Raw genomic sequence first — 57671 nt, 5'->3', positions numbered from 1 at the left:
GATGGGCTTGAGCGTCGAGCGCTTGCAGGTCGAGTTGAGCCAGGCCAACAGCCTGGCGCCGGTGACCCTGTCGGGGCGTCGCGAAAGCAGCTTGCCGTGGCAGCCGTTGAGCAGTGGTTTGCTCTATCGGCTGACGCAAAATGGTCAGGACGTGGTGCAGAACGAATTGCAGGTGCCTGGCCAGGTGGTGCAGCAGTTGAAGCTGACTGTCGATGAGCGCGGCGGCGGCTTGGGTGCACAGGCTCCGACAGTGCGTTATGCCGTGCGCTCGACCCAGGTGGTGTTCCTCGCTCGCGGGGCGGGGCCGTACACACTGGCGCTGGGTAGCGCGACGGTTAAAGCGGCGAGCTTGCCGCTGTCGACGCTGATTCCCGATTACAGTCCCAAGCGTCTGACGACGTTGGGCCAGGCCAGGGTCGATGGTGCGGCGGTGGTGACTTCACCGGTAGCAGCTGTGGCGCCGATTGTCCCGGGCGCAAACTGGAAGAAGATCGGCCTGTGGGCGGTGCTCTTGCTCGGTGTGGCGGGTTTGGCGGGGATGGCGTTCAGTTTGCTGCGCAAGCCCCCCGTCAAATCCTGAAAGCGGGTGCTTCGCACCCAATCGCGAGCAAGGACAGCGCAAATCCTGTGGGAGCGAGCTTGCTCGCGATGGCGTCCTTGAAACCACCAAAAATATCAAAACTGGCGCCTATCTTACGGCCACACCCCACTGGTTTCGAACTACGCTCAACCCCGCGCATGAACTCTCTTCAGTGAATCTCGTCTGATAAGAGGAATTGCGCATCGACTCGCGTTAAACTGCGCGGGTTTTTAGCCCCCATTCCTCCGGAGCCTTCCATGTCCCGCGTTACCTTGAGTCGCTATTTGATTGAGCAGACCCGTAGCAACAACACTCCTGCCGATCTGCGCTTTCTGATCGAAGTAGTGGCGCGTGCTTGCAAGGAAATCAGCCACGCCGTTTCCAAAGGCGCCCTGGGCGGCGTTCTGGGCAGCATGGGCACTGAAAACGTGCAAGGCGAAGTCCAGAAGAAACTCGACGTGCTCTCTAACGAGATCCTGCTCGAAGCCAACGAATGGGGCGGTCACCTGGCCGGCATGGCGTCCGAAGAAATGGACAATGCCTACCAGATTCCGGGCAAATACCCGAAAGGCGCGTACCTGCTGGTATTCGACCCACTGGACGGTTCGTCGAACATCGATATCAACGCGCCGGTCGGTACTATTTTCTCGGTACTGCGTTGCCCGAACGAATACCTGAGCCAGAACGAACCTTTGAACGAAAAGGCTTTCCTGCAGCCAGGCACCCAACAGGTAGCCGCCGGTTACGCCATCTACGGCCCGCAAACCATGCTGGTGCTGACCCTGGGTGATGGCGTGAAAGGCTTTACCCTGGACCGTGAAATGGGCAGCTTCGTGCTGACCCATGAAGACATCACGATCCCGTCCTCCACTCAGGAGTTCGCGATCAACATGTCCAACCAGCGTCACTGGGAAGCGCCGGTACAGCGCTACGTCGGCGAACTGCTGGCTGGCGAAGAAGGCCCGCTGAAAAAGAACTACAACATGCGTTGGGTCGCCGCGATGGTGGCTGACGTACACCGCATCCTGACCCGTGGTGGCCTGTTCATGTACCCTCGTGACAGCCGCGAGCCTTCCAAGCCGGGCAAACTGCGTTTGATGTACGAAGCCAACCCGATGTCGTTCCTGGTTGAACAGGCCGGCGGCGCGTCCACCGACGGTCACCAGCGCATTCTCGACATCATGCCAGAAGGCCTGCACCAGCGTGTAGCGGTGTTCCTGGGCTCGAAAGAAGAAGTTGAACGCGTCACGGCTTACCACAAGGAATAAACCATGAGCGCGCCTTGGCAGCCGTTGCTCGAATGGTGGTTCGGTTCAGCCGAAGCACCTAATGACGTAGCGGCTGACAAGGGCAAGTTGTGGTTTGGTAAACGTGACAGCCAGGACCTCGAAGCGCGCACGCGTTTCGGGGATCTGGTGGAACAGGCACTGGCCGGCGGATTGACCGAGTGGACGCAACGTCCCGAAGGTTGGCTGGCCCTGGTGTTGTTGCTCGATCAGTTACCGCGAATGATCTTTCGCGAAACCCCCAATTCCTTTGCAGGCGACTTGAGAGCCCAGGCTCTGGTGGCGCAAGGCATCGCCGCGGATTTCGATCGGCAACTTCCGCCTATCCAGCGGGTGTTCATCTATCTGGTGTTCGAGCATTGCGAGCATCTGGCGGTGCAAAACGAAGCCGTCTCACGCTTCGCCGACTTGCTGGCTGAGCAACCCGAGGCGGATCGTGCGGTATTTGCCAATAACCTCGATTACGCCGAACGGCATCAGAAGATCATCGCAAGGTTTGGACGCTTTCCCCATCGCAATGCGGTGTTGGGAAGGGAGTCTACAGCTGAGGAACTGGAGTTTCTTGCAGGGCCTGGGTCTCGGTTCTAGCTATTCGTTGTTGCTGATACCGCTATCGTCGGAACGCCGCCCGGAGCAAGCTCGCTCCCACATTTGATCTTCAGCGGACACAAATTTTGTGTTCAGCCGAGATCCACTGTGGGAGCGAGCTTGCTCGCGATGGGGCCTTCAAGGACGCGTCAGATCCTGAAACTACCCACCAATTGCTTCAACCGCGCCGCTTGCTGCTCAAGATCGGCACAGGCGCGCAAGGTCGATTGCAGGTTCTCCACACCTTCCTGGTTCAGGGTGTTGATCTCGGTAATGTCGACGTTGATCGATTCGACCACGGCGGTTTGCTCTTCGGTAGCGGTGGCCACCGACTGGTTCATGCCGTCGATTTCGCCGATGCGCTGGGTCACGCTGCCCAGGCGCTCGCCGGCCTGATTGGCGATGCCGACGCTGCTTTCGCTCTGGCGCTGACTGTCGGTCATGATGGCGACCGCCTCACGGGCGCCGACTTGCAGCTCTTCAATCATCTTCTGCACTTGCTGCGCCGAGTCCTGGGTGCGATGCGCGAGGTTGCGCACTTCGTCGGCAACCACGGCGAAACCACGTCCGGCCTCACCCGCGCGCGCCGCTTCGATCGCGGCGTTGAGGGCCAGCAGGTTGGTCTGTTGCGAGATGCTGGTGATCACTTCGAGAATCTGCCCGATGTTCACCGTGTTGCTGTTCAGCGTTTCGATGTTGCCGCACGAGTCACTGATTTTTGCCGACAGCTGCTGCATCGCCGCGATGGTCTTATCCACCACCTGCTGACCGTCTTCGGCCAGGCTGCGGGCATCGCTTGAATGTTGAGAGGCGAGTGCGGCGTTCTGGGCGATTTCCTGGGCGGCGGCACCAAGCTGGTTGATCGCTGCAGCCACGCTGCTGGTGCGCGAGGCTTGCTGGTCGGAATTGAACATCGAAGAGTTGGAGGCGCTGACGACACGCAGGGCGACTTCGTTGACCTGGCCGGTGGCCGACGACACTTCGCGGATCGAGGTGTGAATACGCTCTACAAAGCGGTTGAACGAGGTGCCCAGCGCCCCGAATTCGTCCTGGCCATGAATGGTCAGGCGTTTGGTCAGGTCGCCTTCGCCTTCGGCGATGTCATGCATGGCGCGGCCCATGGTCAGCAACGGCTGCATCAGGACGCGGATCAGCATGCCGAGCAGCGCGATGATGATCACCACGGCAATCACCATGGCGATGATTGCCGAGGTGCGGAACTCGCTGAGCATCGAGTAGGCGGTGTCCTGGTCGAGCACCAGGGCCACGTACCAGTCGGCCGACGGCACGCCGTTGACGTGGGTGAACGAGATGAACTGGGTCTTGCCGTCCACCTCGACTTCCTTCATGCCGGGGCTGACCTTTGGCGCGCCGGCGGGATAGGCCTCGGTGAGGCTTTTGAGCACCAGTTTGCTGTCCGGGTGAATGAGGATCTTGCCCTCGCTGCTGACGATGAATGCGTGACCGTGGCCACCGAAGTTCAGCGAGTTGATGATCGCACTGACGCTGCTCAGGTCGATGTCCGCACCGGCCACGCCAATCATCTGGTTCTGATGCTGCACGGGCGTAGCGACGGTGATCACCAGCTTGCCCGAGGACGCAGCGATGTAGGGTTCGGTGACGATGGTCTGCTGTGCGCTGTTGGCGGCCTTGTACCAGCCACGGGCGCGTGGGTCATAGTCCGCCGCGCGGTTGCCGGCCGGGACCGAGAACATCACGCCGTCGGCACCGCCGAAGTAGCTCAACTGAAAGTTGCTGGTGTAGGCCGGCAGGCCGACGGCGCGTTTCAGGCTGTCCAGCGCCGGGCCGTCGACGGCCACTTGCTGGGCCAGCGATTGCAGCAACTGGATGCGGCTTTCCAGCCAGGTCTGGATGTTGCTGGTGGTCAGGCTGCCGAGTTCCTGCATCGAGGACTCGGTGCTACTGCGCAGGGTTTGGCGCTGACGGTAGTCGTTGAACAGAATGAAACAGGCGAACGCTACCGCGACCACAAGGGCAGCAGCGAGCAGGATCTTGTGGCTGAACTTCATGTTTCTGGTCATTAAAGGCGCTACCGCGGGAGGACTGATCAACGAGGAGCGTCAAATTGCCACAGGCAGGCTTGGCGCTGCTTCTATGTCGACAGGGGAGCGCCAAAGATTAGGCGGGTTTTACGAAAACCGACGAAATACCGATCAGCGCATAAAAATGCCTGATTTTGGTGCGAAATGTTGATTTCACCCTTCAAGAAATACCCGGTACCGGTGGGAACCAGAAGGGGGTTTTCTCTTCTAAGCTTCTGGTTGGCAGCCATGCCTCCCCCTCTTTACCAGGAGTTACACCATGTCGCTGCGATCTATCGCCTTGTTGTCGTTTTGCGTGCTGTTGGCTGCGTGCAGCAAGATCAACCAGGAAAACTATTCGAAACTGTCGACGGGCATGCCCAAGGCCGAGGTCGAAGCCTTGTTGGGTAAACCTGCCGATTGTTCAGGCGCGTTGGGCATGTCCAGCTGCACCTGGGGCGACAAGAACAGCTTTATCAGCGTGCAGTACGCCGGTGACAAAGTGCTGATGTTTTCCGGGCAAGGCCTGAAGTAAACCGGGGCCGAACGCCCACGGGAGAAAAATAATGATGCGGTTAGTAATAGTTCTTTTGGCTGGTCTGTTGTTGGCCGGCTGCGCCACTTCTGGCGATGATTCGCTGGCGCCGAAAACGGCCCATAGCGTCAATCTCAAGCGTTATCAGGGTAAATGGTACGAATTGGCGCGCATGCCCATGTACTTCCAGCGTAACTGCGCGCAATCCGAAGCCCATTACACCCTCAAGACCGACGGTGACATGGACGTGTTGAACCGTTGCCTGACCCCTGAGTGGAAATGGGAAGAGGCCAGGGGCACGGCAACGCCGCAGATTCCGGGCAAGAACGACAAGCTGTGGGTGAACTTCGATAACTGGTTTACCCGATTGTTGCCAGGCATGAGCAAGGGTAATTACTGGGTGCTGTATGTCAGCGATGACTACCAGACCGCGATTGTCGGTAGCCCCAATCGGCGCAACCTGTGGTTGCTGTCACGCAAGCCGGAAGTCAACGCCGATACCCGCGAGGAACTGCTGAGCAGGGCGCGTCAGCAGGGTTACGACACCACACGCCTGATCTGGCGAGTGTCGGACACCAAAATGGCCCAGACCTCGAAATAACAGCCACCGCATAACCCATGTGGGAGCGGGCTTGCTCGCGATAGCGGTCTGTCAGTCAACATCATTGTTGAGCTTGATGGCCCCATCGCGAGCAAGCTCGCTCCCACAGTTTTATGCGTCAGCCCAACAGGTCGCGCAGGACCTTGGTGAACGCGCGGTTACTGTCTTCTTCGCCAGCGTGATGCCCATCACGCACCACCCATTTGCCGTTCACCAGCACGTCACGCACCTGGCGATCGCCACCGGCAAACAACCAGCGGTTCAGAATCCCGTCGCCACTGGCGGTTGCCAGGTAAGGGTCGTTGCCGTCGAGCACCAGCCAGTCGGCGCGTTTGCCGACTTCCAATGCGCCAATCGGTTGCCCCAGCGCCTGTGCGCCACCGTCGAGTGCGGCGTCGTACAGGGTGCGCCCGACCATCGGCTGATCGGCGCCATACAAGCGGTTACGTCGCTGATCGCGCAGGCGCTGGCCGTATTCCAGCCAGCGCAGTTCTTCCACCACGCTCAGCGACACATGGCTGTCGGAGCCAATGCCCATGCGCCCGCCTTGGGCGAGGAAGTCTACGGCCGGGAAAATCCCGTCGCCCAGGTTGGCCTCGGTGGTCAGGCACAAACCAGCGATGGCGCGACTCTTGGCCATCAGGCTGACTTCTTCCGGGTTGGCGTGGGTCGCGTGGACCAGGCACCAGCGCTGATCGACGTCAGTATTTTCATACAGCCATTGCAACGGACGGCGACCGCTCCAGGTCAGGCAGTCGTCGACTTCCTTTTGCTGCTCGGCGATGTGGATGTGCACCGGGCAGTGTTTGTCGCTGGCTGCCAGCACTTCGCTGATCTGCTGCGGGGTGACCGCACGCAACGAGTGGAAGCACAGGCCCAGTTGTTGCGCCGGTTGCTGTGCCAGCAGCGGCTGCAGGCGGGCTTGTAGCTTCAGGTAGTTTTCGGTGCTGTTGATGAAGCGTCGCTGGCCTTCATTGGGTGCCAGGCCACCGAAACCGGAGTGGCTGTAGAGTACGGGCAGCAAGGTCAGGCCGATGCCGGAAGCGCTGGCGGCCTGACTGATTTGCAACGACAGTTCGGCCGGGTCCGCGTACGGATGACCGTTGTGGTCGTGGTGCACGTAATGAAATTCGGCGACCGAGGTGTAACCGGCCTTGAGCATTTCGATGTAGAGCTGGCGGGCGATGATCCCGAGTTGTTCCGGACTGATTTTTCCGACGAGGCGATACATCAAATCGCGCCAGGTCCAGAAACTGTCGTTCGGATTTCCCGCCACTTCGGCCAAGCCAGCCATCGCCCGCTGGAAGGCGTGGGAGTGCAGATTCGGCATGCCCGGCAGCAGCGGACCGCTCAGCCGTTCGGCGCCTTCAGCGCTGGCATCGGCCTGGATGTGGGTCAGCAGGCCATCGGCACTGACCTCAAGACGTACATTGTTAGCCCATCCATTAGGCAGTAGCGCGCGTTCGGCAAAGAAGGCGGACATGGTTCAGCACCCCATCGTGTGTTATTTGTATATACATATACAGACGTTTGCCTGCTCGGTAAACTCCGGCAAGCTAGTGACTTTCATCAACGAACAAGGATTTCCTGTGCCGACTCCGCCTGTAGTCTCACCGCTGAGTGCCAATCTGGGTGACAGTCCGGCGCCCTTGTACGCTCGCGTCAAACAGATGATCACCCAGCAAATCGACAGTGGAAACTGGCCGCCGCACTACCGAGTGCCGTCGGAAAGCGAACTGGTCAGCCAGTTGGGTTTCAGCCGCATGACCATCAACCGCGCCCTGCGCGAGATGACGGCTGACGGCCTGTTGGTGCGCATGCAGGGCGTCGGTACCTTTGTCGCCGAACCCAAGAGCCAGTCGGCGTTGTTCGAAGTGCATAACATTGCCGACGAAATCGCCTCCCGTGGCCATCGCCACACGTGCAAGGTCATCACTCTGGAAGAAGAGGCCGCCGGTTCCGAGCGCGCTTTGGCGCTGGACATGCGCGAAGGCCAGAAGGTCTTCCACTCGCTGATCGTGCATTTCGAGAACGATATTCCCGTGCAAATCGAGGACCGCTTCGTCAACGCCCTGGTTGCGCCGGAATACCTCAAGCAAGACTTCACCCTGCAAACGCCTTATGCCTATCTGAATCAGGTCGCGCCATTGACCGAAGGCGAGCACGTGGTCGAGGCGATTCTTGCCGAGCCTACCGAATGCAAATTGCTGCAGATTGAAAAAGGTGAGCCGTGCCTGCTGATCCGTCGTCGGACCTGGTCCGGGCGTCAGCCAGTGACGGCCGCTCGTCTGATCCACCCCGGTTCCCGCCATCGTCTGGAAGGGCGGTTCCACAAATAAAGAGCCACAAATTAAAGAGCTATAAATAATAAGAGGCCCGAATGAGTCAGTTGAACGTTTTGCGCGCGGCGAATTATCCGCGCATGCCGTGGAAAAACGGCGGCGGCAGCACTGAAGAAATCACCCGCGATGCAGGCACCGGCCTGGATGGCTTTGGCTGGCGCCTGTCGATTGCCGATATCGGTGAGTCGGGCGGGTTCTCGACCTTTGCAGGCTACGAGCGGGTCATCACCGTGCTGCAGGGCGAAGGCATGACCTTGACGGTCGATGGCCAGAACACGCGACCACTGTTACCGCTGGACCCGTTTGCGTTCAGTGGCGAAAGCCATGTTTCGTGCACGCTGCTTGGCGGTGCGATCCGCGACTTCAACCTGATTTATGCGCCGAATCGCTACCAGGCGCGGTTGCAGTGGCTGAAGGGCGAGCAACGGTTTTTCAGTTCGACCGGAACGCTGCTGGTTTTCAGCGTGGCTGATGCACTTGAAGTTCGAATCGATGGCAATGCGGCCCATGCACTGGGTCGTCATGATTGCCTGCAACTGAACGGTAACACCGGGCTGCTGGATGTTTCCGTCAACGGCCAGTGCTGCGTGATTGAACTGACAGCGCTCTGATCCAACACCTACTCTGATCGTTCCCACGCTCCAGCGTGGGAATGCATCCCGTGACGCTCTGCGTCACAAAGCGGACGCGGAGCGTCCGTGGCAGCGTTACCACGCAGAGCGTGGGAACGATCATCCTCGCCGTTTCCCTGCGCGCACCAATTTGTTACCGAACGCCCCAGTGTGGCGCAAAGCCGTGCTCAGGTAACAACTGTCACTCCTCGAAAAAATCCTTCCCCAAAAAATATCGACAGCCGCAGAACCCTTGTCCCAAGGGCTTTTCAGCCAGATTCAGCACTTTGTTAAAGCGCCATCCAGAAAGTTGGCCGCTTGATTGCATATGCTTGTATGTACAAGTAAAGACGTATGTGTATGAGTCACGAAGACTCGACCATCGTCCACTGATTCGCCGGTGTGCACCGTTTGCACATTGGCTTGCTCGCCCACTGCCTGGGCTGGTTTGGATTGATTGCTGAGGAGTTTTTTTCGTGACTGACAATACCCAGAAACCAACGAAATATCGTGACGTTGAAATCCGTGCTGCCCGCGGCAACAAGCTGACCGCCAAAAGCTGGCTGACCGAAGCGCCGCTGCGCATGCTGATGAACAACCTCGACCCGGAAGTGGCCGAGAACCCTAAAGAACTGGTGGTTTACGGCGGTATCGGTCGCGCGGCACGTAACTGGGAATGCTACGACAAGATCGTCGAGAGCCTGACCAACCTGAATGACGACGAAACCCTGCTGGTGCAATCCGGCAAGCCGGTCGGCGTATTCAAGACCCACAGCAACGCCCCGCGCGTACTGATCGCCAACTCCAACCTGGTGCCACACTGGGCGAGCTGGGAACACTTCAACGAACTCGACGCCAAAGGCCTGGCCATGTACGGCCAGATGACTGCCGGCAGCTGGATCTACATCGGCAGCCAGGGCATCGTTCAGGGCACCTACGAAACTTTCGTTGAAGCCGGTCGCCAACACTACAACGACAACCTCACCGGTCGCTGGGTCCTGACCGCAGGTCTGGGCGGCATGGGCGGCGCTCAACCACTGGCCGCTACCCTGGCCGGCGCGTGCTCGCTGAACATTGAATGCCAACAAGTGAGCATCGATTTCCGTCTGAAAAGCCGTTATGTCGACGAGCAGGCCAAAGACCTCGACGACGCGCTGGCGCGCATCGCCAAATACACCAAAGAAGGCAAAGCGATTTCCATCGCCCTGCTGGGTAACGCGGCAGAAATTCTGCCGGAATTGGTCCGTCGCGGTGTGCGTCCGGACATGGTCACCGACCAGACCAGCGCCCACGATCCGCTCAACGGTTACCTGCCAGCCGGTTGGACCTGGGAAGAGTACCGCGCTCGCGCCAAGACCGAGCCGGCTGCTGTGATCAAAGCCGCCAAGCAATCGATGGCCGTGCACGTCAAAGCGATGCTCGACTTCCAGAAGCAAGGCATCCCGACTTTCGACTACGGCAACAACATCCGTCAGATGGCGCAAGAAGAAGGCGTCGAAAACGCATTCGACTTCCCAGGCTTCGTACCGGCTTACATCCGTCCGCTGTTCTGCCGTGGTATCGGTCCGTTCCGTTGGGCTGCACTGTCGGGCAACGCTGAGGACATCTACAAAACCGACGCCAAGGTCAAAGAGCTGATCCCGGACGACGCCCACCTGCACAACTGGCTGGACATGGCGCGCGAGCGCATCAGCTTCCAGGGTCTGCCGGCACGTATCTGCTGGGTGGGCCTGGGTCTGCGCGCCAAGCTCGGTCTGGCATTCAACGAAATGGTCCGCAGCGGCGAGCTGTCGGCGCCGATCGTGATCGGCCGCGACCACCTGGACTCCGGTTCGGTGTCGAGCCCTAACCGCGAAACCGAGTCCATGCAGGACGGTTCCGATGCCGTGTCCGACTGGCCACTGCTCAACGCCCTGCTGAACACCGCGAGCGGCGCGACCTGGGTTTCCCTGCACCACGGCGGCGGCGTCGGCATGGGCTTCTCCCAGCACTCGGGCATGGTGATTGTCTGCGACGGTACTGACGAAGCGGCCGAGCGTATCGCTCGCGTGCTGCACAACGACCCGGCCACCGGCGTTATGCGTCACGCCGATGCCGGTTACCAGATCGCTATCGACTGTGCCAAGGAGCAGGGTCTGAACCTGCCGATGATCACCGGTAAATAACGCAACACCTGTAGGCGCAGGAGCTTTTGGTGGGAGCGAGCTTGCTCGCGATGAGGCCAGCACATTCAACATCTTTGTTGACTGACAAACCGCTATCGCGAGCAAGCTCGCTCCCACTAAAGCCGACACCCCAACACCAGGTATACCCATAACAATCCACAGAGGTTGACCCATGGCTAACGATGATCGTGCACGCAGTAAACCGTTGATCGAGAAACGTTCGATCGACTACATCCCGGAAGCGGAAAGACACGGTCGTCTATTGAGTCAGTTCACTCTGTGGTTGGGTGCCAACCTGCAAATCACTGCGATTGTGACGGGTGCTTTGGCAGTGGTACTGGGCGGGGATGTGTTCTGGTCGTTGATCGGTTTGCTGATCGGCCAATTGCTCGGCGGTGGCGTCATGGCGCTGCACGCCGCCCAAGGCCCGCAGCTCGGCTTGCCACAAATGATCTCCAGCCGCGTGCAGTTTGGCGTGTATGGAGCGGTGATTCCGCTGGTGCTGGTGTGCCTGATGTACATCGGCTTCTCGGCCAGCGGCTCCTTGCTGGCGGGGCAGGCGGTAGCGCAGTTGCTGCACGTCGAAGACTGGGTCGGTATCACCCTGTTCGCAGGCTCGATCATGGTCTTCACCATCTTTGGCTATCGGGTGATCCACGGCATCGGCCGGGTCGCCAGTGTGCTGGGCGTGGTGGCGTTCATCTACCTGTTCTACAAACTGCTGGCCGGTAACGACATTGGCGCGTTGCTGGGCAACAAGCATTTCTCGGTGGCGAGTTTCCTGTTGGCGGTGTCGCTGTCGGCGTCCTGGCAGATTGCGTTCGGCCCTTATGTGGCGGACTACTCGCGTTACCTGCCGCGCAGCACCTCTGCGTCGAAAACCTTCTGGGCCGTTGGCCTGGGTTCGGTGATCGGTGCACAGGCGTCGATGGTCTTCGGCGTGTTCGCCGCAGCCCTGGCCGGTTCGCAGTTCGCTCACCACGAGGTGTCGTTCATTGTCAGCCTGGGTGGTACCGGGATTGTCGCGGCGCTGCTGTACTTCGCCGTGGCTTTCGGCAAAGTCACCGTGACCACGTTGAACGCCTACGGCAGCTTCATGTCGATCGCGACGATCATCAGTGGCTTCCGTGGCAGCCGCCACATTGGAAGCGGTGTGCGCCTGCTGTACATCTTCATCATGGTGTCGCTTGCCGCTGCTCTGGCATTGCTTGGCAAGGACTCGTTCCTCAAGGAATTCTCCGCGTTCATCCTGTTCCTGCTGGCGTTCTTCACGCCGTGGAGCGCGATCAACCTGGTGGACTTCTACTGCATCACCAAAGAACGCTATGACATTCCGGCACTGTCCAACCCCGAGGGTCGCTACGGTCGCTGGAACATCATGGGCATCAGCATTTACGTGTTCGGCGTGTTGATTCAAATGCCGTTCATTTCCACCCACTTCTACACCGGCCCTCTGGTCGCGAGCCTCGGTGATACCGACATCTCGTGGATCATCGGTCTGGTGGTCCCGGCAGCGATGTACTACGTCGCCGCCAAGAAGTGGCATAGCGCGGTACCCGATCGCCTGATACTGCCGGTTGAGCAGGGCGACGCGGTAAAAGTGAAAACAAGTGGGACGGATCGCGTTGCAGCAATCTGACTGGACGAAACTGGCGAAGATCTTCGTGAAGGCACATCCTGAGATCTGGCAGTTGCGGGTTACCACCGACGCTGCCAGGAAAATCAACGCGGAACTGTAGGCAGATACCTCCCGGCTAACCGAGAGGCTGGCCGGGACGTTCGCTACATCCACTTGATTGAGAGTCTCTTATGTTTCCCGAAAGCTTCACCTTTTCCATCGCCGACCGGGTCAACGTTTGGGTTGATTCGCTGGTCGTCAACTACGGGGATGTGTTCCGCCACATCTCCGACACCTTGCTCTGGGCCATCGTCAACCTCGAAGGCCTGCTGCGTGCGGCGCCGTGGTGGTTGATGCTGGTGATCGTTGCCGGCATTGCCTGGCACGCAACCCGTAAGCTGGTGACGACGGCGGTGATCGTTGGTTTGCTGTTCCTGGTGGGCGCTGTCGGCCTCTGGGAAAAGCTCATGCAAACGCTGGCACTGATGCTGGTGGCGACGGTTATTTCGGTGCTGATCGGCATTCCGTTGGGCATTCTGTCGGCGCGCAGCAATCGCCTGCGTTCAGTGCTGATGCCGCTGCTCGACATCATGCAAACCATGCCCAGCTTCGTGTACCTGATTCCGGTGCTGATGCTATTCGGTCTGGGCAAGGTCCCGGCGATTTTCGCCACCGTGATCTACGCCGTACCGCCGCTGATTCGCCTGACCGATCTGGGCATTCGCCAGGTCGATCGCGAAGTCATGGAAGCGATCAATGCCTTCGGTGCCAACCGCTGGCAGCAACTGTTCGGCGTGCAACTGCCGCTGGCGCTGCCGAGCATCATGGCCGGGATCAACCAGACCACCATGATGGCCCTGTCGATGGTGGTGATCGCCTCGATGATTGGTGCCCGTGGCCTGGGTGAAGACGTGCTGGTGGGGATCCAGACCCTCAACGTCGGACGTGGTCTTGAAGCCGGTCTGGCGATCGTGATTCTGGCAGTGGTCATTGACCGCATTACCCAAGCCTACGGTCGTCCACGGCATGAGGTGAGCCAATGAGCAATGCCGCCAAGATCGAAGTCAAAAACGTTTTCAAGATTTTCGGTGACCGTTCGACCGACGCGCTGAACATGATCCGACAGAACAAGAGCAAGGATCAGGTACTGGCCGAGACCGGCTGTGTGATTGGCGTGAATGATCTGTCACTGAGCATCGCTACCGGCGAGATATTCGTGATCATGGGCCTGTCGGGTTCCGGCAAGTCGACACTGGTGCGGCACATAAACCGTCTGATCGACCCGACCAGCGGCGTGATCCTGGTGGACGGCGTGGACATCCTGCAATACGACATGGAAGCCCTGCGCGAATTTCGTCGGCACAAGATCAGCATGGTGTTCCAGAGCTTCGGCCTGTTACCCCACAAGAACGTACTGGACAACGTCGCCTACGGTTTGAAAGTGCGAGGTGAAAGCAAGCAACTGTGCGCCGAGCGCGCGCAACACTGGATCAACACCGTGGGCCTACAAGGCTACGAAAACAAATACCCGCATCAGTTGTCCGGCGGTATGCGTCAGCGTGTGGGCCTGGCCCGTGCTTTGGCTGCGGACACCGACATCATCCTGATGGATGAAGCCTTCAGTGCCCTCGACCCGCTGATTCGCGCCGAGATGCAGGACCAGTTGCTCGAACTGCAACAGACGCTGCACAAGACCATCGTGTTCATCACCCATGACCTCGATGAAGCCGTGCGCATTGGCAACCGGATTGCGATTCTCAAGGATGGGCAGTTGATTCAGGTCGGCACGCCGAAAGAGATCCTTCACTCGCCGGCCGATGAATACGTCGACCGATTTGTCCAGCGTCGCGCTGCGACGGTTTAAGAGAACTGCCATGCCCCAGACCGAATTGAATTTGAAAGACCCGATACTGCTGTAAACCGTGTTACCGAAGCTGTACTGATTTCTACAAAAGCCAGCGTGCCAAGGCGCCACCCCCCTCAAAAAAGCGGGAAGCGACGGACAACGGAATCATCCGGAGCGACTGGTTAGTTAACGCTCTTAATATAAAGAGCATAAAAACTCTCAAAAGGAGACTGATTATGACTGCCCTGAACCTTATCCCTGGCCAACTGAGCCTTGCCCAACTGCGTGCTGTTTATCAGCAACCGGTTAACGTGCGCCTCGACGACAGTGCATCGGCCCAGATCGAAGCCAGTGTTGCCTGCGTGGAACAGATCCTCGTGGAAAACCGCACGGCCTATGGCATCAACACCGGTTTCGGCCTGCTGGCTTCGACCCGCATTGCCAGCGAAGACCTGGAAAACCTCCAGCGCTCGCTGGTGTTGTCTCACGCTGCCGGTGTGGGCGAGCCGATCAGCGACGCTTTGGTACGTCTGATCATGGTGCTCAAGGTCAACAGCCTGAGCCGTGGTTTCTCCGGCATTCGCCGGGTGGTGATCGACGCGCTGATCGCTTTGATCAACGCCGAGGTTTACCCGCACATTCCATTGAAAGGTTCGGTCGGTGCTTCCGGTGACCTGGCGCCTCTGGCCCACATGTCGCTGGTTCTGCTGGGCGAAGGCAAGGCCCGCTACAAAGGCCAATGGCTGCAAGCGACCGAAGCACTGGAAGTGGCTGGTCTCAAGCCGCTGACCCTGGCGGCCAAAGAAGGTCTGGCGCTGCTCAACGGTACTCAGGTATCCACCGCCTACGCACTGCGTGGCCTGTTCGAAGGCGAAGACCTGTTCGCTGGCGCCCTGGCCCTTGGCGGTCTGACCGTTGAAGCGGTGCTGGGCTCGCGCTCGCCATTCGACGCTCGCATCCATGCTGCCCGTGGTCAAAAAGGCCAGATCGACGCTGCTGCCGCTTACCGCGACCTGCTGGGTGAGCGCAGCGAAGTTTCCGATTCGCACGAGAACTGCGAAAAGGTTCAGGACCCGTACTCGCTGCGCTGCCAGCCGCAAGTCATGGGCGCCTGCCTGACTCAGTTCCGTCAGGCCGCTGAAGTGCTGGCGATCGAAGCCAACGCCGTATCGGATAACCCATTGGTATTTGCTGCTGAAGGTGACGTGATCTCCGGCGGTAACTTCCACGCCGAACCGGTTGCCATGGCTGCCGACAACATGGCCCTGGCCATCGCTGAAATCGGTTCCCTGAGCGAGCGTCGCATCTCGCTGATGATGGACAAGCACATGTCGCAACTGCCGCCGTTCCTGGTGGCCAACGGTGGCGTGAACTCCGGCTTCATGATCGCCCAGGTGACTGCGGCGGCTCTGGCCAGCGAAAACAAGGCACTGGCGCATCCGCATTCTGTCGACAGCCTGCCGACGTCCGCCAACCAGGAAGACCACGTTTCCATGGCCCCGGCCGCTGGCAAGCGTCTGTGGGAAATGGCTGAAAACACTCGCGGTGTTCTGGCTGTCGAGTGGCTGGCTGCCTGCCAGGGTCTGGACCTGCGTGATGGTCTGAAGACTTCGTCGAAACTGGAAAAAGCTCGCAGCACCCTGCGCGCCAAAGTACCGTTCTACGAGAAGGACCGTTTCTTTGCTCCGGACATCAACGCCGCGAGCGAACTGCTGGCTTCGCGCTGCCTGAATGAGCTGGTGATGGCGAAGTTGCTGCCTAGCTTGTAATGGCCCCATCGCGAGCAAGCTCGCTCCCACAAGGATTACGCTGAACCTGTGGGAGCGAGCTTGCTCGCGATTCGATTTTGCGTCGATAAGAACAACTAAGGACGAGAAATGCAAAAGCCAGCAAACGGCTTGAAACGCGGGCTATCTGCCCGACATATTCGCTTCATGGCACTGGGGTCGGCGATCGGCACCGGGCTGTTTTACGGTTCTGCCTCGGCCATCCAGATGGCCGGTCCTGCGGTGCTGCTTGCGTACCTGATCGGTGGCGCAGCGGTGTTCATGGTCATGCGCGCCCTCGGCGAGATGGCCGTGCACAACCCGGTCGCAGGTTCTTTCGGTCAATACGCCAGCACCTACCTGGGACCGATGGCAGGTTTCATCCTCGGTTGGACGTACGCATTCGAAATGGTCATCGTCGGCATGGCCGACGTCACTGCGTTCGGTATTTACATGGGCTTCTGGTTCCCGGAGGTCTCTCGCTGGATTTGGGTGTTGGGCGTCGTTTCCATCGTCGGCGGCTTGAACCTGTGCAACGTCAAAGTCTTCGGTGAAATGGAGTTCTGGCTGTCGCTACTCAAGGTCGCTGCCATCGTTGCGATGATCCTCGGGGGCTTCGGCGTCATGCTGTTCGGTATCAGCACGGCCCCTGGCCAAGTGACCGACATCAGCAACCTCTGGACCCAAGGCGGCTTCATGCCCAATGGCATGGGCGGTCTGATCGCTTCGTTCGCAGTGGTGATGTTTGCGTTTGGCGGTATTGAAATCATCGGCGTCACCGCAGGTGAGGCCAAAGACCCGCAGCACGTGCTGCCTCGTGCAATCAACGCCGTACCGTTGCGGATTCTGCTGTTCTACGTGCTGACGATGCTGGTGCTGATGTCGATCTTTCCTTGGCAGCAGATCGGTAGCCAGGGCAGCCCGTTCGTGCAGATCTTCGATAAGCTGGGGATCAGCTCGGCGGCCACCATCCTTAATATTGTGGTGATTACGGCGGCGATTTCGGCGATCAACAGTGACATCTTCGGCGCTGGCCGCATGATGTTCGGTCTGGCCCAGCAAGGGCACGCACCGAAGGGCTTCGCCCGTCTGTCGCGCAATGGCGTGCCATGGATGACCGTGGTGGTGATGAGCGTTGCGCTGCTGCTGGGCGTATTGCTGAACTACCTGATCCCGGAAAACGTCTTTCTGCTGATCGCGTCCATTGCGACCTTTGCTACCGTCTGGGTCTGGCTGATGATTCTGTTCACTCAGGTGGCGATGCGTCGCTCCATGACGCCTGAGCAAGTGGCGCAGCTGAAATTCCCGGTACCGTTCTGGCCATATGCGCCGATGGCGGCGATTGCCTTCATGCTGTTTGTCTTCGGCGTGCTGGGTTATTTCCCGGATACCCAAGCGGCGCTGATCGTCGGCGTGGTCTGGATCGTGTTGCTGGTGCTGGCCTATCTGACGTGGGTCAAACCGGCGGCAGGGCAGGCGGCCCTGGTCGCGCGTGATCCTTCTTTTTCTCATCGATAACTAACGGAGGCCTCGGATGAAAACTCTCTGGCAACACTGCCACGTTGCAAGCATGGCGCAGGGCACTTACTCGATCATCGAGGATGCCGCCATCGTGACGTCAGGAGCGCACATTGAGTGGATCGGCCCACGTAGCGAGCTGCCATCCGGCGAATACCCCGAGGTCCATGACCTCGCGGGGGCCTGGGTCACCCCGGGCCTGATCGACTGCCACACCCACACGGTGTTCGGCGGCAACCGCAGCGGCGAGTTCGAGCAACGCCTGCAAGGCGTGAGCTACGCAGAAATCGCCGCGGCTGGTGGTGGCATTGCCAGCACCGTGCGCGCCACGCGTGCGGCGACCGAGGACGAGCTGTTCGCCAGTGCGAAGAAACGTCTGAAAAGCTTGCTGCGTGATGGCGTGACCAGTATCGAGATGAAATCCGGTTATGGCCTCGACCTCGCCAGCGAGCGGAAGATCCTGCGGGTGATCCGTCGCCTCGGCGCCGAACTGCCGGTCAGTGTGCGCAGTACCTGCCTGGCTGCTCACGCCTTGCCGCCAGAATACGCCGACCGCGCCGACGACTATATCGATCATATCTGTAGCGAAATGCTGCCGGCACTGGCCGCCGAAGGCCTGGTGGATGCAGTGGATGCGTTCTGCGAATACCTGGCGTTTTCGCCAGCGCAGGTCGAGCGGGTGTTCGTCACGGCGCAGCAACTTGGTTTGCCGGTGAAGCTGCATGCCGAGCAACTGTCGTCCTTGCACGGTTCCAGCCTGGCGGCGCGTTATCACGCGCTGTCAGCCGACCATCTGGAGTTCATGACCGAAGAGGACGCTATCGCCATGGCGGCCTCCGGCACGGTTGCCGTGTTGCTGCCAGGAGCCTTCTACTTCCTGCGGGAAACCCAGTTGCCACCGATGGATGCCTTGCGCAAGCACGGGGTGAAAATCGCCATTGCCAGCGACCTCAACCCTGGCACCTCGCCAGCGTTGTCGGTTCGGTTGATGTTGAACATGGCCTGTACCTGTTTCCGCATGACCCCGGAAGAGGCGCTGGCCGGCGCGACCATTCACGCCGCCAAGGCATTGGGCATGGAGCAAACCCATGGTTCGCTCGAAGTCGGCAAAGTCGCTGACTTCGTGGCCTGGCAGATCGATCGTCCAGCCGACCTGTCGTACTGGTTGGGCGGTGACCTGGAAAAACGCGTCGTGCGTCACGGCGTCGAAGTCGAGTTATAGGAGAGCAGTTGTGGATAAGGTTCTGAACTTCAAACAAGGCCGGGTGCCGTTGCTGATCAGCATGCCTCACGCTGGTGTGCGTCTGACGCCTGCGGTTGAAGCCGGTTTGATCCCTGAGGCACAAAGCCTGCCGGACACTGACTGGCATATTCCCACGCTCTACGAATTTGCCGCCGAGCTGGGCGCCAGCACCCTGGCCGCCGAGTATTCGCGGTTCGTCATCGACCTCAACCGTCCGTCCGATGACAAGCCGTTGTATGTCGGCGCGACGACGGGCCTGTACCCGGCGACATTGTTCGACGGCGTGCCGTTGTTCCGCGAAGGGCTGGAGCCGTCTGCACAGGAGCGTGCGACGTACCTGGAGAAAGTCTGGACGCCGTACCACAGCACCCTGCAGCAAGAGCTGGCGCGGCTGAAGGCCGAGTTCGGTTATGCGCTGTTGTTCGATGCGCATTCGATCCGTTCGGTGATCCCGCACCTGTTCGACGGCAAGCTGCCGGACTTCAACCTCGGCACGTTCAACGGCGCCAGTTGTGATCCACAGCTGGCCAGCCAGCTGGAAGCCATCTGCGCTCGGCACACGGATTACAGCCATGTGCTCAACGGGCGTTTCAAGGGCGGCCACATCACCCGTCATTACGGCAATCCGGCCGAAAACATCCATGCGGTGCAGCTGGAACTGGGGCAGTGCACTTACATGGAAGAGGTCGAACCGTTCCGCTATCGGCCCGATCTGGCGGCGCCGACGCAAGTGGTGCTCAAGGAGTTGCTGGAAGGGTTGTTGGCCTGGGGGCAGAAACACTACGGCGCATAACCCTGTGGGAGCGAGCTTGCTCGCGATGAGGCCATCGCATTCAACATTGTTGTTGTCTGTCAGACCGCCATCGCGAGCAAGCTCGCTCCCACAGGTTGGCGGTCAGTCGCCACTGTGCAAGACACAGTCGCCTCAGGGCGTTTTTGTCGCTCAGACGCTGAGTAACGTTGTGGGCACGGTGCACGAAGACACCGGGCCCACAATAACCAGCTGCCGAGCGAGCCTTCCCGATGAAACGACTGTTCAACCGCTGTCTGTTAATCCTTACCGGCACCGCACTCCTGAGCGCCAACACCTTTGCCAGCGAACCGGCGTCCTGCCAATCCGTGCGTATGGGCGTGGTCAACTGGACCGACGTGATCGCCACCAGTGGCATGGCCGATGTCTTGCTCAACGGGCTTGGCTACGAAAGCAAGCAAACCAGCGCCGTGCAGCAAATCATCTTCGCCGGCATCCGCGACAAACGCCTGGATATCTTCCTCGGTTACTGGAAACCCGCGATGGACAAGAACATCGCGCCGTTCATCGCTGCCAATCAGCTCAAGGTCATGGACAAGCCCAGCTTGTCTGACGCCCAGGCGACCCTCGCAGTGCCTGACTATGTCGCGGCCGCGGGCCTGAAAACCTTCGGCGATATCGCCAGATTCAAAGACCAACTGGGTGCCAAGATCTACGGCATCGAGCCGGGAAGCGGCGCCAACACCACGATCAAAACCATGATCGAGACCAATCACTTCGGTCTCAAGGACTTCAAGCTGATCGAATCCGGCGAAGCCGGCATGCTTGCCGCCGTGCAGCGGGCAGTCAATCGCAAGGAGTTCGTGGTGTTCGTCGGCTGGACCCCGCATCCGATGAACATCAACATGAAGATCAACTACCTGACCGGCAGCGAGGATGTGTACGGACCTAACGAAGGAGCGGCGACGGTCTCGACCGTGACTGCTCCGGATTATGCCCAGCGTTGCCCGAACGTGAACCGTCTGTTGGAAAACCTGACGTTCACCGCCGCTCAGGAAAGCCAGTTGATGGTGCCGATCATGGAGCGCAAGACCGCACAGGAAGTTGCCCGCCAATGGCTGCGTGACCATCCCGAGGATCTTCAGCGCTGGTTGGCGGGTGTCAGCAGTTTCGATGGCAAGAAGGATGGCGTGGCGGCGGTACAAGCCAGCCTGAAGCTCTGAGCCGTCGAGAACCTTATGGCTGATTATCCGATCTCTGCGCAGCTCTCGGCATTTGTCGAGAGAACCCTCAGCTTCAACAGTCCCGACAGCAACCTGGACGGGCAGCGACAGGCTTACAGTCAAATGTGCCGGGCATTTACCCCGGCCCGCCCGGACGGGCTGGAGGTCGCCGACTTTACGCTGGAAAGCGTTCGTGTCCGGTCTTACCAGCCAGCGGTTGCACCGTCGGATTCGGGTTGGCCGTGTATCCTTTATCTGCACGGCGGTGGCTGGGTGGTGGGGGATCTGGACTCGCACGACTTCATCTGCACCGAGTTGTCGGCGGTTTTGGGGGTGCTGGTGATTGCTGTCGATTACCGACTGGCACCGGAGCATCCATTTCCGGCGGCGTTCGATGACTGCCTGGGCGTCTGGCGGGCGCTGTGCGCGGGGGCGAGCCCGTTTGCGCTGGACGCGACGCGGATGCTGGTGGCCGGTGACAGCGCCGGCGGCAATCTTGCCGCCGCGTTGTGCCTGGCATTGCGTGACCGGGGCGAGCGCTTGCCCTGCGCACAAGTCTTGATTTACCCAGGGCTGGGCGGTGACGCCAGTCTTTCATCGCGCAGCGAATGTGCCGACGCGCCGCTACTCAGCAGCAGCGACCTGGACTGCTATCACGCGTTGTATTTGAGCGGTACGCGGCAGCCGTCGGCCTACGCCATGCCATTGCTCGCCGATGATTTCAGCGGTTTGCCAGCGACGATGATCGCCGTCGCGCAGTTCGACCCGCTGCGCGACGACGGCGTCAGTTATGCCCGACGACTTGAAGCCGCAGGGGGCGAGGTCAACCTGTATTTGGGCAAAGGGTTGATTCACGGGTGTTTGCGGGGCCGGGGCGAGGTCGCGGAAGTGGATCTGCTCTATGAAAACCTGTTGGCGTATTTGCATCGGTTTCTTGTAAGCGAAGTCTGATTTTTTGCGGGCATGCTCATTCACGTAATTCGGGTTTATGATGCCGGACGGCAGAATAATTGAAGTCCCCCCAGGGATGAACTCGACCCCTTACGGAGCGCGCAATGCAGACTTTGTACCCGCAGATCAAACCCTACGCCCGGCACGATCTGGCCGTCGATGAAATACACACGCTGTACGTCGACGAAAGCGGTTCACCGGAAGGTTTGCCGGTGGTGTTCATTCACGGTGGCCCGGGGGCCGGTTGTGATGCGCAGAGTCGGCGCTACTTCGATCCGAACCTGTACCGCATCGTTACCTTCGATCAGCGCGGCTGCGGTCGTTCCACCCCGCACGCCAACCTCGAAAACAACACCACCTGGGATCTGGTCGCCGACCTTGAGCGGATTCGCCAGCACCTGGGGATCGACAAATGGGTGCTGTTCGGCGGCTCCTGGGGTTCGACCCTGGCCCTGGCCTACGCACAAACCCACCCGGAGCGTGTGCACGGTCTGATCCTGCGCGGGATCTTTCTCTGCCGCCCTCAGGAAATCGAATGGTTCTACCAGGCCGGCGCCAGCCGTCTGTTCCCGGATTACTGGCAGGACTACATCGCGCCGATCCCGCTGGACGAGCGCGACGACCTGCTCAGCGCATTCCACAAACGCCTGATCGGCAACGATCAGATTGCCCAGATGCACGCAGCCAAGGCCTGGTCGACCTGGGAAGGCCGCACGGCTACCTTGCGTCCGAACCCGATGGTGGTCGACCGCTTCTCCGAGCCGCAGCGCGCGCTGTCGATTGCCCGGATCGAATGCCACTACTTCACCAACAATGCGTTCCTCGAGCCCAACCAGCTGATTCGCGACATGGGCAAGATCGCCCATTTGCCTGGCGTCATCGTCCACGGCCGTTACGATGTGATCTGCCCGCTGGATAATGCCTGGGAACTGCATCAGGCCTGGCCGAACAGCGAACTGCAGGTGATCCGCGATGCCGGACACGCGGCGTCCGAGCCGGGTATCACCGATGCATTGGTGCGTGCGGCCAGCCAGATGGCCCGGCGTTTGCTTGATCTGCCGCCTGAAGAAGCATGAAGGGCCTGTTACAACGCGTGCGAAGTGCACGCGTCGAAGTGGCGGGGGAGGTTGTTGGCGCTGTAGACCAGGGTTTGCTGGTGCTGGTGGCGGTCGAGCCGCAAGACACTCGGGCCAGCGCTGACAAACTTCTGCATAAGCTGCTTAACTATCGGGTATTCAGTGACGCCGAGGGCAAGATGAATCTGTCCTTGGCTGATGTCGGCGGTGGTTTGTTGTTGGTCTCGCAGTTCACCCTGGCCGCCGATACCAAAAATGGTTTGCGTCCGAGCTTTTCTACCGCGGCCCCGCCGGCCCTGGGAGAAGAGCTTTTTGGCTATATATTAGCCAAAGCGCAGCAGTTACATGGCAAAGTGGCATCAGGTAGATTTGGCGCAGACATGCAGGTGCATCTGGTCAATGATGGCCCGGTAACCTTCCTGTTACAGACCTGAAGGCGCTTGAAACATCTTTTCAGGCGTGTTTCGGTCGAAAACAGGGGTTTTTCGCGATAAATACTTTGTTACCCCTGATGCGTTGTAACGCGGCCTACTAGATAATCCCGCGCTACGGGGATCAGCGTTCGTTGGCCCATTTTTGACTTAGGTAGAGACTTGTCCGCAACCGTTTGGGGAATCATTTAGCCCCATCGGAGTCGGAACAATGCTCGCCAACCTGGCATATAGATAGCTGGCCGTTGGTTTTTTGATCTGTTTTCGGCGAGGGTTGCTCGTGATTGTTAGTCCCTGTAATGCACCAAAATTGTCTGCCAAACGGTTACGAAACGCACTGGTGACGGGCTCTGCTTTGCTTTGCCTGCTCAGCGCTGGCCAGCTTTGGGCATTCAATCTGGATGATGTGTCGGCCAAGGCAAAAGAGCTGGCCGGGCAGAAATACGAAGCTCCGCGCAGCAATCTGCCGAACGAATTCCGTGAGATGAAATTCGCGGACTATCAGAAAATTCGTTTCCTGACTGAAAAAGCCGAATGGGCCGACCAGAAAACCCCGTTCAAGCTGTCGTTCTATCACCAGGGCATGCACTTCGACACGCCGGTGAAAATCAACGAAATCACCGCCAACAACGTTGAAGAGATCAAGTACGACCCGAGTCGTTTCGATTTCGGCGACGTGAAGTTCGATCCTAAATCCACCGAAAAGCTGGGTTATGCGGGCTTCCGTGTGCTGTACCCGATCAACAAGGCCGACAAGCAAGACGAAATCATGACCATGCTCGGCGCGAGTTACTTCCGCGTCGTCGGCAAAGGCCACACCTATGGCCTGTCCGCCCGTGGCCTGGCGATCGACACTGCGCTGCCGTCCGGTGAAGAGTTCCCGCGCTTTACCGAGTTCTGGATCGAGCAACCCAAGCCGACCGACAAGCACCTGGTGATCTACGCCCTGCTGGACTCGCCGCGTGCCACCGGCGCCTACCGCCTGACCCTGCGTCCGGGCAGCGACACCATTGTCGACGTCAAGGCGCAGATGTTCCTGCGTGACAAGGTCAGCAAACTGGGCATCGCGCCACTGACCAGCATGTTCCTGTTCGGCGCCAACCAGCCGTCGAAAGTGCTCAACTACCGTCGCGAACTGCACGACTCCAGCGGTCTGTCGATCCATGCCGGCAATGGCGAGTGGATCTGGCGCCCGTTGAACAACCCGAAACACCTGGCTGTCAGCAACTTTTCGGTTGAGAACCCGCGTGGTTTCGGCCTGCTGCAGCGTGGTCGTGATTTCAGCCACTACGAAGACCTCGATGACCGTTACGACAAGCGCCCAAGCGCCTGGATCGAGCCACAGGGCGACTGGGGCAAAGGTACTGTCGACCTCGTAGAGATTCCGACCGCCGATGAAACCAACGACAACATCGTTGCCTTCTGGAGCCCGGAAAAGCTGCCTGAGCCTGGTCAGCCACTGGACTTCGCTTATCGTTTGCACTGGACCATCGACGAAGCTGCCCTGCATTCGGCAGACAGCGCCTGGGTTCAACAGACTCTGCGTTCCACCGGTGACGTGAAACAGTCCAACCTGATTCGTCAGCCAGATGGCAGCGTTGCCTACCTGGTGGACTTCACAGGCCCGTCCCTCAAGGCACTGCCGGAAGATGCACCCGTTCGCAGCCAGGTCAGCGTTGGCGACAACGCCGAAGTGGTCGAGAACAGCGTGCGCTACAACCCTGAGACCCAGGGCTGGCGCCTGACCCTGCGCATGAAGATCAAGGACCCAAGCAAATCCACGGAGATGCGTGCTGCGCTGGTCAAGGAAATCGTCGCCCCTGAGCCGGCGAAGGTTTCGCTGCCGAACGCCAATTCTTCCATTGCCAAGGCCGACAAGATCGCCGCCAAGCAACTCGAGAAGAAAGAAAAGGAATCCAAGGAAGCGAAAGACAAAGACGCCAAGCAGCCTGCCGCTGCCGAAGCAGCCCCTGCCACACCTCCTGCCCCGGATGCAGCCAAGACTGAACAAGTGCTGACCGAGACCTGGAGCTACCAGTTGCCAGCCGATGAGTAATTCCCAAGTACAGCCAGAAACTCTCAACGAGTATCTGGCGCACCTGCCAATGACCGATGAGCAGCGCGCAGAACTTGCGGGCTGCACATCTTTCAGCGAACTGCATGAGCGCCTGTCGTCGAAGACCTTCGACGCACCAGGCGAAGCGAACCAGGCTTCGGTCGGTCGCCGGCTGACCCTCAACTCCGCCGAGGAGCTGGAGGAGGCCGAGATGTTGGCGCTCGACGCCAGCGGTCGGGTGTGCCTGAAGGCAACCCCGCCGATTCGTCGGACCAAGGTCGTGCCCGAGCCATGGCGTACCAATATCCTGGTGCGTGGCTGGCGGCGCCTGACCGGTCGCACCAACCCTCCGGCACCGCCGAAGGATGAGCGCGTGCTGCCGGCGGCTCGCTGGCGCACTGTCGGTTCGATCCGCCGCTACATCCTGCTGGTGTTGATGCTGGGCCAGACCATCGTTGCGGGCTGGTACATGAAAGGCATCATGCCGTACCAGGGCTGGTCGTTCGTCGACCTCAACGAAGTCCTGCACCAACCGCTGCTGCAGACCGCCACGCAAGTGCTGCCCTATGCCTTGCAAACCAGCATCCTGATTCTGTTCGGGATTCTGTTCTGCTGGGTGTCGGCCGGTTTCTGGACCGCACTGATGGGCTTCCTCGAGTTGCTCACCGGGCACGACAAGTACCGCATTTCCGGCGCCAGCGCCGGCAACGAGCCGATTCCCAAGGACGCTCGCACTGCATTGGTGATGCCGATCTGCAACGAAGACGTGCCGCGGGTGTTCGCCGGTTTGCGTGCGACCTTCGAATCGGTCGCGGCCACCGGTGACCTGGATCGCTTCGACTTCTTTGTCCTCAGTGACAGTAACGACACCGATATCTGCGTTGCCGAGCAGCAAGCCTGGCTGGACGTCTGCCGCGAAGCCAAGGGCTTTGGCAAGATCTTCTATCGCCGTCGTCGCCGTCGTGTGAAACGCAAGAGCGGCAACCTCGACGACTTCTGCCGTCGTTGGGGCGGTGATTACAAATACATGGTCGTACTCGACGCCGACAGCGTGATGAGTGGCGAATGCCTGACCAGTCTGGTGCGCTTGATGGAAGCCACGCCGGACGCCGGGATCATTCAGACCGCGCCACGTGCCTCGGGCATGGACACGCTGTATGCGCGCATGCAGCAGTTCGCCACGCGGGTATACGGTCCGCTGTTCACCGCCGGCCTGCACTTCTGGCAGTTGGGCGAATCCCACTACTGGGGCCACAACGCAATCATCCGCATGAAGCCGTTCATCGAGCACTGCGCCCTGGCGCCGTTGCCCGGTAAAGGCGCTTTTGCGGGGGCGATCCTTTCCCACGACTTCGTTGAAGCTGCGCTGATGCGCCGTGCCGGCTGGGGCGTGTGGATTGCTTACGACCTGCCCGGTAGCTACGAAGAACTGCCGCCGAACCTGCTCGACGAGCTCAAGCGTGACCGTCGCTGGTGCCACGGTAACCTGATGAACTTCCGGCTGTTCCTGGTCAAGGGCATGCACCCGGTGCACCGTGCGGTGTTCCTGACCGGCGTGATGTCTTACCTGTCGGCACCGCTGTGGTTCTTCTTCCTGGTGCTGTCGACGGCGCTGCTGGCGGTCAACACGCTGATGGAGCCGCAGTACTTCATGGAGCCGCGACAGCTGTATCCGCTGTGGCCACAATGGCACCCGGACAAGGCCGTTGCGCTGTTCTCGACGACCATCGTGCTGCTGTTCCTTCCGAAGTTGCTGAGCATCATCCTGATCTGGGCCAAGGGCGCGAAAGAGTTCGGCGGCAAGTTCAAGGTGACTCTGTCGATGCTGCTGGAGATGCTGTTCTCCATGCTGCTGGCGCCGGTGCGGATGATCTTCCACACCCGTTTCGTACTCGCCGCGTTCCTCGGCTGGGCGGCAACCTGGAACTCGCCACAACGTGACGACGATTCCACACCGTGGAGCGAAGCGGTGCGCCGTCATGGTCCGCAAACCTTGCTGGGCTTTTTCTGGGCCTTGCTCGTGGTCTGGCTGAACCCGAGTTTCCTCTGGTGGCTGGTACCGATCGTCGGTTCGTTGATGCTGTCGATCCCGGTGTCGGTGATCTCCAGCCGCGTGAAGCTGGGCCTCAAGTCCCGTGACGAAAGTCTGTTCCTGATCCCTGAGGAATACGCCCCGCCGCAGGCCTTGCTGGCAACCGATCAGTACACCCACGAAAACCGTTGGCACGCACTGAACGACGGCTTCATCCGCGCCGTGGTCGATCCACAGCAGAATGCCCTGGCGTGCGCGCTGGCGACTTCGCGTCACGGTCTGGCCGAGCCAATCGAGTGGCTGCGTATCGAACGGGTTCGTCATGCACTGAAAGCCGGCCCTGCCGGGTTGAACAACCATGAGCGTCTGCAACTGCTGAGCGACCCGGTGGCACTGGGTCGCCTGCATGAGCAGGTCTGGAGCGAAGGTCACGTCGAGTGGCTGGATGCCTGGCGAGCGTCGGTGAAAGCCGATCCTCACGCACCGCTGTTACCGCTCAGACCGCTGAGCGCACAGGCACAACCGGCCTGATGAAAAAGCCCCGCTTCTGAAAAGATGCGGGGCTTTTTCTTGGCCCATTGATCGTTCCAACGCTCTGCGTGGGAATGCATCCAGTGACGCTCTGCGTCACGCTTACGAAGGGACGCGGAGCGTCCCGGGCGGCATTCCCACGCTGGAGCATGGGAACGATCATCGGTAAAACAACAAATCCCCTTCCACCCCCTTGTACAAACGGACGAGTGCGTTAGCATCGCCACCCTCTTTGGTGCGCCCGGACAACTTTTTGTCCGTATCTGTCGGTTTTCAAAGGAAAATCGGCTTTTTGCGCGCCTGACAACACAATGGGTAGGGGAGTTGATGATGAAGAAGTATCTCTCGAGGCTGCTGCTCGGCGTCACGGCACTGGTTGCCGTCAACGCGGCGCACGCCGGCGCCATCGACGACGCAGTCAAGCGCGGCACGCTGAAAGTCGGCATGGACCCGACCTACATGCCGTTTGAAATGACCAACAAGCGCGGCGAGATCATCGGCTTCGAAGTCGACATCCTCAAAGCCATGGCCAAGGCCATGGGCGTCAAGCTGGAGATGGTCTCCACCGGCTACGACGGGATCATCCCGGCGCTGATGACCGACAAGTTCGACATGATCGGCAGCGGCATGACCCTGACCCAGGAACGCAACCTGCGCCTGAATTTCAGCGATCCGTTCATTGTGGTCGGCCAGACATTGCTGATCCGCAAGGAGCTGGAAGGCACCATCACCTCCTACAAAGACCTGAACACCGCTGACTACCGCATCACCTCCAAGCTCGGTACTACCGGCGAAATGGTCGCGAAGAAGCTGATCTCCAAAGCCAAGTACCACGGTTATGACAACGAGCAGGAAGCTGTGCTCGATGTGGTCAACGGCAAGGCTGACGCCTTCATCTACGACGCGCCTTACAACGTCGTGGCGGTGAACAAGGTCGGCAACGGCAAACTGGTGTTCCTCGACAAGCCGTTCACCTACGAGCCGCTGGCCTTTGGTCTGAAGAAGGGTGACTACGACAGCATCAACTTCATCAACAACTTCCTGCACCAGATCCACGAAGACGGCACCTACGATCGCATCCATGACAAGTGGTTCAAAGACTCCGCCTGGCTCAAGGACATGGAGTAACACCTGACAGGCGGCCTCAGTCAGATAGACCGCGCCGCCCCATTCGCGAGCAAGCCCGCTCCCACAGTAGACCGAGTCGCTAGCTAAGCACGCGATCCAATGTGGGAGCGGGCTTGCTCGCGAAGACGGCCTCACTGGCGACATAGAATTCGGAATTTGCTGACAGATGAAACAGAAAAAAGCCCAATGGCCCTGGCACGTGTTGACCGTGCTGGTGCTGATCGGCATGGCTGGCGCGTTGTACTACGCCACCTCGCTGATGTCTTACGAATGGCGCTGGAACCGTGTGCCGCAGTATTTCGCCTATCAGGCCGAAGAAACCCAGCGTGCTGCTGACATTTCCACCGTCAGCGAGCTGGTGCGCACTGGCAATAAGGCCGAAGTGACCCTGCGCAATGACGCCGGGGTCGAACAGCTGCTGAGCGTTGATGACAACAGCCTGCAAGTGGCCCGTGGCGACGACGTGGCGGAAGGCGATGTGGTTGGCGTGACCCGGCATTGGGCGGCAGGACCGCTGTTGTGGGGCCTGTGGACAACGTTGTGGCTGTCGCTGGTGTCGGGCGTGCTCGGGCTGTTGATCGGCCTGGCGACCGGCCTCTGCCGGCTGTCGAACAACCCGACCCTGCGCGATCTGTCGACCGTCTACATCGAGCTGGTGCGCGGCACGCCGCTGCTGGTGCAGATCTTTATTTTCTACTTCTTTATCGGCACGGTGCTCAATCTGTCCCGCGAATTTGCCGGGATCGCCGCACTGTCGCTGTTCACTGGCGCTTATGTGGCCGAGATCATTCGTTCTGGCGTGCAGTCGATTGCCCGCGGGCAGAACGAAGCCGCCCGTTCGCTGGGCTTGAGCGCTGGCCAGTCGATGCGCCACGTAGTGTTGCCGCAAGCGTTCAAGCGCGTGCTGCCACCGTTGGCCGGGCAATTCATCAGTCTGGTCAAGGACACCTCGCTGGTGTCGGTGATCGCCATCACCGAGCTGCTCAAGAGTGGCCGTGAAGTCATCACCACCTCGTTCTCGCCGTTCGAAATCCTGTTTTGCGTGGCGGGCCTGTACTTGTTGATCAACCTGCCGCTGTCGAAAATCGCCAGCCGGCTTGAACGGAGGCTCGCGCAAAGTGATTGAAGTCCGCGATCTGGTAAAAGTCTTCGACACGCGCGGTCAAGTGGTCCGCGCGGTGGATAACGTCACCACTCGAGTGGCCAAGGGCGAAGTGCTGGTGGTGATCGGCCCGTCGGGCTCCGGCAAGTCGACCTTTCTGCGCTGCCTGAACGGGCTGGAAGCGTTCGACTCGGGCTCGGTGAGCATTGACGGTCTGCAACTGGCGGACCCGAAAACCGACGTCAACGCTTACCGCCGTGAAGTCGGCATGGTGTTCCAGCACTTCAACCTGTTCCCGCATATGACCGTGTTGGAGAACCTCTGCCTGGCGCAGAAAGTCGTGCGCAAGCGCGGCAAGCAGGAGCGCGAGGCCAAGGCCCTGGCCTTGCTGGAAAAGGTCGGCATCGCGCAGAAGGCCCACGAGTTTCCGTCGCGCCTCTCTGGCGGTCAGCAACAGCGCGTGGCGATTGCCCGAGCGCTGGCCATGGAGCCGAAGGTCATGTTGTTCGATGAGCCGACGTCGGCGCTGGACCCGGAAATGGTCGGCGAAGTGCTGGACGTGATGAAGACCCTGGCCGTGGAAGGCATGACCATGGTCTGCGTGACTCACGAAATGGGATTTGCACGGGAAGTGGCGGATCGGGTGTTGTTCTTCGATCACGGCAAACTGCTGGAGGATGCCTCGCCGGCCGAGTTCTTCGATGCGCCGAAGGACCCGCGGGCGCAGGCGTTTTTGCGGCAGGTTCTATAACCTCGTCGCCTGTCGAATCGCCTTCGCGAGCAAGCCCGCTCCCACACTGGATCTCGGTCAAACACAAAAAGTGCTTTCGCCGAAAATCTAATGTGGGAGCGGGCTTGCTCGCGAAAGCATCGCCTCAGTCCCAAGCGAACCGAGGCATCTCTATCACCTCAAACCTTGAACTTGCCCACCAGCATCTGCAGATGGGTGCCCAGCCGCGCCAGTTCGACGCTGGAGGCCGCGGTTTCTTCGCTGGCGGCCGAGGTCTGGTCGGAAACGTCACGCACGTTGAGCACGCTGCGGTTGATCTCCTCGGCCACGGCGCTCTGTTGTTCGGCGGCTGCGGCGATCTGCTGGTTCATCGCCTGAATCGCCGAGACAGTACGAGTGATATTGGACAGCGAACCGCCGGCGCGGCGAGTCAGCTCGACACTGCTATCGGTCAGGCTGCGGCTGTTGTCCATGATGGTGGCGACCTGCTGAGTACCGCTTTGCAGGCCGGCAATCAGCTCTTCGATCTCTTCGGTGGACTTCTGGGTGCGTTGCGCCAGGCTGCGGACTTCGTCGGCAACCACGGCAAAACCACGTCCGGCCTCACCGGCACGCGCAGCCTCGATGGCAGCGTTGAGCGCCAGCAGGTTGGTTTGTTGGGCCACGGACTTGATCACATCCAGCACGCTGCCGATCTTGTCGCTCTCGCGCTTGAGATGGCCCATGGCTTCGGTGGAGTTGCCGACTTCGGTGGCCAGGCGTTCGATCTGGGCGATGGCTTCGCCGACCACCTTGTCGCCTTCGCGAGCCTGTTGGTCGGCGGCGACGGCGGCTTCCGATGCTTCCTCGGCGTTGCGCGCGACTTCCTGCACGGTGGCGGCCATTTCGTTCATGGCGGTGGCTACCTGATCGGTTTCAACCTTCTGGCTGTTGACCCCGGCGCTGGTCTGCTCGGTCACCGCGGAGAGTTCTTCGGCAGCGCTGGCGATCTGTGTCACGCCTTCGCTGATGCCGCCGATCAGTTCGCGCAGGCCGACGGTCATGCTCTGCATCGCGCGTTGCAACTGGCCGAGTTCATCGCGACGCTGGGAAATGAGATTGTGAGTCAGGTCCCCGGCAGCCACCCGTTCAGCAACTTTAAGAGTCTGGTTCAGCGGGATGATGATCTGCCGAGTGATGGCCCAGGCAGCGAGCAGACCGAATGTCAGTGCCAGCGCGGTCACCAGCAGCAGGGTGTTTTTGGCTGCGGCGGCATCGCTATCACGCACGACGGTTTGCGAGGTGGTGAGTTTCTTGCTCAGGTCGAACAGCAAGTCGCCTTGCTGGGCCATGTCCTTGAGGGCGGTGGCACTGGCCACCTGGGAGTCGCGGTATTGGCTGACGGCCGCGCGGTAGGCAATCAGCGAGTCGGTGGCTTGTTGCAGGTTGGCGGTGTGCTGTTCCGGGAGTTTTTCCGGCAGGGCCTTGAGGTACTTCAAGGCGTTGTCGATGGCGTCCAGCGCCGGTTGTTCAGCCTCGACCTTGCCGCTGTAGGTGTAGCCGCGTACCTGGAAGCGTGCTTGCTGGATCAACTTGCTCAGCTCGATGACGCTGTTGAACTGGGTGACGCTGTCACCTTGCAGCAGGGCTTTTTCGACTTCCGACACGCGGGCTACGGCGTTGTCGGCGGTGGCGCCGAGTTTGGCACGGGCCGCTTCGCGGTTGGCGGTGGCCTGGGTCATGTCGGTAAAGGCGTGCCTGTATTCGCTGACGGCTTCCAGTTGCTGGTTGAGCATCGCCACGTCGGCTGGCTGCTCGATCATCTTGAGGGCGCCTTGCAGGCCTGAATCGAGCTTGTCCAGCAACTCGCTGACAGCGGCGGGGCCTTGTTCACCGCGACGCATTTCGTAGTCCAGGCGAGCAACGCGCAGGTCTTTGGTCAGCTCATTGAGGCTGGAAATGTATCCGAGCTTGTCGCCGCGGCTGATGATGCTGCTCATGCCCGTCCAGCCATCCACGGTGATCAGCAGAGTCAGGAGCAATACCAGGCCAAAGCCGATGCCAAGCTTGCGATTGACGCTCACATTCCCAAGGTGTTCGGCTAACCATCGGTACATGCTGCGGACTCCCTATGACCACGTTAATTGGATTTATAGAGAGACTATCGGCCGACAGATGGATATCTGAAGGCCGCCACAGAGCTGTGTCAGAACAGCCGCGAAAGCAGGGCCGTGACAGCGGTTTCGACCCGCAGGATGCGGTCGCCGAGCTGCACCGGTTGCAAGCCGGCCTTGGTCAGCAGGTCGACTTCGTAGGGGATCCAGCCGCCTTCCGGGCCGATGGCCAGGGTCACCGGTTCGTTCAGCCCGCGGGGGCAGGGCGGGTAGTTGCCGGGGTGGCCGATCAGCCCGAGGGTGCCGTCGGCGATGGCCGGCAGGCGATCTTCGACGAAGGGCTTGAAGCGTTTTTCGATGACGATCTCGGGCAGCACGCTGTCGCGGGCCTGTTCGAGACCGAGGATCAGTTGCTCGCGAATCGCCTCGGGTTCGAGGAACGGTGTCTGCCAGAAGCTCTTCTCGACCCGATAGCTGTTCACCAGCACGATTCGCGGCACACCCATGGCGGCCACCGTCTGGAACACCCGGCGCAGCATTTTCGGCCGTGGCAGGGCCAGCAGCAGGGTCAGTGGCAGCTTGGCCGGTGGTGGCTGGTCGAGGGTGACGCGCAGTTCGGCTTCGGTGGCTTCCAGGCGCAGCACTTCGGCTGAGCCCATCAATCCGCCAACCCGCCCGACCCGCATGCTGTCGCCGACTTCACAGCGATGCACTTCCTGCATGTGAGTGAGTCGGCGATCGCGCAAGATCACCCGGTCGGCCGCAATAAAGTCGGCCTCTTCGAGGAGCAGCAGGTTCACGGTTGAGTCGCTGGCGGCTGGTCGTTGTGATCGTCAGCTGGCTGTTCATCTTCCGGTTTTTCGCGTTTGCTGACCAGGCTGCCAAACAGGATGCCGATCTCGAACAGCAGCCACATCGGCACGGCCAGCAGGGTCTGCGAGAAGATGTCCGGCGGGGTCAGGATCATGCCGACCACGAAGCAGCCGATGACCACGTACGGGCGGATCTTCTTCAGGTATTTGACGTCGACCACGCCGATCCACACCAGCAGCACCACGGCCACCGGGATCTCGAACGCCACGCCGAAGGCGAAGAACAGCGTCATGACGAAATCCAGGTAACTGGTGATGTCGGTCATCATTTCCACGCCCGCCGGAGTGGCCGAGGCGAAGAACTTGAAGATCAGCGGGAACACCAGGAAGTAGGCGAACGCCATGCCGGTGTAGAACAGCAGGATACTGGAAACCAGCAGCGGCACCGCGATGCGCTTTTCATGCTTGTACAGGCCCGGCGCGATGAAGCCCCAGATTTGATGCAGGATCACCGGGATCGCCAGGAACAGCGAGACCATCATGGTCAGCTTCAACGGCGTCAGGAACGGCGAGGACACGTCGGTGGCAATCATCGTCGCGCCCGCCGGCAAATACTGGCGCAGCGGAATCGAGACGAAGGTGTAGATCTGCTGGGTGAAGGCAAACAACCCGGCGAAGATCAGGAAAATCGCCGCGACGCAGCGCAGCAGGCGAGTACGCAACTCGGTGAGGTGCGAAACCAGCGGCATGTGCTGGTCGGATTCCGGAATATCGCTCATGGGGCTCGCGGCGGCAGTGTTGGGTCGTGGGGAGCCGGCGCAGTGGTTGCCGCCGCAGGAGTAACAGGCGCTGTCGGTGGTGCGGCAACGACCGCTGGAGGCGGCTCTACCGGTGTTGCGACAGCCGCAGTTTCGGCAACAGGCGCAGGCGCCTGGACCGTCTGTTCGGCTACCGTTTCGACTGGCGTCGGCTGTTGGGCTGGATTGAGGATTTTGCGGGCCTCTTGTTCCAGCGACAGAATGTGCTCGTTGTGCAGTTGCCGGCGGATCTCGTCGGCACCGATTTCACGTTCAACTTCCTGTTTGATCGCGTTAAAGCTGCGCTTCAGGCGTCCGATCCACAGGCCGGCGGTGCGCGCAGCGCCCGGCAGACGCTCGGGGCCCAGCACCAGCAGGGCAACGAGGCCGACAAGCAGCAGTTCAGAGAAGCTGATACCGAACATTAGTCTGTGCTCACGAGTCTTTGCGGGTCGGCTCTTCGACTTTATGGGCCTGCACGTCGATGGTGTGCGGCTCTTTCAGGGTCGAGGCCTGTGGCTGCACCGGCGCTGTTGGCTGTGCAGTGGTCGGCGGCACGACGGGTTCGGCAGGCTTCTCTTCGTCGTTCATGGCTTTGCGAAAGCCCTTGATCGTTTCGCCGACGTCGGTGCCGAGGTTTTTCAGTTTTTTGGTGCCGAATACCAGTACCACGACAATCAGGATGACGATCCAGTGTTTCCAGTCAAAAATGCCCATGTTGCAGTTCCTCTCTAATCGTTATTCAGGCGGACGGGCGCGAGGCTTTCTCGACGTGACCGGACAGGCCGAAGCGGCGGTCCAGCTCATCGAGGACAGCCTGCGGATGCTGCCCCAGTTGGGCGAGCATGACCATACTATGGAACCACAGGTCAGCGGTTTCGTAGATTACATCACTGCAATCTCCGCTGATGGCGGCGTCTTTGGCGGCAATGATCGTCTCGACCGATTCTTCGCCGACTTTTTCCAGAATCTTGTTCAAGCCCTTGTGGTAAAGGCTGGCGACATAAGAGCTGTCGGCGGCGGCGCCTTTACGCTCTTCCAGCACTTGGGCCAGACGGGTCAGGGTGTCAGTCATGTTTGTGGTCCGAATAGATGGCGTGCGGGTCCTTGAGCACCGGGTCGACGGTTTTCCAGTCGCCGTTCTCATAGACGCGGTAGAAGCAGCTTTGGCGGCCGGTATGACAGGCGATGTCGCCGATCTGCTCGACCATCAGAATGATCACGTCGGCGTCACAGTCCAGGCGCATCTCATGCAGGGTTTGCACATGCCCGGACTCTTCGCCTTTGCGCCACAGCTTGCCACGCGAACGTGACCAGTAGATGGCGCGGTTCTCGGCGGCGGTCAGTTCCAGCGCTTCGCGGTTCATCCAGGCCATCATCAGCACGCGCCCGGTTTTATGATCCTGGGCGATCGCCGGCACCAGGCCGTCGCTGTCCCATTTGATCTCGTCCAGCCAATCTTTCATCTTCGACTCCGACAGTGGGCTCGACACTTCAGTAGTGGAACCCTGGCGTTGAAACAGTGTGCCAGTGCGCGGCCCAACTGGCTATCGTCGAACGATCAGATACAAGCCCACGGCCACCATGATTGCGCCGGGCCAATGGCCCAGTCCGTCCAGAGGGCCGCCGGCGAGCAGGATCGCACCGCCCGCCAGATGCGCGGTGCCGAGCAGGCGCAGGAACCAGTCGTCCGAGCGGCGATGCCAGGCCGGTGGCGGGTTGACGGCGTGCGGCTGCGACAGGCGATCGAGCAGGTCACGGGTCATGTTGGCCAGGTGCGGCAGTTGCTCGACCTGGTTGTGCAGGTTGCCGAGCAAGGTTTTCGGGCTGACGCGCTCGCGCATCCAGCGTTCGAGGAACGGCTGCGCGGTGTTCCACAGGTCCAGCTCCGGGTACAGCTGACGACCCAGGCCTTCGATGTTGAGCAGGGTTTTTTGCAGCAGAACCAGCTGCGGCTGCACTTCCATGTTGAAGCGTCGCGCGGTCTGGAACAGGCGCATAAGCACCTGGCCGAAGGAAATGTCTTTTAACGGCTTTTCGAAGATCGGCTCGCAGACCGTACGGATTGCCGCTTCGAATTCGTTGAGCTTGGTTTCCGCCGGCACCCAGCCCGAATCGATGTGCAGTTGGGCGACGCGGCGATAGTCACGCTTGAAGAAGGCGAACAGGTTGCGTGCCAGATAGTCCTGGTCTTCAGGCGTCAGGCTGCCGACGATCCCGCAGTCGATTGCAATGTACTGCGGGCTCCACGGCTGCACGGTGCTGACGAAGATGTTGCCGGGGTGCATGTCGGCGTGGAAGAAGCTGTCGCGGAACACCTGGGTGAAGAAGATCTCCACGCCACGTTCGGCGAGCATTTTCATGTCGGTGCGCTGGTCGGCGAGGGTCGCCAGGTCCGTGACCTGAATCCCGTAGATACGCTCCATCACCAACACTTTTGGCCGGCACCAGTCCCAGTAGACCTGCGGCACGTACAGCAGCGGCGAGCCGTCGAAATTGCGTCTCAGCTGGCTGGCATTAGCCGCTTCGCGCAGCAGGTCGAGTTCGTCGAAGATGGTCTTTTCGTAGTCGCTGACCACTTCCACCGGGTGCAGCAGGCGGGCGTCGGCGGAGAGCTTTTCTGCCGCGCGGGCGAGGATGAACAGCCAGGCCAGGTCCTGTGCGATGACCGGCTTGAGGCCCGGGCGTATGACCTTGACCACCACTTCTTCGCCGCTTTTCAGCTGCGCTGCATGGACTTGCGCCACCGAAGCCGAAGCCAATGGTTCGATGTCGAATCGGCTGAACACATCGCTGATTTTCTTGCCCAGCTGTTCTTCGATCAGCTTGACCGCTACCTGCGAGTCAAACGGCGGCACACGGTCCTGCAGCAGCATCAGCTCATCGGCGATGTCTTCGGGCAGCAGGTCGCGGCGGGTCGAAAGAATCTGTCCGAACTTGATGAAAATCGGCCCCAGGTCCTGCAAGGCCAGCCGCAAGCGCGCTCCCCGGCTCAGGTCCAGGGTTTTACGCGGAAACCAGCGCCACGGCAGCGCATAACGCAACCCCAGCAGGAACCACGGCAGTGGCAGGGCGAACAGCAGGTCATCGAGGCGGTAGCGGATCACGACGCGCTGGATGCGCAACAAACGGCGGACGGCAAGCAGCTTCATGCGTTATCGCTTGAATCAAGGGATCGGGAAAGACGCTCGAAGCGCGCCTCAAGACGTTCCAGATCAAGTTTGATCTGGTCCAGTTCACTAAACCGCGCTTCGGCTTCGCGCTGGCCGACGAGGGCGCGCGACTCTTCGGCGAGGTATTCGGCAAGGTTCTGGTTCAGGCTGGCGAAACCTTGCTGATACCAGCGTGCACGGCTGCGCAAGTGACCGCCCAGCAGTTGCGTGGCGACCGGGCCGAGCCAGCGCGAGAGTTCGTATTCCCAGTCCAGCTCCAGGTCCTGAAGGACCGACGCCAGCGCCAGCAGCACGCCGCTGTCGCCGTCGAGTTCAACTTCAGGGCCATGCAGGACCGACGTCTTGTCCTTGCTCAGGGCCAGCTTGAGCAGGCTTGCCGCCGGTGCGCGCAAGGTGCAGTCGGCATCTGCGGCCCAGTGTGCTGCCAGCATCAGGCCTTCGTCGCTGGGCACAATGAACATCTGCAACGCCGGGCTGCGACAATCGACGGCAATCACCTTGCCGTTCAATGATGCCAGGCGTGGCAGTGCCGTGCTGTCGAGTCGCAGTACCCGGTTGAGGCCGAGTTCGACGCTGGCGAGCAGGCCGGCGAGCAACATCAGGGTTTGATGCCGCGGTGCAGGGCGACGATGCCTGCGGTCATGTTGTGGTAGGTCACGCGGTCGAAACCGGCTTCAACCATCATCGACTTCAGGGTTTCCTGGTTCGGGTGCATGCGGATCGATTCGGCCAGGTAGCGATAGCTTTCCGAGTCATTGGTGATCAGCTTGCCCATCAACGGCATGAAGGCGAACGAGTAGGCGTCGTAGGCCTTGGACATCAGCGCGTTGGTCGGCTTGGAGAACTCCAGCACCAGCAAACGACCGCCGGGCTTGAGCACCCGTAGCATGGAGCGCAGGGCGTCTTCCTTGTGGGTGACGTTGCGCAGGCCGAACGCGATGGTCACGCAGTCGAAGTGGTTGTCCGGGAACGGCAGCTTTTCAGCGTCGGCCTGAACGAACTCGACGTTGCCGGCCACGCCCAGATCCAGCAGGCGGTCACGACCGACCTTGAGCATGGATTCGTTGATGTCGGCGAGCACGACCTGGCCGGTCGGACCGACGAGGTGCGAGAACTTTCTGGTCAGGTCGCCGGTGCCACCGGCGATGTCCAGCACGCGGTTGCCGGTGCGAACGCCCGACAGTTCGATCGCGAAACGCTTCCACAAACGATGCATGCCGCCCGACAGGAGGTCGTTCATCAGGTCGTATTTGGCGGCTACCGAGTGGAAAACCTCAGCGACTTTTTCCGCTTTCTGGCTTTCCGGAACGTTTTTGAAGCCGAAGTGAGTGGTGGGTTCGGCATCGCTGCCTTTGCGCTGATCAGTCATATCGCTGTCACCAAAAGAGAATGCGCGACATTCTAATCCCGCAGGCATGCTTTGTCTTGGCAAGGCTGAAGGTAAGATAGGCAACCGCCCGGACGTTTTGACGCAGTAGGGGTCAGAATGCGTGAGGCAAGTCCCGATAAAACAGGAGTCATTCAGTGGCCCATATTAGTGTTGAGCGTGCCCATAGCCTGGGTAAGGAAGCAGCCCGCGAGAAGGCTGACAAACTGGCGGAAAAACTGGCGGCGCAATATGGCCTGGAACCTCAGTGGTCGGGCGACACCCTGAACCTCAAGCGTCCCGGGGTCAAAGGTGCGGTCTATGTGGGCGACACCTCGATCAGGGTCGATGTCGAACTCGGTCTGTTGATGTCAGCCATGAGCGGCACCATCAAGTCGGAAATCGAAAGAGCCCTCGATAAAGCATTGGTCTGACCGGGTCTTTGCGTGGAATGAGATTAAATGTGGGAGCGGGCTTGCTCGCGAAAGCGCCCGGTCAGTCGATATCAATGTTGAATGACACACCGCATTCGCGAGCAAGCCCGCTCCCACATTTGCCTGTGGTTCGCCCGAAGGTTTATGTCAGTTGTTAGGGTGCCGTTTCTAATTTTTCTCACTACGTTGTGCCTGAGCCCGACGCTTGACGGGCAGTTCCTCAAACCTTCTGCGCGTGAGGTGCACCATGGCCAAAGTTACTTTGAAGAAAAAAACTGACGTTCAGCCGACTGCGTTGAACGAGGTGAAATCCTATGCCCGCAAGATCTGGCTGGCAGGCCTGGGTGCCTACACCAAGGTCGGTCAGGAAGGCAGCGAGTACTTTCAGGAGTTGATCAAGGCTGGTCAAACTGTTGAAAAGAAAGGCAAAAAAGTCGTTGCCGAGAAGCTTGAAGCGGCCAATGCCGAGATTGATGAAGCCAAGAGTGAAGTCAGCACTTTCAAAGGCAAAGTCGAAGTTCAGCTCGACAAAGTCGAGAAGGCTTTCGACACACGTGTTGCAAGTGCCTTGAATCGTATCGGCATTCCGTCTAAACATGACGTTGAGACACTCTCTGCCAAGCTCGATGAGCTGACGGCATTGCTCGAACGCGTCGCGCGTAAACATTAAGGAGAACGGGATGGCTGGCAAAAAGAACACCGAGAAAGAAGGCAGCTCGTGGATTGGGAAAGTCGAAGACTACTCCCGCAAAATCTGGCTTGCTGGTTTAGGCGTGTACTCGAAGATCGACACTGACGGCAGTAAACTCTTCGAGTCATTGGTTAAAGATGGCGAAAAAGCCGAGAAGCTCACCAAGAGCGCTGTCGGCAAAACTGTCGACGCTGCCAAAGGCTCTGCTCAATCGGCCAAGTCGCGTATCAGTGATGTCAAGGATCGTGCGCTGGGCAAGTGGGATGAGCTGGAAGGGGCTTTCGACAAGCGCCTGAACAGCGCCATTTCGCGTCTTGGCGTGCCAAGCCGCAATGAAGTCAAAGCGCTGCACAGCAAGGTCGATACCCTGACCAAGCAAATCGAAAAACTCACCGGCGCCAAGGTTGCGCCTGTTGCCGCTAAAACGGCAGCAGCCAAACCCGCTGCTAAAACTGCCGCCAAACCCCTGGTAAAAGCTGCCGCCAAACCGGCTGCCAAACCAGCGGCTAAAGCGCCAGCCAAGCCAGCAGCTAAAACTGCGGCAGCCAAACCTGCAGCGGCCAAGCCAGCAGCCAAACCGGCTGCCGCCAAAGCCGCCGCCAAGCCTGCTGCTGCGAAGAAGCCGGCAGTCAAAAAGCCTGCAGCCCCGAAAGCTGCCGCACCGAAACCAGCAGTGGCCGCCGCCAAACCGGCAGCACCGGTCAGCCCGGCGAACTCCGCCGCGGCGCCAACCCCTGCTGTGACCCCGACTGTAGCGCCAACCCCATCGGCGCCAACCAGTCAGTCCTGATTACCCCAGGGCACGCAAAAACGCCCGGCCTGCGAAGGTCGGGCGTTTTTGTTTTGGAATGCGTTCCAGGCAACCCCATAGATCCCCTGTGGGAGCGAGCTTGCTCGCGATGAGGCCGTCACATTCAACATTGTTGGTGACTGTAAGATAGCTATCGCGAGCAAGCTCGCTCCCACAGGGTTATTCGTGTTCTTCCAGATACTGTAATGCGAGCTGCTCGGTTGCGAGTTTCGCCGACGGCGGCAAGTGCGGCGCCACCAGCATCATGATCTGGTAGACCACCACCCGCACTTCGCCTTCGCGATCGAGAATCCGCTGATAGTCCAGGGAAAACAGCAAGGTCATGGTGATCTGTTCCACCAGTTGCCCGAGTGCCTGGGTATCGCTGACCAGTTGCCCCTGAGCCTTCAATTGCGCCAGTAAAGAGGCCAGTGTGCGCTTGAGGGCATTGAGCAGGTTACGGATGCCCTTGGCCAGTTTCGGCAAGCGTCCGGCCAGGTTCGACAGGTCCTGGAACAGGAAGCGGTAGTGCGCCAGGCGTTCGACGATCAGGTGCAGGAACAGCCAGTAATCCTCCGGTGCCAGTTGCACGTCCGACGGTGGATCGAGCAACGGCGTCAATTCGCCTTGAAAGCGCTCGAACAACCCGAGAATCAGCGGCTCCTTACCGTGAAAGTGGTAGTAGAGGTTGCCGGGGCTGATCCCCAGTTCATTGGCAACTTCCATGGTAGAGACATTTGGCTCGCCCTTTTGGTTGAACAGCAGCAGGGCACATTCAAGAATCCGGTCGCGGGTTTTCATCCAGTCTTCTTAGTGATTCGTCAGGCCACGGCCGACACTTCAGGCCGTGGCACGGGGGAGAGTTCAGCGTACGCGCACGTAGGTGCCTGGCGCCGCTTCCATCGGTGGATAGTTCTGGTTACCCAGCGCCATCAGCGTTTCGCGCTGAGTGCCGGAACGTTCCTGAATCCAGCCCAGCCACTGGTTCCACCAACTGCCGTCGACGTGTTTGGCGTCGTAGTACCAGGCCCGTGGATCGCTGCTCAGTTTCGGGCTCTCGACGTAGTTGGCCTTGGGGTTGCTCGGGGGGTTGAGAATGCTCTGCACGTGGCCGCTGTTGGACAGCACGAAGCGCCGCTCGCCACCCAGCAGCAGTGTCGAGCGGTACACCGCATCCCACGGCGTGATGTGGTCGTTGATCCCGGCGACGCTGAAGCTGTCGACGTTGACTTTCTGCAAGTCGATCGGCGTGCCGCAGACCTCCAGTCCGCCAGGATGGGTCAACGGGTTGTGCTTGAAGAAGTCCAGCAGGTCACCGTGGAAGGCGGCCGGCAGGCGAGTGTTGTCGTTGTTCCAGTAGAGAATGTCGAAGGCTGGCGGCTCTTTGCCCAGCAGGTAGTTGTTGACCCAGTAGTTCCAGATCAGGTCGTTGGGACGCATCCAGGCAAAGACTTTGGCCATGTCGCGACCTTCAAGTACACCTTTCTGGTAAGAGCGACGCTTGGCCGCTTCGAGGGTTTGTTCGTCGGCAAACAGGGTTGCCGGGCTTTCCAGTTCACTGTCGAGCAGGCTCACCAGATAGGTCGCGCTGGAGACCCGACGCAGCTGCCGCTTGGCTTGCAGATGTCCTTGCAGGGCGGCGATAGTCAGGCCGCCGGCGCAGGCGCCCATCAGGTTGACCTCGCGGCTGCCGCTGATCGCCCGGCAAACATTCAGCGCTTCTTCCACGGCCTCGACGTAACTCGACAGGCCCCATTCGCGATGACGGACATCCGGGTTGCGCCAGCTGATCATGAACACCTGCAGGCCGTTTTTCAGCGCGAACTGGACAAAGCTGTTGTGCGGGCTCAAGTCGAAAATGTAGTACTTGTTGATCTGTGGCGGCACTATGAGCAGCGGCCTTGCGTACTGCTTTTCGCTCATTGGCTTGTACTGCATCAGCTCCAGCAGTTCGTTGCGAAACACCACGGCACCGGTGGTGGTGGCGACCGTTTTGCCGACTTCGAAGGCGTGCTTGGTCACCTGGCTGGGCAGGCCATTGTTGTGCATCAGGTCGTCGAGCAGATGGCTGAGACCGCGTACCAGACTGTGGCCGCCAGAGTTGAACAGTTCCTTGACCGCCAGCGGGTTAAGCAAAGTATTGGATGGCGAGACAGCGTCGTTGAGCAGGGTAAAGGCGAAGTGCGCGCGTGCACGGTCATCAGCGGGCATGCCGCTTTCATCGATCCATGTCTTGATCTGCTTCTGCCAGCTCAGGTAAGCCTGAAGGCCGCGTCGGTAAAACGGATTGAGGGCCCAGCTCGGGTCGGCAAAGCGACTGTCCGAAGGGTTGGGCTGATGCAGGGTCTCGCCCAGTAGTACCCGGCCCAGTTGACCACCCAATGCCAGTGCGTGTTTGGCACTCTGTACCGGGTGGCGCAAGCCATGGGCGGCGACGCTGCGCAGAGTCGAGAGCAGATCCTGGCCGCGCAGACCGGTGATCGCACTCTGGGCATTGATGAATGCGGCGGGTGGAGGAAAGGCGCCCGGCGCTTTTTTGTCTCGCATGAGTCAACACTCCTTCGTCAAGCCATCAACAAGTACATCAATTCCGAATAGACACCATAGTCGCTTCGGACCTCCCTTGCGGCTTTCGACACGCCTGTCGACATACGCAGTACGTTATGTGCCGCCAAACGACCCCGGGTGCGGGTGCATCACCGCCCGTTGGCGTTCTTCCTGGAGAAATTTCATGATGATCGGAGCGACGGCTTCAGCCCGAGTGATCAGGAATAAATGGCCGTCGTCGATTATGTGTAGCTGGGCATTGGGAATACGCCAGGCGAGTATCCGCATATTGATCAGCGGAATGAGCGGGTCATCGTCACCGGCCAGCACCAGGGTCGGCTGATTGATTTTGTGCAGCCAGTGAATACTGGTCCAGCCCAGGCCCGCGAACAGCTGCCAGTAGTAACCGAGTTTGCCCGCCGAACGCACTTTGCTCGCGTGCTCCGCCGCGAGGTTCGGATCACGGCGGAACGAACCACCGTAGATCAGCGGTGCAATGCGAATCACGTGGGATGGCTGGATGTAGCGTCTGGGGCTGGCCATCATCCACAGCACTTTCGGTTTGCCCGGCACCATCACCATGCCCGCCGCCGTCGCCGCCAACACCAGTTTCTTGCAGCGCTCGGGGTAGTCGAAAGCAAACTGTTGGGCGAGTGCTCCGCCCCACGAAACACCGACCACATTGACTTGCCCGTAATCGAGGTAATCGAGCATCCGTGCGGTCAGCTTGGCCAGGCCGGGAAATCGATAGGGGTGGTTAGGGGTCGATGAGCCGCCGACACCGGGGACATCGAAGGCGATCACTTCCAGGTCCGGGTCGAGCGCCTGGACGAACGGAAACACCAGCTCGAGGTTGGCGCCGATGCCGTTGAAAATCAGCAAGGGCGTCAAGTGAGGCTTGCCGGGGCGTACCGCGGTGCGGATGGTTTGACCATCCAGGTCGACGGTACGAAATATGAACGGTTGCGGCATGCTTCAAGCCCTGTGGGTTGTCTCTAATGCTTGCTCGTCCCCGGTGGGAGCGAGCTTGCTCGCGATAGCGGTGTGTCAGTCAGCACATTGGCCGAAAGTGGCGCCGTCATCGCGAGCAAGCTCGCTCCCACATGAGGGCAAGGTGTGTCAGTTAACGTTCATGCACATAAGTCCCCGGTGATGCCTCACCTGCTGCATAGGTCTTGTTGCCGAGCACGGTCGGGGCTTTTTTCAGTTTGCCCGAACGCTCGGCCTGCCAGGCCTGCCAGTGCAGCCACCAGGAGTCAGTGTGCTTGGTTGAGTTTTCCAGCCAGTCGTTGGCATGGACCGGCATTTCGGTGCTGGTCATGTAACGGGATTTCGGGTTGCCCGGCGGGTTCAGAATGCTCTGGATATGGCCGCTGCTGGACAACACGAATTCGACTTTGCCACCGAACAGCTGCGCCGATTTGTAGCACGACTTCCACGGTGTGATGTGGTCGTTGGTGCCCGCCAGGGAGTAGACGTCGGCAGTGACCTGCTTGAGGTCGATCGGCGTGCCGCACACTTCCAGTGCATCGGCGCGGATCAGCGGGTTGTTTTTGAACATTTCGATCAGGTCGCCGTGGAACGCCGCAGGCAGGCGGGTGGTGTCGTTGTTCCAGAACAGAATGTCGAAGACTGGCGGCTCGTTGCCCAACAGGTAGTTGTTGACCCAGTAGTTCCAGATCAGGTCGTTGGGGCGCATCCAGGCGAAGACCTTGGCCATGTCGCGACCTTCGAGCACACCGGCCTGATAGGAGTGACGCTTGGCGGCTTCCAGGGTTTGCTCGTCGACGAACAGCGCGACCTGGGAATCAAGGGTGGTGTCGAGCACGCTGACCAGCAGCGTCAGGGCATTGACCTTCTTCTCGCCGATCGCCGCGTAGTGGCCCAGCAGCGCGGTGCAGGTGATGCCGCCGGAGCAGGCGCCGAGCATGTTCACGTCTTTGCTGCCGGTGATCGCGGTGACCACGTCGACCGCTTCCTTGAGCGCTTCGATGTAGGTCGACAGACCCCATTCACGTTGGGCCTTGGTCGGGTTGCGCCAGCTGACGATGAAGGTCTGCACGTTGTTGCGCAGGCAGAAGCGCGCCAGGCTTTTGTCCGGGCTCAGGTCGAAAACGTAGAACTTGTTGATCTGCGGTGGCACCACCAGTAGTGGGCGTTCGTGCACTTGTTCAGTGATTGGCCGGTACTGGATCAGCTCCAGTACATCGTTGCGAAATACCACCGCGCCTTCGGTGGTACCCAGGCTCTTGCCGACTTCGAAGGCGCCCATGTTGACCTGGCTCGGCATCCCGCCGTTGTGCACCAGATCCTTGGCCAGGTGCGAGAGACCATCGAGCAGGCTTTTGCCACCGGTTTCGAAGAAGCGTTTGACGGCAGCAGGGTTGGCCGCGCTGTTGGTCGGGGCCATGGCCTCGGTCATCAGGTTGATCACGAAGTGCGCGCGGCTGATGTCCTGTTCGGACAGGCTGCTCTCGCCGATCCAGTCGTGGAGTTCCTTGCGCCACGCCAGGTAGGTTTGCAGATAGCGTTTGTAGAGCGGGTTCTGACTCCACGCCGGATCGTTGAAACGACGGTCATCGTTTTCCGGTTGCAGCTCGGATCTACCGAGCATCACGTTCTTCAGCTCAATGCCAAAATGCGCGACATGCTTGACGCTGTGGATGGGTTGTTTGATGGCCTGGGTCAGCACCATGCGGGCAGAGGTAAGCAGATCCTTTCGACGCAAGCCGATGACCGGATTAAGCCCCAGGGTATTTTCCGAGGCTTGAAATTTCAGGTCATCGTTATTCTTGTTACTCATCTACGACGCTCCATTGTCCTGAGGCGAGTACCTGAGTCGAGCTGTGTAGTCACACAGCCAGTGTCAGGTACTGCTCGGGTGACCGTTAATTGCACATCGCTGAACTTTCAATTCAGGGAGCACTGCACAGAACTTGCCAGCTCCATTGGTTACCCGAGTTTAATTTTTTTCGCAAGCAGGCCAATCATTGGCACCGCGGCCCAGCATTCAAACAGATGAAATTAGAAAATGCCCTCTAAAGAGCGCAAGCCTTGACCTAGAGCATCAGCTTGACGACAGACTCGTTTGGATCGCGGGTTTTTCCGGCAGCTTTGAGCTCGGCAAGATAGTCGTCCCAGAGTGCGTCATATCGTCGCGCCAACTGATAGAGATATTCCCAGGTGAACAGACCGCTGTCGTGGCCGTCATCGAAGGTCAATTTCAGTGCGTACTGACCGGCCGGTTCTACCTTGTTCAGGCCTACGCCGATCTTGCCAAATTGAAGGATGGGTTTGCCGTGGCCCTGGACCTCGGCGGAAGGAGAGTGCACGCGCAAGAATTCCGCGCTCAGGTGATAGACCTCATCGGGAGCGTATTGCAGCTCCAGGGTTTTCGAGGCTTTGTGCAGTTTGATGGCGGTGGGGATTTGGGTCATGACCTGTAGTCCGTCTGTATGAGCGACCTGTCGGAACTTGATCTGCAAAACACCACAGTTCAAATGTGGGAGCGGGCTTGCTCGCGAAGGGGCCATAACATTCAGCATCAACGTTGAATGTCAGACCGCTTTCGCGAGCAAGCCCGCTCCCACAGGTCCGCTAGTGCTGTAAGTATGGCCTACAGGATATAACGAGACAGGTCTTCGTTCTGCGCCAATTCGCCGAGGTGGCTGTTGACGTAGTCCGCATCGATGCGGATCGGCTCTTCGCTGTGGGTGCTGGCCAGATCGCTGGCGCTGAACGACACCTCTTCAAGCAGGCGCTCGAGCAGGGTATGCAGGCGACGGGCACCGATGTTCTCGGTCTTCTCGTTGACCTGCCAGGCGATCTCTGCCACGCGCTTGATGCCGTCCGGCTGGAACTCGATGGTCACGCCTTCTGTTTTCAGCAGGGCGCAATACTGTTCGGTGAGCGAGGCATGCGGTTCGCTGAGGATGCGCTCGAAGTCTTCCGGCGTGAGGGCCTTGAGTTCGACGCGGATCGGCAGGCGGCCTTGCAGCTCGGGCACCAGATCGCTTGGCTTGCTCAGGTGGAACGCACCGGAAGCGATAAACAGGATGTGGTCGGTTTTGACCATGCCCAGTTTGGTGTTGACCGTGCAGCCTTCGATCAGTGGCAGCAAGTCGCGCTGTACGCCTTCGCGGGACACGTCGACGCCACCGGAATTGCCACGCTTGGCGACCTTGTCGATTTCGTCGATGAACACGATGCCGTTCTGCTCGACCGCTTCCAGGGCCTTGGCCTTGAGCTCTTCGTCATTGACCAGGCGGCTGGCTTCTTCGTCGCGCACCAGTCTCAGCGCTTCCTTGACCTTGAGCTTGCGGCTCTTGCGCGCACCCTTGCCCATGTTGGCGAACAGGCTCTGCAACTGGTTGGTCATTTCTTCCATGCCCGGTGGCGCGGAGATATCGACGCCGGACACTTCGGCGACTTCGATTTCGATCTCCTTGTCATCCAGCTGACCTTCGCGCAGGCGCTTGCGGAACAGTTGGCGGGTGTTGGAATCCTGGGCCGGTGCGGAGTCTTCGTTGCTGAAACCCATGCGTGCCGGTGGCAGCAGTGCATCGAGGATGCGCTCTTCGGCGGCATCTTCGGCGCGATGGCGAACCTTGGTCATTTCCTGTTCGCGCAGCAGCTTGATCGCTGCATCGGCGAGGTCGCGAATGATCGACTCGACGTCACGGCCGACATAGCCGACCTCGGTGAACTTGGTCGCTTCAACCTTGATGAACGGCGCGTTGGCGAGTTTGGCCAGGCGACGGGCGATTTCGGTTTTACCGACACCGGTCGGGCCGATCATCAGAATGTTCTTGGGCGTTACTTCAACGCGCAGCTCTTCAGGCAGTTGCATCCGGCGCCAGCGGTTACGCAGGGCGATGGCGACGGCGCGCTTGGCATCGTCCTGGCCGATGATATGGCGACTGAGTTCATGGACGATTTCGCGGGGAGTCATTGGCATGGTAATGGGTGGTCCTCAAGCAAAAATGAATGCCGTGGCGTGATGGCCGAAACAGGCTTATTCGCTGAGATCCTGCTCCTCAATGGTGAAGTTGTGGTTGGTGAATACACAAATGTCGCCGGCGATGCCGAGCGCGGTTTCGACGATTTCGCGGGCCGACAGATCGGTTTTCTTCAGCAGGGCGCTGGCTGCGGCCTGAGCGTAACCGCCGCCGGAACCCATGGCGATCAGGCCTTCTTCAGGTTCGACCACATCGCCGTTACCGGTGATGATCAGGGAAGCGTCTTTGTTGGCGACTGCTAGCATCGCTTCGAGGCGGCTGAGGGAGCGGTCGGTACGCCATTCTTTGGCGAGTTCGACGGCGGCGCGAACCAGGTGGCCCTGGTGCTTTTCAAGCTGGCCTTCGAAACGTTCGAAGAGGGTAAAGGCGTCAGCGGTGGCGCCAGCAAACCCGGCGATGACCTGGCCGTGGTACAGGCGGCGAACTTTTTTCGCGTTGCCTTTCATCACGGTATTGCCGAGAGAAACCTGGCCGTCGCCGCCCATGACGACTTTGCCGTGGCGGCGAACTGAAACGATGGTGGTCAAGGGAAGAGTCTCCACGCAGCGGGGCGAAAATGCCTTATCCCAACTCATATGGGGGTGGTGAGGCGTTTTTCAACTGCGGGACGCGGCGGGGGACGAGCGGTGTTTGTGGTGATCGTTCCAACGCTCTGCGTGGGAATGCAGCCCGTGACGCTCTGCGTCACTGGACGCGGAGCGTCCCTAGAGGCATTCCCACGCGGGAGCGTGGGAACGATCAGCGACGAACAGGGGAGGATCAGCGGCTTTGGCGTTGTTGTAACAACAGGTTGCTGAAGCCGCTGCCAGACAGTTGTTTCTGGGCGGTGGTCAGTTGTTCGCGGTTGCTGAACGGGCCGACCAGCACGCGGTACCAGGTCTCGTCCTTCACCGTGCCGGACTCCACCGAAACCGCCTGGCCGAGCAGAATGATCTGCGCACGAACCTTGTCGGCGTCGGCTTCCTTGCGGAACGAGCCCGCCTGCAGGAAGAACTTGGTCACCGGCGCCGCTTTCGCCACGGGTGGCGCTGGCGGCGGGGTAACGCCGCTCAGGGCTGCCTGCGCACGTGCGGTGTCGATCTTCGCCGCTTCTGCCGGAGTTACCGGTGCAACGGGTGCAGTCTGCGGCGTCGGCAGGGTTTTCTCCGGCACGGCATCCGGCGGCACGATGACCTCCGATTCCGGCAGCAAGGTGTAGAAGTCGTATTTCGGCTTCACCGGTTGCGTCGGGCTCGGCGGGGTCTTGTTGGCCTCGGCGATCTTGCTGGCTTTCTGTTGTTCGACCTTCTCGCGCTTGACGCTTTCGCTGCCTTTACCCGGCTCCAGCTTCATCAGGAACACGATGAAGGCGCCCACGGTCAGGCCGATGGCCATCCACAGCCATCCCGGAATCGGCTTTTTTGCAGGAGCTTGGTAACGGCTGGCGCCACGCTTTGGTGCTGGTTTTTTCTTGGCAGCCAACTTACATACGCTCCAGAGTTTCCAGACCCAAGAGTTCCAGGCCTTGCTTGAGGGTGCGACCGGTCAATGCGGCGAGGCGCAAGCGGCTTTGCATTTGTGCCGGGGTTTCGGCGCTGAGGATCGGGCAGTTCTCGTAGAAGCTGGAGAACAGACCGGCAACATCGTACAAGTAGGTGCAGAGGATGTGCGGCGTGCCTTTTTCGGCGACGTTGTTCAGCACTTCACCAAACTGCGCCAGCTTGGCGGCGAGTTCGTGCTCGTGAGTGGCCTCGAGGACGATCTGCCCTTCGACTTCGCTGAAGTCCTTGCCGAGTTTGCGGAACACGCCGGCCACGCGAGTGTAGGCGTACAGCAGGTACGGCGCGGTGTTGCCTTCGAAGTTCAGCATCAGGTCGAAGTTGAAGCTGTAGTCGCTGGTGCGGTGCTTGGACAGGTCGGCGTATTTCACCGCGCCAATGCCCACGACTTTGGCGATGTTGCGCAGGTCGGCTTCGGCAAGCTCAGGGTTCTTTTCCTTCACCAGCGTGTAGGCGCGTTCCTTGGCTTCGTTCAGCAGGTCGATCAGCTTCACGGTGCCGCCATCACGGGTCTTGAACGGACGGCCATCGGCGCCGTTCATGGTGCCGAAGCCCATGTGCTCCATGTCCATCGGATGGGTCACGAAACCGGCCAGGCGAGCCACTTCGAATACCTGCTGGAAGTGCAGGGCCTGACGTTGGTCGACGAAGTACAGCACTCGATCGGCTTTCAGCACGCCGTTACGGTAGCGCACGGCCGCCAGGTCAGTGGTGGCGTAGAGGTAGCCGCCATCGGCCTTGACGATGATTACCGGCAGCGGGTCGCCGTCAGCGTTCTTGAACTCGTCGAGGAACACGCACTGGGCGCCGTTGCTCTCGACCAGCATGCCTTTGGCCTTGAGGTCGTTGACCACGTTGATCAGGTCGTCGTTGTAGGCACTTTCGCCCATCACGTCGGCCATGGTCAGTTTGACGTTCAGCTGTTCGTAGATTTTCTGGCAGTGGGACAGCGAGATGTCTTTGAACTTGGTCCACAGCGCCAGGCAGTCCGGGTCGCCGGCTTGCAGCTTGACCACCAGGCCACGGGCGCGGTCGGCGAACTCTTCGGATTCGTCGAAGCGTTGCTTGGCGGCGCGGTAGAAATTTTCCAGGTCTGACAGCTCGTCGCTGGTGATCGGGTTTTCTTGCAGGTACGCCATCAGCATGCCGAACTGGGTGCCCCAGTCGCCGACGTGGTTCTGGCGGATCACTGTGTCGCCGAGGAACTCCAGCACGCGCGCCACACCGTCGCCGATGATGGTCGAACGCAAGTGACCGACGTGCATCTCTTTGGCCAGGTTCGGCGCCGACAGGTCGACCACGGTGCGCTGCACGGGACCTGCCTTGCGCACGCCGATCTGGGCGTCAGCCAGGGCAGCGTCCAGGCGCGAGGCCAGGGCCTGGGTGTTCTGGAAGAAGTTGAGGAAACCGGGGCCGGCGATTTCGGTTTTGCTGACGTTTTCGTCTACCGGCAGGGCGGCGATTATTTTTTCCGCCAGGTCGCGCGGTTTCATGCCGGCCGGTTTAGCCAGCATCATGGCGATGTTGCTGGCGAAGTCGCCGTGAGTCTTGTCACGGGAGTTCTCCACCTGAATCGCCGGCGTCAGGCCTTCAGGCAACACACCGTCGGTAACGAGTTGGGTGAGGGCTTGCTGGATCAACTGGCGAATGGTGTCTTTCATGGTCTTCTCTTTCAACCGCAGAGCGGCGGCGCATCAATGCGCAGGTGGAAAAACTGGGCATTATCCGTTGCGAAGTCGGGCTTGCCAACCATAGCAGGCAGGTTATGGATATGTGGTGACTATTCGGCCGTCATCGTCGGATCGCCGCCCGGAGCAAGCTCGCTCCCACAGGGAGTCGGTGCTGAACACAAAATGTACGAACGCCCTAGATCCACTGTGGGAGCGAGCTTGCTCGCGATGGCGATCTCACTATTAATACAAATCGACCGGATCAACATCCAAAGACCAGCGCACCGCCCGCCCGCTCGGCATTTGCTCCAGCGCCAGCAACCAGGCACTCAACAATCGGTGCAGTGGCGCCCGTGCCGTGGCCTGCAACAACAATTGCGCCCGATAACGCCCGGCCCGCCGTTCCATCGGCGCCGGTACCGGCCCCAGCAATTCGATGCCGGTCAGGTTGTGTTCATCCAACAATCGCTCCGCCTCGCTGCAGGCTTCATCGAGGAAACTTTCGGCCTGCCCCGGTTTGTGCGCTTCGGCCCGCAATAGCGCCAGATGCGCGAAGGGCGGTAGCCCGGCGGAACGACGTTCGCTCAAGGCCTGCTCGGCAAAGGCGAAATAACCTTGCTCGGTCAGTTGCACCAACAACGGGTGGTCAGCCAGGTGAGTCTGGATGATCACTTTGCCCGGCTCTTCGGCGCGACCGGCACGCCCTGCCACCTGCACGATCAACTGGGCCATGCGCTCGCTGGCGCGGAAATCACCGGAGAACAGTCCGCCGTCGGCATCGAGAATCGACACCAGCGTCACCCGCGGAAAGTGATGCCCTTTGGCGAGCATCTGCGTGCCCACCAGAATGCACGGCTGACCTTTCTGAATGGTCGCAAACAACTGATTCATCGCGTCCTTGCGCGAGGTGCTGTCGCGGTCAACCCGCAACACCGGATAGTCCGGGAACAGAATCCCCAGGCGCTCTTCGGCGCGTTCGGTGCCGGCACCTACGGGGCGCAAATCGACCTTGCCGCATTTCGGGCAGTGCCGAGGGACGCGTTCAACGTAGCCGCAATGGTGGCAACGCAGCTCGCCGGAGCGCTGGTGCACGGTCATTCGCGCATCGCAGCGCTGGCATTCGGACATCCAGCCGCAGTCGTGACAGAGCAGGGTAGGTGCAAAGCCGCGACGGTTGAGAAACACCAATACTTGCTGGCCGGCGGCGAGGGTCTGGCCGATCGCCTGTTGCATCGGCCCGGAAATACCGCTGTCCAGCGGACGGCTTTTGACGTCCAGCCGCAGGAAGCGTGGTTGTTTCGCCCCGCCGGCGCGCTCGTTCAGGCGCAGAAGCCCGTAGCGACCGGTGTAGGCGTTGTGCAGGCTTTCCAGTGACGGCGTCGCCGAACCGAGGACAATCGGGATATTTTCCTGCCGCGCTCGCACCAACGCCAGGTCGCGGGCGTGATAGCGCAAACCTTCTTGCTGTTTATAGGAGCCGTCGTGCTCTTCATCGATGATGATCAGCCCGGGGTTTTTCATCGGTGTGAACAGTGCCGAGCGGGTGCCGATAATAATGTCGGCCTCGCCATCCCGGGCAGCGAGCCAGGATTCCAGCCGTTCGCGGTCATTGACCGCCGAATGCACCAGAGCGATACGCGCATTGAAGCGCTGCTCGAAGCGCGCCAGGGTCTGCGGTCCGAGGTTGATTTCGGGGATCAGCACCAGCGCTTGCTTGCCGGCCTCAAGGGTTTCGCGGATCAGCTGTAAATAGACTTCGGTCTTGCCACTGCCGGTGACACCGGCCAGCAGGAACGCATGAAAACTGTCGAAGCCTGCGCGGATCGCTTCATAAGCGGCGCGTTGTTCCGGGTTCAGCGGCAGCTCCGGCTGTGCCAGCCAGTGTTCATGACGTTCGCCGGGCGCGTGTTTGCGGATATCCACCTGCACCAGTTCTTTGGCCAGCAACAGGTCGAGGCTGTCCTTGCTCAACATCAGTTTGCTCAGCAACTGATGGGCGACGCCATGCGGATGCTGGGCCAGCGTCGCCAAGGCTTCGCGTTGACGTGGCGCGCGGGCGATGCGCGGATCATCCAGTTTCGCCCCCGGAGTGATTGACCAGAACCGTTCCTGGCGCGCTTCAGCCATTTCGCCCTGACGCAACAATACCGGCAACGCCCAGCTCAAGGTGTCGCCGAGGCTGTGCTGGTAATACTGGGAAGTCCACAGGCACAACTTGAACAGCGCTGCCGGCAGCGGTGGAGTGGCGTCGAGCAGGGCCAGCGCCGGTTTGAGCTTGTCGGCCGGGACTTCGCTGTGGCTGGTGACTTCCACGAGGATGCCGATCATCTCGCGGCGACCGAACGGCACCCGCAGCCGCATGCCCGGATGCAGATGCGCGCGCAGGACTCCAGCCGGGGCACGGTAGTCGAACAGGCGGCGCAAGGGCGAAGGCAGGGCGAGGCGCAAAATGGCGTCGGGCACGCGGGGGAATCTCATTGAACGGGCGGTGAAGAAGGGCCGGAGCCTAGCAGACGGTCGGTGCAGTGTCCTCCATTAGGAAAGCGTTCGAGTGCTGGCGAGTGGATTTTAATGCCATGCAAGGCGCCGCGACGAGCCATAGCGTGCTATGGGGAGGAGCGGCAACGCCGCATGGCATTAAAAGCCGCCGCCAGAATCGAACAGCCTTTTCTGATGGAGGACACTTTGGACAGCTTGCGTGATCGTAAAGGTCTGGTAGAATCCGCGGCCTAATTACGTGCGGTATTCAACAATAGTGTTGGGTGGCGGCACGCTAGCCTGAGGAAGACACCATGAAAGCCGATATCCATCCAGATTACCCAGTCATTGCTGTTACCTGCAGCTGTGGCAACAAGTTCGAAACCCGTTCGACCTTCGGCAAAGCTCTGCCGATCGACGTTTGCAACGAGTGCCACCCGTTCTACACCGGTAAGCAGAAGACTCTGGATACCGGCGGCCGCGTTCAGAAGTTCGCCGATCGTTTCGGTGCTTTTGGCAAAAAAGCCTAAGGCTGATCATTTTGGAGAGTCGCTTCGGCTTCTCCAGACTGATAAAAAAGGCGTCCCTCGTGGGCGCTTTTTTTATGCCCGCGATTTGGCTCTCCAGCGCCCAGGCCCTCTGTCCTGCGCCAACCAGTCGGCTGGAAACTGTCAGCGTGCAGCGCGTGGTGGATGGCGACACGGTGCGCCTGCGCGATGGCCGCAGTGTGCGCATGATCGGTTTGAATACCCCGGAACTGGGCAAGAAAGGTCGCACCGACGAGCCCTTCGCTGCGGCTGCACGCAAGCGTCTGGAAACATTGGTGGCCGCAAGCGACGGACGGTTGGGTTTGCTGGCGGGACAAGAGGGCAAGGATCGTTACGGGCGCACCTTGGCCCATCTTTACAGCGCCAACGGTGACAATCTCGAAGCGCAGATGCTTGCCGAGGGGCTTGGTTATCTGGTGGCGGTGGCGCCGAACGTCGATTTTGTCAGTTGCCAACAGGCTGCCGAACGCACTGCGCGGCAGGCCCAGCTGGGGTTATGGCGGCGGTCACCTGTGCTGAAAGCGGCGCAGATCAACACTTCGGGTTTTGCGCTGCTCAGTGGACGTGTGAGCAAGGTTCAGCGCAATCGCGGCGGAGTTTGGATCGAGTTGCAGGATTCGGTTGTATTGCGCGTTGCACCCAATCTGCTCGGTCAATTCGATCTGGCGGCTCTGGAACGGCTCAACGGCAAGCAGATCGAGGCGCGTGGCTGGGTGATCGATCGCTCACGGCGCGGTGGTCTGGATTCCGGTGAGGCGCGCTGGTTATTGCCATTGACCCATCCGGCCATGCTGCAAGCAATGCCGTAAAAAGAAATTGTCGACATTTTTTAAGTCGATTGTGAACAGTTGAGCCCTTGTGTTCCGTGGCTCTTGGCCCAAAGTCGTAGGGTAGGGCGCTTGACAGGGGTGACCGGTCAGTCTTGTGGGGACTTTGCGACGCGAGTATCCTCGGCGGTCCGTCGTTCAACAGTAAAAGCGGAATGCCCACATGTCTGATTTGAAAACTGCCGCTCTCGAATATCACGCCCATCCTCGTCCAGGTAAGCTGAGTGTCGAGCTCACCAAGGCCACCGCTACCGCCCGCGATCTGTCGCTGGCCTACAGCCCCGGCGTAGCCGAACCAGTACGCGAAATCGCCCGCGATCCTGAACTGGCCTACAAATACACCGGCAAGGGCAACCTGGTTGCAGTCATTTCCGATGGCACCGCGATTCTCGGCCTGGGTAACCTTGGCCCATTGGCTTCCAAGCCGGTGATGGAAGGTAAAGGCGTGCTGTTCAAGCGCTTCGCCGGTATCGACGTGTTCGACATCGAAGTCGACTCCGAAAGCCCGCAAGCCTTCATCGACACCGTCAAGCGTATCTCCATCACCTTCGGTGGCATCAACCTGGAAGACATCAAGGCACCTGAGTGCTTTGAGATCGAACGCGCTCTGATCGAGCAGTGCGACATTCCGGTGTTCCACGATGACCAGCACGGCACCGCAATCGTAACCGCTGCCGGCATGATCAACGCCCTGGAAATCGCTGGCAAAACCCTGCCAGAAGCCAAGATCGTCTGCCTGGGCGCTGGCGCTGCCGCTATCTCCTGCATGAAGTTGCTGGTGAGCATGGGCGCCAAGATCGAAAACATCTTCATGGTTGACCGTACCGGTGTGATCCACTCCGAGCGTGACGACCTGAACCAGTACAAGGCGGTCTTCGCTCACGCGACCGACAAGCGCACGCTGACTGACGCCCTGAAAGGCGCAGACGTGTTCGTTGGCCTGTCCGGTCCGAACCTGCTGAGCGCTGAAAACCTGATGCTGATGGCAGCCAACCCGATCGTGTTCGCGTGCTCGAACCCTGATCCGGAAATCGCCCCGGAACTGGCTCACGCCACCCGTAGCGATGTGATCATGGCGACCGGCCGTTCGGACTACCCGAACCAGGTGAACAACGTACTGGGCTTCCCGTTCATTTTCCGTGGTGCTCTGGACGTTCGCGCCAAGCGCATCAACGAAGAAATGAAAGTGGCTGCGGCCAACGCTCTGCGTGAATTGGCCAAGCTGCCAGTGCCTCAGGAAGTGTGTGACGCTTACGGTGGCATCAAGCTGGAATTCGGTCGTGAGTACATCATTCCGAAGCCAATGGATGCGCGTTTGATCACTGTGATCTCGGATGCTGTGGCCAAGGCTGCGATCGAGACGGGTGTGGCGACTCTGCCGTATCCGAAGAACTACCCGCTGAAAAGCGTGGATGACGTGTTCAACGGCTAAGCCTTTGTAGCGTCCCCCAAAAGGCCCCGGCTCTCGCGAGTCGGGGCTTTTTTATGCCTGCTATTTGTTGATGTACCCCGATCTATTGTGGGAGCGAGCCTGCTCGCGAAGGCGGCCTGACAGCCAACCAACCTCTCGCAGATGTACACAGTTCAACTGTGGGAGCTGGCTTGCCTGCGAAGGCGGCCTGACAGCCGACCTATCTCTTGCGGATGTACCCCAATCAAACCTGTGGGAGCTGGCCTGCCTGCGAAGGCGGCCTGACAGCCGACCAGTCTCTTGCGGATGTACCCCAATCAAAAGTGTGGGAGCCGGGCTTGCCCGCGATGGCGGCCTGACAGCCGACCGATCTCTTGCAGATGTACCCCAATCAAACCTGTGGGAGCTGGCTTGCCTGCGAAGGCGGCCTGACAGCCGCCCTATCTCCCGCGGATGTACCCCAATCAAAAGTGTGGGAGCTGGCTTGCCTGCGATGGCGGCCTGACAGCCGACCAATCTCCCGTTGGTGTACATATCCATTTCTGCGGTAACGGCCACTTACGGTTCCGCCCTTACGGCGTGTCACTTTGGCAAACGCCCCAAAGTAACCAAAGGTCTCGCCCCAAGCGTACGGCACCTCGCCTAGGCTCGGCGTTCCCTCACTCCGGTGTCCATCAGGGGGCATCGCCTACGGTCTGCTGCGCGACGACCTCCTCTCGATGTGTC

Annotated in this window: 52 protein-coding genes and 2 pseudogenes (1 of these 54 running past the window's edge); 30 read left to right on the top strand and 24 right to left on the bottom strand. The window is 60.0% G+C overall.

Going from position 1 to position 57671, the window contains the following annotated elements:
- The 3 genes from AC1DIG_RS14350 to AC1DIG_RS14340 all read left to right on the top strand — a co-directional run.
- Window positions 1-580, top strand: partial view of a DUF3999 domain-containing protein gene (locus AC1DIG_RS14350; RefSeq protein ID WP_477767824.1) — the final stretch only. It extends 785 nt beyond the left edge of the window; 580 of the gene's 1365 nt are visible here — the last part of the coding sequence; the start codon falls outside the window, past its left edge; its stop codon occupies window positions 578-580.
- A 257-nt stretch (window positions 581-837) separates the two neighbouring features.
- Window positions 838-1848 carry a class 1 fructose-bisphosphatase gene (locus AC1DIG_RS14345; protein ID WP_477767823.1) on the top strand — a complete coding sequence of 337 codons (1011 nt, stop codon included), beginning with the start codon at window positions 838-840 and terminating at the stop codon, window positions 1846-1848.
- A gap of 3 nt (window positions 1849-1851) precedes the next feature.
- Window positions 1852-2454 (top strand): DUF924 family protein, encoded by a 603-nt coding sequence (locus AC1DIG_RS14340; RefSeq protein ID WP_477767822.1) that lies wholly within the window; start codon window positions 1852-1854, stop codon window positions 2452-2454.
- A 149-nt stretch (window positions 2455-2603) separates the two neighbouring features.
- Here the strand turns inward: AC1DIG_RS14340 and AC1DIG_RS14335 are convergent, their stop codons facing one another.
- Together AC1DIG_RS14335 and AC1DIG_RS14330 are read right to left on the bottom strand one after the other, a co-directional pair.
- Entirely contained in the window at window positions 2604-3368 is a 765-nt protein-coding gene (locus AC1DIG_RS14335; protein WP_371917725.1) for a methyl-accepting chemotaxis protein, read from the bottom strand.
- Window positions 3369-3461: 93 nt separating this feature from the next.
- Window positions 3462-4484: pseudogene (locus tag AC1DIG_RS14330) on the bottom strand (HAMP domain-containing protein); the annotation flags it as partial.
- 292 nt (window positions 4485-4776) lie between these two features.
- Between AC1DIG_RS14330 and AC1DIG_RS14325 the strand changes: the two are divergent.
- The gene (locus AC1DIG_RS14325) at window positions 4777-5031 is read left to right on the top strand and encodes a hypothetical protein (RefSeq protein WP_054595181.1); all 255 of its coding nucleotides are present in this window, start codon (window positions 4777-4779) and stop codon (window positions 5029-5031) included.
- Window positions 5032-5062: 31 nt separating this feature from the next.
- Entirely contained in the window at window positions 5063-5632 is a 570-nt protein-coding gene (locus AC1DIG_RS14320; protein WP_477767821.1) for a lipocalin family protein, read from the top strand.
- Between the two features lie 118 nt (window positions 5633-5750).
- On the opposite strand, the gene AC1DIG_RS14315 is transcribed toward AC1DIG_RS14320, so the two are convergent.
- Complete coding sequence (locus AC1DIG_RS14315) at window positions 5751-7115, bottom strand: formimidoylglutamate deiminase (protein WP_477767820.1); 1365 nt, start codon at window positions 7113-7115, stop codon at window positions 5751-5753.
- 187 nt (window positions 7116-7302) lie between these two features.
- Here AC1DIG_RS14315 and hutC point away from each other — a divergent pair, with 187 nt between their 5' ends.
- The 19 genes from hutC (at window position 7303) to AC1DIG_RS14220 (ending at window position 30773) form a co-directional block, all read left to right on the top strand.
- Window positions 7303-7971 carry a histidine utilization repressor gene (gene hutC, locus AC1DIG_RS14310; protein WP_253912082.1) on the top strand — a complete coding sequence of 223 codons (669 nt, stop codon included), beginning with the start codon at window positions 7303-7305 and terminating at the stop codon, window positions 7969-7971.
- Between the two features lie 41 nt (window positions 7972-8012).
- Entirely contained in the window at window positions 8013-8585 is a 573-nt protein-coding gene (locus AC1DIG_RS14305; protein WP_477767819.1) for a HutD/Ves family protein, read from the top strand.
- Window positions 8586-9061: 476 nt separating this feature from the next.
- Window positions 9062-10750, top strand: coding sequence for a urocanate hydratase (gene hutU / locus AC1DIG_RS14300; protein ID WP_123423981.1), 1689 nt, complete (start codon window positions 9062-9064; stop codon window positions 10748-10750).
- 172 nt (window positions 10751-10922) lie between these two features.
- Window positions 10923-12389 carry a purine-cytosine permease family protein gene (locus AC1DIG_RS14295; RefSeq protein WP_477767818.1) on the top strand — a complete coding sequence of 489 codons (1467 nt, stop codon included), beginning with the start codon at window positions 10923-10925 and terminating at the stop codon, window positions 12387-12389.
- 170 nt (window positions 12390-12559) lie between these two features.
- A complete protein-coding gene (locus AC1DIG_RS14290; protein ID WP_019691334.1) occupies window positions 12560-13411 on the top strand; it encodes an ABC transporter permease in 852 nt (283 codons plus the stop codon).
- Entirely contained in the window at window positions 13408-14232 is an 825-nt protein-coding gene (locus AC1DIG_RS14285) for a quaternary amine ABC transporter ATP-binding protein (RefSeq protein ID WP_477767817.1), read from the top strand. The genes AC1DIG_RS14290 and AC1DIG_RS14285 overlap by 4 nt, the downstream gene beginning before the upstream one ends.
- A 218-nt stretch (window positions 14233-14450) precedes the next feature.
- Entirely contained in the window at window positions 14451-15983 is a 1533-nt protein-coding gene (gene hutH / locus AC1DIG_RS14280) for a histidine ammonia-lyase (protein ID WP_019691336.1), read from the top strand.
- Between the two features lie 108 nt (window positions 15984-16091).
- A complete protein-coding gene (locus tag AC1DIG_RS14275; protein ID WP_477767816.1) occupies window positions 16092-17498 on the top strand; it encodes an amino acid permease in 1407 nt (468 codons plus the stop codon).
- Window positions 17499-17514: 16 nt separating this feature from the next.
- Window positions 17515-18720 (top strand): imidazolonepropionase, encoded by a 1206-nt coding sequence (hutI, locus tag AC1DIG_RS14270; protein WP_477767815.1) that lies wholly within the window; start codon window positions 17515-17517, stop codon window positions 18718-18720.
- Between the two features lie 10 nt (window positions 18721-18730).
- On the top strand, window positions 18731-19534 hold the full coding sequence (hutG, locus tag AC1DIG_RS14265) for an N-formylglutamate deformylase (RefSeq protein ID WP_477767814.1): 804 nt from the start codon (window positions 18731-18733) through the stop codon (window positions 19532-19534).
- A 230-nt stretch (window positions 19535-19764) separates the two neighbouring features.
- Window positions 19765-20715 (top strand): choline ABC transporter substrate-binding protein, encoded by a 951-nt coding sequence (locus tag AC1DIG_RS14260; RefSeq protein ID WP_477767813.1) that lies wholly within the window; start codon window positions 19765-19767, stop codon window positions 20713-20715.
- A 15-nt stretch (window positions 20716-20730) separates the two neighbouring features.
- Window positions 20731-21666 (top strand): alpha/beta hydrolase, encoded by a 936-nt coding sequence (locus tag AC1DIG_RS14255; RefSeq protein WP_477767812.1) that lies wholly within the window; start codon window positions 20731-20733, stop codon window positions 21664-21666.
- A gap of 104 nt (window positions 21667-21770) precedes the next feature.
- On the top strand, window positions 21771-22742 hold the full coding sequence (pip, locus tag AC1DIG_RS14250; protein WP_477767811.1) for a prolyl aminopeptidase: 972 nt from the start codon (window positions 21771-21773) through the stop codon (window positions 22740-22742).
- Window positions 22739-23176 carry a D-aminoacyl-tRNA deacylase gene (gene dtd, locus AC1DIG_RS14245; RefSeq protein ID WP_477767810.1) on the top strand — a complete coding sequence of 146 codons (438 nt, stop codon included), beginning with the start codon at window positions 22739-22741 and terminating at the stop codon, window positions 23174-23176. Before pip ends, dtd begins: the two co-directional genes overlap by 4 nt.
- Before the next feature lie 277 nt (window positions 23177-23453).
- Window positions 23454-25229, top strand: a complete 1776-nt coding sequence (locus AC1DIG_RS14240) for a glucan biosynthesis protein G (RefSeq protein WP_477767809.1) — start codon at window positions 23454-23456, stop codon at window positions 25227-25229.
- Window positions 25222-27792, top strand: coding sequence for a glucans biosynthesis glucosyltransferase MdoH (gene mdoH / locus AC1DIG_RS14235; protein WP_477767808.1), 2571 nt, complete (start codon window positions 25222-25224; stop codon window positions 27790-27792). The genes AC1DIG_RS14240 and mdoH overlap by 8 nt, the downstream gene beginning before the upstream one ends.
- Before the next feature lie 330 nt (window positions 27793-28122).
- Window positions 28123-28920 carry a transporter substrate-binding domain-containing protein gene (locus tag AC1DIG_RS14230; RefSeq protein ID WP_477767807.1) on the top strand — a complete coding sequence of 266 codons (798 nt, stop codon included), beginning with the start codon at window positions 28123-28125 and terminating at the stop codon, window positions 28918-28920.
- Window positions 28921-29086: 166 nt separating this feature from the next.
- Window positions 29087-30046 carry an amino acid ABC transporter permease gene (locus AC1DIG_RS14225; RefSeq protein WP_103317078.1) on the top strand — a complete coding sequence of 320 codons (960 nt, stop codon included), beginning with the start codon at window positions 29087-29089 and terminating at the stop codon, window positions 30044-30046.
- Window positions 30039-30773 (top strand): amino acid ABC transporter ATP-binding protein, encoded by a 735-nt coding sequence (locus AC1DIG_RS14220; protein ID WP_054595201.1) that lies wholly within the window; start codon window positions 30039-30041, stop codon window positions 30771-30773. The genes AC1DIG_RS14225 and AC1DIG_RS14220 overlap by 8 nt, the downstream gene beginning before the upstream one ends.
- Before the next feature lie 158 nt (window positions 30774-30931).
- Here AC1DIG_RS14220 and AC1DIG_RS14215 read toward each other — a convergent pair whose 3' ends face one another.
- From AC1DIG_RS14215 to ubiE, 11 genes and pseudogenes are all read right to left on the bottom strand, one after another.
- Window positions 30932-31645: a methyl-accepting chemotaxis protein gene (locus AC1DIG_RS14215; protein ID WP_477767974.1), complete on the bottom strand. Its 714-nt coding sequence runs from the start codon at window positions 31643-31645 to the stop codon at window positions 30932-30934.
- Window positions 31646-31789: 144 nt separating this feature from the next.
- Window positions 31790-32731, bottom strand: a pseudogene (locus tag AC1DIG_RS14210) (methyl-accepting chemotaxis protein); the annotation flags it as partial.
- Window positions 32732-32937: 206 nt separating this feature from the next.
- Window positions 32938-33645, bottom strand: a complete 708-nt coding sequence (locus tag AC1DIG_RS14205; protein WP_477767806.1) for a 16S rRNA (uracil(1498)-N(3))-methyltransferase — start codon at window positions 33643-33645, stop codon at window positions 32938-32940.
- Window positions 33642-34436: a twin-arginine translocase subunit TatC gene (tatC, locus tag AC1DIG_RS14200; RefSeq protein WP_477767805.1), complete on the bottom strand. Its 795-nt coding sequence runs from the start codon at window positions 34434-34436 to the stop codon at window positions 33642-33644. Before tatC ends, AC1DIG_RS14205 begins: the two co-directional genes overlap by 4 nt.
- Window positions 34433-34879 carry a Sec-independent protein translocase protein TatB gene (tatB, locus tag AC1DIG_RS14195; protein ID WP_429539528.1) on the bottom strand — a complete coding sequence of 149 codons (447 nt, stop codon included), beginning with the start codon at window positions 34877-34879 and terminating at the stop codon, window positions 34433-34435. Before tatB ends, tatC begins: the two co-directional genes overlap by 4 nt.
- A 10-nt stretch (window positions 34880-34889) precedes the next feature.
- A complete protein-coding gene (locus AC1DIG_RS14190; RefSeq protein WP_103317087.1) occupies window positions 34890-35171 on the bottom strand; it encodes a twin-arginine translocase TatA/TatE family subunit in 282 nt (93 codons plus the stop codon).
- A 25-nt stretch (window positions 35172-35196) separates the two neighbouring features.
- Window positions 35197-35529 carry a phosphoribosyl-ATP diphosphatase gene (locus AC1DIG_RS14185; protein WP_018929162.1) on the bottom strand — a complete coding sequence of 111 codons (333 nt, stop codon included), beginning with the start codon at window positions 35527-35529 and terminating at the stop codon, window positions 35197-35199.
- A complete protein-coding gene (hisI, locus tag AC1DIG_RS14180; RefSeq protein WP_054595207.1) occupies window positions 35522-35920 on the bottom strand; it encodes a phosphoribosyl-AMP cyclohydrolase in 399 nt (132 codons plus the stop codon). Before hisI ends, AC1DIG_RS14185 begins: the two co-directional genes overlap by 8 nt.
- An 81-nt stretch (window positions 35921-36001) precedes the next feature.
- Complete coding sequence (gene ubiB, locus AC1DIG_RS14175; protein WP_477767804.1) at window positions 36002-37606, bottom strand: ubiquinone biosynthesis regulatory protein kinase UbiB; 1605 nt, start codon at window positions 37604-37606, stop codon at window positions 36002-36004.
- A complete protein-coding gene (locus AC1DIG_RS14170; RefSeq protein WP_477767803.1) occupies window positions 37603-38226 on the bottom strand; it encodes a ubiquinone biosynthesis accessory factor UbiJ in 624 nt (207 codons plus the stop codon). The genes ubiB and AC1DIG_RS14170 overlap by 4 nt, the downstream gene beginning before the upstream one ends.
- On the bottom strand, window positions 38226-38996 hold the full coding sequence (ubiE, locus tag AC1DIG_RS14165) for a bifunctional demethylmenaquinone methyltransferase/2-methoxy-6-polyprenyl-1,4-benzoquinol methylase UbiE (RefSeq protein ID WP_007989286.1): 771 nt from the start codon (window positions 38994-38996) through the stop codon (window positions 38226-38228). The genes AC1DIG_RS14170 and ubiE overlap by 1 nt, the downstream gene beginning before the upstream one ends.
- 155 nt (window positions 38997-39151) lie before the next feature.
- On the opposite strand from ubiE, the gene AC1DIG_RS14160 reads away from it, so the two are divergent.
- From AC1DIG_RS14160 to AC1DIG_RS14150, 3 genes are all read left to right on the top strand, one after another.
- The gene (locus AC1DIG_RS14160) at window positions 39152-39427 is read left to right on the top strand and encodes a polyhydroxyalkanoic acid system family protein (protein WP_477767802.1); all 276 of its coding nucleotides are present in this window, start codon (window positions 39152-39154) and stop codon (window positions 39425-39427) included.
- A 247-nt stretch (window positions 39428-39674) separates the two neighbouring features.
- Window positions 39675-40097 (top strand): phasin family protein, encoded by a 423-nt coding sequence (locus AC1DIG_RS14155; protein ID WP_054595211.1) that lies wholly within the window; start codon window positions 39675-39677, stop codon window positions 40095-40097.
- Between the two features lie 10 nt (window positions 40098-40107).
- Window positions 40108-40908: a phasin family protein gene (locus AC1DIG_RS14150; protein WP_477767801.1), complete on the top strand. Its 801-nt coding sequence runs from the start codon at window positions 40108-40110 to the stop codon at window positions 40906-40908.
- A 180-nt stretch (window positions 40909-41088) separates the two neighbouring features.
- Here the strand turns inward: AC1DIG_RS14150 and AC1DIG_RS14145 are convergent, their stop codons facing one another.
- The 10 genes from AC1DIG_RS14145 to AC1DIG_RS14100 form a co-directional block, all read right to left on the bottom strand.
- A complete protein-coding gene (locus AC1DIG_RS14145; RefSeq protein WP_216742887.1) occupies window positions 41089-41709 on the bottom strand; it encodes a TetR/AcrR family transcriptional regulator in 621 nt (206 codons plus the stop codon).
- Window positions 41710-41772: 63 nt separating this feature from the next.
- Window positions 41773-43455, bottom strand: a complete 1683-nt coding sequence (gene phaC / locus AC1DIG_RS14140) for a class II poly(R)-hydroxyalkanoic acid synthase (protein ID WP_477767800.1) — start codon at window positions 43453-43455, stop codon at window positions 41773-41775.
- Between the two features lie 114 nt (window positions 43456-43569).
- Window positions 43570-44427, bottom strand: coding sequence for a poly(3-hydroxyalkanoate) depolymerase (gene phaZ, locus AC1DIG_RS14135; RefSeq protein WP_477767799.1), 858 nt, complete (start codon window positions 44425-44427; stop codon window positions 43570-43572).
- Window positions 44428-44578: 151 nt separating this feature from the next.
- The gene (gene phaC / locus AC1DIG_RS14130) at window positions 44579-46258 is read right to left on the bottom strand and encodes a class II poly(R)-hydroxyalkanoic acid synthase (protein ID WP_477767798.1); all 1680 of its coding nucleotides are present in this window, start codon (window positions 46256-46258) and stop codon (window positions 44579-44581) included.
- Window positions 46259-46514: 256 nt separating this feature from the next.
- Complete coding sequence (locus tag AC1DIG_RS14125; RefSeq protein ID WP_477767797.1) at window positions 46515-46892, bottom strand: gamma-butyrobetaine hydroxylase family protein; 378 nt, start codon at window positions 46890-46892, stop codon at window positions 46515-46517.
- Between the two features lie 179 nt (window positions 46893-47071).
- Window positions 47072-48412: an ATP-dependent protease ATPase subunit HslU gene (gene hslU / locus AC1DIG_RS14120; protein ID WP_477767796.1), complete on the bottom strand. Its 1341-nt coding sequence runs from the start codon at window positions 48410-48412 to the stop codon at window positions 47072-47074.
- A gap of 57 nt (window positions 48413-48469) precedes the next feature.
- Entirely contained in the window at window positions 48470-49000 is a 531-nt protein-coding gene (hslV, locus tag AC1DIG_RS14115) for an ATP-dependent protease subunit HslV (RefSeq protein ID WP_054595219.1), read from the bottom strand.
- A 232-nt stretch (window positions 49001-49232) separates the two neighbouring features.
- The gene (locus AC1DIG_RS14110; RefSeq protein ID WP_477767795.1) at window positions 49233-49934 is read right to left on the bottom strand and encodes an SPOR domain-containing protein; all 702 of its coding nucleotides are present in this window, start codon (window positions 49932-49934) and stop codon (window positions 49233-49235) included.
- A gap of 1 nt (window position 49935) precedes the next feature.
- Window positions 49936-51672, bottom strand: coding sequence for an arginine--tRNA ligase (gene argS, locus AC1DIG_RS14105; protein WP_477767794.1), 1737 nt, complete (start codon window positions 51670-51672; stop codon window positions 49936-49938).
- Between the two features lie 252 nt (window positions 51673-51924).
- A complete protein-coding gene (locus AC1DIG_RS14100) occupies window positions 51925-54144 on the bottom strand; it encodes a primosomal protein N' (protein WP_477767793.1) in 2220 nt (739 codons plus the stop codon).
- 329 nt (window positions 54145-54473) lie between these two features.
- On the opposite strand from AC1DIG_RS14100, the gene rpmE reads away from it, so the two are divergent.
- From rpmE to AC1DIG_RS14085, 3 genes are all read left to right on the top strand, one after another.
- A complete protein-coding gene (rpmE, locus tag AC1DIG_RS14095) occupies window positions 54474-54689 on the top strand; it encodes a 50S ribosomal protein L31 (protein WP_145016632.1) in 216 nt (71 codons plus the stop codon).
- A gap of 74 nt (window positions 54690-54763) precedes the next feature.
- Window positions 54764-55516 carry a thermonuclease family protein gene (locus AC1DIG_RS14090; RefSeq protein WP_477767792.1) on the top strand — a complete coding sequence of 251 codons (753 nt, stop codon included), beginning with the start codon at window positions 54764-54766 and terminating at the stop codon, window positions 55514-55516.
- A 181-nt stretch (window positions 55517-55697) separates the two neighbouring features.
- A complete protein-coding gene (locus AC1DIG_RS14085; RefSeq protein ID WP_427529275.1) occupies window positions 55698-56966 on the top strand; it encodes a malic enzyme-like NAD(P)-binding protein in 1269 nt (422 codons plus the stop codon).
- Window positions 56967-57671 lie beyond the last annotated feature (705 nt).

Source organism: Pseudomonas sp. 05N431, from assembly GCF_056397005.1.
The sequence above is the reverse complement of the archived record's forward strand: the minus strand, read 5'-3'. Positions and strand labels throughout refer to the sequence as shown.

Coding starts and splice junctions, on each gene's coding strand:
- AC1DIG_RS14345 (WP_477767823.1), top strand. CDS start 838: ATGTCCCGCGTTACCTTGAGTCGCTATTTGATTGAGCAGACCCGTAGC.
- AC1DIG_RS14340 (WP_477767822.1), top strand. CDS start 1,852: ATGAGCGCGCCTTGGCAGCCGTTGCTCGAATGGTGGTTCGGTTCAGCC.
- AC1DIG_RS14335 (WP_371917725.1), bottom strand. CDS start 3,368: ATGTTCAATTCCGACCAGCAAGCCTCGCGCACCAGCAGCGTGGCTGCA.
- AC1DIG_RS14325 (WP_054595181.1), top strand. CDS start 4,777: ATGTCGCTGCGATCTATCGCCTTGTTGTCGTTTTGCGTGCTGTTGGCT.
- AC1DIG_RS14320 (WP_477767821.1), top strand. CDS start 5,063: ATGATGCGGTTAGTAATAGTTCTTTTGGCTGGTCTGTTGTTGGCCGGC.
- AC1DIG_RS14315 (WP_477767820.1), bottom strand. CDS start 7,115: ATGTCCGCCTTCTTTGCCGAACGCGCGCTACTGCCTAATGGATGGGCT.
- hutC (WP_253912082.1), top strand. CDS start 7,303: ATGATCACCCAGCAAATCGACAGTGGAAACTGGCCGCCGCACTACCGA.
- AC1DIG_RS14305 (WP_477767819.1), top strand. CDS start 8,013: ATGAGTCAGTTGAACGTTTTGCGCGCGGCGAATTATCCGCGCATGCCG.
- AC1DIG_RS14295 (WP_477767818.1), top strand. CDS start 10,923: ATGGCTAACGATGATCGTGCACGCAGTAAACCGTTGATCGAGAAACGT.
- AC1DIG_RS14290 (WP_019691334.1), top strand. CDS start 12,560: ATGTTTCCCGAAAGCTTCACCTTTTCCATCGCCGACCGGGTCAACGTT.
- AC1DIG_RS14285 (WP_477767817.1), top strand. CDS start 13,408: ATGAGCAATGCCGCCAAGATCGAAGTCAAAAACGTTTTCAAGATTTTC.
- hutH (WP_019691336.1), top strand. CDS start 14,451: ATGACTGCCCTGAACCTTATCCCTGGCCAACTGAGCCTTGCCCAACTG.
- AC1DIG_RS14275 (WP_477767816.1), top strand. CDS start 16,092: ATGCAAAAGCCAGCAAACGGCTTGAAACGCGGGCTATCTGCCCGACAT.
- hutI (WP_477767815.1), top strand. CDS start 17,515: ATGAAAACTCTCTGGCAACACTGCCACGTTGCAAGCATGGCGCAGGGC.
- AC1DIG_RS14260 (WP_477767813.1), top strand. CDS start 19,765: ATGAAACGACTGTTCAACCGCTGTCTGTTAATCCTTACCGGCACCGCA.
- AC1DIG_RS14255 (WP_477767812.1), top strand. CDS start 20,731: ATGGCTGATTATCCGATCTCTGCGCAGCTCTCGGCATTTGTCGAGAGA.
- pip (WP_477767811.1), top strand. CDS start 21,771: ATGCAGACTTTGTACCCGCAGATCAAACCCTACGCCCGGCACGATCTG.
- dtd (WP_477767810.1), top strand. CDS start 22,739: ATGAAGGGCCTGTTACAACGCGTGCGAAGTGCACGCGTCGAAGTGGCG.
- mdoH (WP_477767808.1), top strand. CDS start 25,222: ATGAGTAATTCCCAAGTACAGCCAGAAACTCTCAACGAGTATCTGGCG.
- AC1DIG_RS14230 (WP_477767807.1), top strand. CDS start 28,123: ATGAAGAAGTATCTCTCGAGGCTGCTGCTCGGCGTCACGGCACTGGTT.
- AC1DIG_RS14225 (WP_103317078.1), top strand. CDS start 29,087: ATGAAACAGAAAAAAGCCCAATGGCCCTGGCACGTGTTGACCGTGCTG.
- AC1DIG_RS14215 (WP_477767974.1), bottom strand. CDS start 31,645: ATGAACGAAATGGCCGCCACCGTGCAGGAAGTCGCGCGCAACGCCGAG.
- tatC (WP_477767805.1), bottom strand. CDS start 34,436: ATGAGCGATATTCCGGAATCCGACCAGCACATGCCGCTGGTTTCGCAC.
- tatB (WP_429539528.1), bottom strand. CDS start 34,879: ATGTTCGGTATCAGCTTCTCTGAACTGCTGCTTGTCGGCCTCGTTGCC.
- AC1DIG_RS14190 (WP_103317087.1), bottom strand. CDS start 35,171: ATGGGCATTTTTGACTGGAAACACTGGATCGTCATCCTGATTGTCGTG.
- AC1DIG_RS14185 (WP_018929162.1), bottom strand. CDS start 35,529: ATGACTGACACCCTGACCCGTCTGGCCCAAGTGCTGGAAGAGCGTAAA.
- hisI (WP_054595207.1), bottom strand. CDS start 35,920: ATGAAAGATTGGCTGGACGAGATCAAATGGGACAGCGACGGCCTGGTG.
- ubiB (WP_477767804.1), bottom strand. CDS start 37,606: ATGAAGCTGCTTGCCGTCCGCCGTTTGTTGCGCATCCAGCGCGTCGTG.
- AC1DIG_RS14170 (WP_477767803.1), bottom strand. CDS start 38,226: ATGTTGCTCGCCGGCCTGCTCGCCAGCGTCGAACTCGGCCTCAACCGG.
- ubiE (WP_007989286.1), bottom strand. CDS start 38,996: ATGACTGATCAGCGCAAAGGCAGCGATGCCGAACCCACCACTCACTTC.
- AC1DIG_RS14155 (WP_054595211.1), top strand. CDS start 39,675: ATGGCCAAAGTTACTTTGAAGAAAAAAACTGACGTTCAGCCGACTGCG.
- AC1DIG_RS14150 (WP_477767801.1), top strand. CDS start 40,108: ATGGCTGGCAAAAAGAACACCGAGAAAGAAGGCAGCTCGTGGATTGGG.
- AC1DIG_RS14145 (WP_216742887.1), bottom strand. CDS start 41,709: ATGAAAACCCGCGACCGGATTCTTGAATGTGCCCTGCTGCTGTTCAAC.
- phaC (WP_477767800.1), bottom strand. CDS start 43,455: ATGCGAGACAAAAAAGCGCCGGGCGCCTTTCCTCCACCCGCCGCATTC.
- phaZ (WP_477767799.1), bottom strand. CDS start 44,427: ATGCCGCAACCGTTCATATTTCGTACCGTCGACCTGGATGGTCAAACC.
- phaC (WP_477767798.1), bottom strand. CDS start 46,258: ATGAGTAACAAGAATAACGATGACCTGAAATTTCAAGCCTCGGAAAAT.
- AC1DIG_RS14125 (WP_477767797.1), bottom strand. CDS start 46,892: ATGACCCAAATCCCCACCGCCATCAAACTGCACAAAGCCTCGAAAACC.
- hslU (WP_477767796.1), bottom strand. CDS start 48,412: ATGCCAATGACTCCCCGCGAAATCGTCCATGAACTCAGTCGCCATATC.
- argS (WP_477767794.1), bottom strand. CDS start 51,672: ATGAAAGACACCATTCGCCAGTTGATCCAGCAAGCCCTCACCCAACTC.
- rpmE (WP_145016632.1), top strand. CDS start 54,474: ATGAAAGCCGATATCCATCCAGATTACCCAGTCATTGCTGTTACCTGC.
- AC1DIG_RS14090 (WP_477767792.1), top strand. CDS start 54,764: ATGCCCGCGATTTGGCTCTCCAGCGCCCAGGCCCTCTGTCCTGCGCCA.
- AC1DIG_RS14085 (WP_427529275.1), top strand. CDS start 55,698: ATGTCTGATTTGAAAACTGCCGCTCTCGAATATCACGCCCATCCTCGT.